The sequence below is a fragment of the Streptomyces sp. NPDC002276 genome (assembly GCF_053891435.1).
Window position 1 is genome coordinate 1 of record NZ_JBSFCQ010000029.1, and the last position, 56,116, is coordinate 56,116.

Annotated in this window: 53 protein-coding genes, 1 rRNA gene and 1 pseudogene; 37 read left to right on the plus strand and 18 right to left on the minus strand. The window is 71.4% G+C overall.

Going from position 1 to position 56,116, the window contains the following annotated elements; all coding sequences use genetic code 11:
* From rrf to ACWIHT_RS42995, 3 genes and pseudogenes are all read left to right on the plus strand, one after another.
* Positions 1-93 (plus strand): 5S ribosomal RNA (rrf, locus tag ACWIHT_RS42985); the annotation flags it as partial.
* A 493-nt stretch (positions 94-586) separates the two neighbouring features.
* Positions 587-1,201 (plus strand): annotated as a pseudogene (locus ACWIHT_RS42990) (tetratricopeptide repeat protein); the annotation flags it as partial.
* A gap of 507 nt (positions 1,202-1,708) precedes the next feature.
* Positions 1,709-2,659: a hypothetical protein gene (locus ACWIHT_RS42995; protein ID WP_456174142.1), complete on the plus strand. Its 951-nt coding sequence runs from the start codon at positions 1,709-1,711 to the stop codon at positions 2,657-2,659.
* Positions 2,660-2,739: 80 nt separating this feature from the next.
* On the opposite strand, the gene ACWIHT_RS43000 is transcribed toward ACWIHT_RS42995, so the two are convergent.
* Positions 2,740-4,032 carry a DUF1015 domain-containing protein gene (locus ACWIHT_RS43000; protein ID WP_456174074.1) on the minus strand — a complete coding sequence of 431 codons (1,293 nt, stop codon included), beginning with the start codon at positions 4,030-4,032 and terminating at the stop codon, positions 2,740-2,742.
* 72 nt (positions 4,033-4,104) lie between these two features.
* Between ACWIHT_RS43000 and ACWIHT_RS43005 the strand changes: the two genes are divergently transcribed.
* The 4 genes from ACWIHT_RS43005 to ACWIHT_RS43020 are packed head-to-tail and all read left to right on the plus strand — an operon-like array spanning position 4,105 to position 8,176.
* Complete coding sequence (locus ACWIHT_RS43005) at positions 4,105-5,133, plus strand: HAD hydrolase-like protein (RefSeq protein WP_456174075.1); 1,029 nt, start codon at positions 4,105-4,107, stop codon at positions 5,131-5,133.
* Positions 5,134-5,184: 51 nt separating this feature from the next.
* Entirely contained in the window at positions 5,185-6,228 is a 1,044-nt protein-coding gene (locus ACWIHT_RS43010) for a FecCD family ABC transporter permease (protein ID WP_456174076.1), read from the plus strand.
* 11 nt (positions 6,229-6,239) lie between these two features.
* Positions 6,240-7,280: a FecCD family ABC transporter permease gene (locus tag ACWIHT_RS43015; RefSeq protein ID WP_456174143.1), complete on the plus strand. Its 1,041-nt coding sequence runs from the start codon at positions 6,240-6,242 to the stop codon at positions 7,278-7,280.
* Positions 7,277-8,176 carry an ABC transporter ATP-binding protein gene (locus tag ACWIHT_RS43020; protein ID WP_456174077.1) on the plus strand — a complete coding sequence of 300 codons (900 nt, stop codon included), beginning with the start codon at positions 7,277-7,279 and terminating at the stop codon, positions 8,174-8,176. Before ACWIHT_RS43015 ends, ACWIHT_RS43020 begins: the two co-directional genes overlap by 4 nt.
* Here ACWIHT_RS43020 and ACWIHT_RS43025 read toward each other — a convergent pair.
* Complete coding sequence (locus ACWIHT_RS43025; RefSeq protein WP_262058278.1) at positions 8,160-8,507, minus strand: SCP2 sterol-binding domain-containing protein; 348 nt, start codon at positions 8,505-8,507, stop codon at positions 8,160-8,162. The genes ACWIHT_RS43020 and ACWIHT_RS43025 overlap by 17 nt on opposite strands.
* Positions 8,508-8,549: 42 nt before the next feature.
* On the opposite strand from ACWIHT_RS43025, the gene ACWIHT_RS43030 reads away from it, so the two are divergent.
* From ACWIHT_RS43030 to ACWIHT_RS43050, 5 genes are all read left to right on the plus strand, one after another.
* Positions 8,550-8,843, plus strand: a complete 294-nt coding sequence (locus ACWIHT_RS43030) for a hypothetical protein (protein WP_456174078.1) — start codon at positions 8,550-8,552, stop codon at positions 8,841-8,843.
* Between the two features lie 7 nt (positions 8,844-8,850).
* The gene (locus ACWIHT_RS43035) at positions 8,851-9,666 is read left to right on the plus strand and encodes a TlyA family RNA methyltransferase (RefSeq protein WP_456174079.1); all 816 of its coding nucleotides are present in this window, start codon (positions 8,851-8,853) and stop codon (positions 9,664-9,666) included.
* Complete coding sequence (locus tag ACWIHT_RS43040) at positions 9,663-10,568, plus strand: NAD kinase (protein ID WP_318015454.1); 906 nt, start codon at positions 9,663-9,665, stop codon at positions 10,566-10,568. Before ACWIHT_RS43035 ends, ACWIHT_RS43040 begins: the two co-directional genes overlap by 4 nt.
* A gap of 89 nt (positions 10,569-10,657) precedes the next feature.
* Positions 10,658-12,376 (plus strand): DNA repair protein RecN, encoded by a 1,719-nt coding sequence (recN, locus tag ACWIHT_RS43045; RefSeq protein WP_456174144.1) that lies wholly within the window; start codon positions 10,658-10,660, stop codon positions 12,374-12,376.
* Between the two features lie 228 nt (positions 12,377-12,604).
* Positions 12,605-13,741, plus strand: coding sequence for a glycosyltransferase family 4 protein (locus tag ACWIHT_RS43050; RefSeq protein WP_456174080.1), 1,137 nt, complete (start codon positions 12,605-12,607; stop codon positions 13,739-13,741).
* 23 nt (positions 13,742-13,764) lie between these two features.
* Here the strand turns inward: ACWIHT_RS43050 and ACWIHT_RS43055 are convergent, their stop codons facing one another.
* The gene (locus tag ACWIHT_RS43055) at positions 13,765-14,445 is read right to left on the minus strand and encodes a hypothetical protein (protein WP_456174081.1); all 681 of its coding nucleotides are present in this window, start codon (positions 14,443-14,445) and stop codon (positions 13,765-13,767) included.
* Positions 14,446-14,509: 64 nt separating this feature from the next.
* On the opposite strand from ACWIHT_RS43055, the gene ACWIHT_RS43060 reads away from it, so the two are divergent.
* Entirely contained in the window at positions 14,510-14,995 is a 486-nt protein-coding gene (locus tag ACWIHT_RS43060) for a CGNR zinc finger domain-containing protein (RefSeq protein WP_456174082.1), read from the plus strand.
* Between the two features lie 12 nt (positions 14,996-15,007).
* Here ACWIHT_RS43060 and ACWIHT_RS43065 read toward each other — a convergent pair whose 3' ends face one another.
* The 4 genes from ACWIHT_RS43065 to ACWIHT_RS43080 all read right to left on the minus strand — a co-directional run bounded on the left by ACWIHT_RS43065 (position 15,008) and on the right by ACWIHT_RS43080 (position 20,292).
* Positions 15,008-16,654, minus strand: a complete 1,647-nt coding sequence (locus ACWIHT_RS43065; protein WP_456174083.1) for a PucR family transcriptional regulator — start codon at positions 16,652-16,654, stop codon at positions 15,008-15,010.
* 43 nt (positions 16,655-16,697) lie between these two features.
* Positions 16,698-18,080, minus strand: coding sequence for an FAD-binding protein (locus tag ACWIHT_RS43070; protein ID WP_456174084.1), 1,383 nt, complete (start codon positions 18,078-18,080; stop codon positions 16,698-16,700).
* 113 nt (positions 18,081-18,193) lie between these two features.
* Positions 18,194-18,409, minus strand: coding sequence for a DUF6243 family protein (locus tag ACWIHT_RS43075; RefSeq protein ID WP_456174085.1), 216 nt, complete (start codon positions 18,407-18,409; stop codon positions 18,194-18,196).
* 56 nt (positions 18,410-18,465) lie between these two features.
* Complete coding sequence (locus ACWIHT_RS43080) at positions 18,466-20,292, minus strand: glycoside hydrolase family 15 protein (RefSeq protein ID WP_456174086.1); 1,827 nt, start codon at positions 20,290-20,292, stop codon at positions 18,466-18,468.
* 435 nt (positions 20,293-20,727) lie between these two features.
* On the opposite strand from ACWIHT_RS43080, the gene ACWIHT_RS43085 reads away from it, so the two are divergent.
* The 13 genes from ACWIHT_RS43085 to ACWIHT_RS43145 all read left to right on the plus strand — a co-directional run bounded on the left by ACWIHT_RS43085 (position 20,728) and on the right by ACWIHT_RS43145 (position 34,180).
* Complete coding sequence (locus tag ACWIHT_RS43085) at positions 20,728-22,377, plus strand: CTP synthase (protein WP_456174087.1); 1,650 nt, start codon at positions 20,728-20,730, stop codon at positions 22,375-22,377.
* Positions 22,378-22,474: 97 nt separating this feature from the next.
* Positions 22,475-23,101 (plus strand): NUDIX domain-containing protein, encoded by a 627-nt coding sequence (locus ACWIHT_RS43090; protein ID WP_456174088.1) that lies wholly within the window; start codon positions 22,475-22,477, stop codon positions 23,099-23,101.
* A 171-nt stretch (positions 23,102-23,272) separates the two neighbouring features.
* Positions 23,273-25,339 (plus strand): tetratricopeptide repeat protein, encoded by a 2,067-nt coding sequence (locus ACWIHT_RS43095; RefSeq protein ID WP_456174089.1) that lies wholly within the window; start codon positions 23,273-23,275, stop codon positions 25,337-25,339.
* A 142-nt stretch (positions 25,340-25,481) separates the two neighbouring features.
* The gene (gene ald / locus ACWIHT_RS43100; RefSeq protein WP_456174145.1) at positions 25,482-26,597 is read left to right on the plus strand and encodes an alanine dehydrogenase; all 1,116 of its coding nucleotides are present in this window, start codon (positions 25,482-25,484) and stop codon (positions 26,595-26,597) included.
* 402 nt (positions 26,598-26,999) lie between these two features.
* Complete coding sequence (locus tag ACWIHT_RS43105; RefSeq protein ID WP_456174090.1) at positions 27,000-28,136, plus strand: ParA family protein; 1,137 nt, start codon at positions 27,000-27,002, stop codon at positions 28,134-28,136.
* Positions 28,121-28,675 (plus strand): hypothetical protein, encoded by a 555-nt coding sequence (locus ACWIHT_RS43110; protein WP_456174091.1) that lies wholly within the window; start codon positions 28,121-28,123, stop codon positions 28,673-28,675. Before ACWIHT_RS43105 ends, ACWIHT_RS43110 begins: the two co-directional genes overlap by 16 nt.
* 18 nt (positions 28,676-28,693) lie before the next feature.
* Positions 28,694-29,653 carry a segregation and condensation protein A gene (locus ACWIHT_RS43115; protein ID WP_456174092.1) on the plus strand — a complete coding sequence of 320 codons (960 nt, stop codon included), beginning with the start codon at positions 28,694-28,696 and terminating at the stop codon, positions 29,651-29,653.
* On the plus strand, positions 29,650-30,306 hold the full coding sequence (scpB, locus tag ACWIHT_RS43120) for an SMC-Scp complex subunit ScpB (protein WP_456174093.1): 657 nt from the start codon (positions 29,650-29,652) through the stop codon (positions 30,304-30,306). Before ACWIHT_RS43115 ends, scpB begins: the two co-directional genes overlap by 4 nt.
* Positions 30,306-31,490, plus strand: a complete 1,185-nt coding sequence (locus ACWIHT_RS43125; RefSeq protein ID WP_456174094.1) for a pseudouridine synthase — start codon at positions 30,306-30,308, stop codon at positions 31,488-31,490. Before scpB ends, ACWIHT_RS43125 begins: the two co-directional genes overlap by 1 nt.
* Before the next feature lie 149 nt (positions 31,491-31,639).
* Positions 31,640-32,368: an NUDIX hydrolase gene (locus tag ACWIHT_RS43130; RefSeq protein WP_200717104.1), complete on the plus strand. Its 729-nt coding sequence runs from the start codon at positions 31,640-31,642 to the stop codon at positions 32,366-32,368.
* On the plus strand, positions 32,365-33,387 hold the full coding sequence (locus ACWIHT_RS43135) for an ADP-ribosylglycohydrolase family protein (protein WP_456174095.1): 1,023 nt from the start codon (positions 32,365-32,367) through the stop codon (positions 33,385-33,387). Before ACWIHT_RS43130 ends, ACWIHT_RS43135 begins: the two co-directional genes overlap by 4 nt.
* Positions 33,388-33,449: 62 nt before the next feature.
* Positions 33,450-33,773, plus strand: coding sequence for a type II toxin-antitoxin system Phd/YefM family antitoxin (locus ACWIHT_RS43140; protein ID WP_456174096.1), 324 nt, complete (start codon positions 33,450-33,452; stop codon positions 33,771-33,773).
* Positions 33,770-34,180: a type II toxin-antitoxin system VapC family toxin gene (locus ACWIHT_RS43145; protein WP_456174097.1), complete on the plus strand. Its 411-nt coding sequence runs from the start codon at positions 33,770-33,772 to the stop codon at positions 34,178-34,180. The genes ACWIHT_RS43140 and ACWIHT_RS43145 overlap by 4 nt, the downstream gene beginning before the upstream one ends.
* Here the strand turns inward: ACWIHT_RS43145 and ACWIHT_RS43150 are convergent.
* Genes ACWIHT_RS43150 through ACWIHT_RS43165 form a run of 4 tightly spaced genes read right to left on the minus strand, consistent with a single transcriptional unit; the run spans position 34,169 to position 36,588 of the window.
* Positions 34,169-34,849, minus strand: coding sequence for a nucleotidyltransferase domain-containing protein (locus ACWIHT_RS43150; protein ID WP_456174146.1), 681 nt, complete (start codon positions 34,847-34,849; stop codon positions 34,169-34,171). The genes ACWIHT_RS43145 and ACWIHT_RS43150 overlap by 12 nt on opposite strands.
* Before the next feature lie 42 nt (positions 34,850-34,891).
* Positions 34,892-35,305, minus strand: a complete 414-nt coding sequence (locus ACWIHT_RS43155) for a Rieske (2Fe-2S) protein (RefSeq protein WP_456174098.1) — start codon at positions 35,303-35,305, stop codon at positions 34,892-34,894.
* Positions 35,302-35,886, minus strand: a complete 585-nt coding sequence (locus ACWIHT_RS43160; RefSeq protein WP_456174099.1) for a DUF6529 family protein — start codon at positions 35,884-35,886, stop codon at positions 35,302-35,304. Before ACWIHT_RS43160 ends, ACWIHT_RS43155 begins: the two co-directional genes overlap by 4 nt.
* Before the next feature lie 27 nt (positions 35,887-35,913).
* Complete coding sequence (locus ACWIHT_RS43165) at positions 35,914-36,588, minus strand: hypothetical protein (RefSeq protein ID WP_456174100.1); 675 nt, start codon at positions 36,586-36,588, stop codon at positions 35,914-35,916.
* 274 nt (positions 36,589-36,862) lie between these two features.
* Between ACWIHT_RS43165 and aroH the strand changes: the two genes are divergently transcribed.
* The 5 genes from aroH (at position 36,863) to der (ending at position 41,360) form a co-directional block, all read left to right on the plus strand.
* Positions 36,863-37,231, plus strand: a complete 369-nt coding sequence (gene aroH, locus ACWIHT_RS43170; RefSeq protein ID WP_456174101.1) for a chorismate mutase — start codon at positions 36,863-36,865, stop codon at positions 37,229-37,231.
* Positions 37,228-38,313, plus strand: a complete 1,086-nt coding sequence (locus tag ACWIHT_RS43175; RefSeq protein WP_456174102.1) for a prephenate dehydrogenase — start codon at positions 37,228-37,230, stop codon at positions 38,311-38,313. Before aroH ends, ACWIHT_RS43175 begins: the two co-directional genes overlap by 4 nt.
* Positions 38,314-38,425: 112 nt before the next feature.
* A complete protein-coding gene (cmk, locus tag ACWIHT_RS43180; RefSeq protein ID WP_456174103.1) occupies positions 38,426-39,121 on the plus strand; it encodes a (d)CMP kinase in 696 nt (231 codons plus the stop codon).
* On the plus strand, positions 39,079-39,801 hold the full coding sequence (locus ACWIHT_RS43185) for a lysophospholipid acyltransferase family protein (RefSeq protein ID WP_456174104.1): 723 nt from the start codon (positions 39,079-39,081) through the stop codon (positions 39,799-39,801). The genes cmk and ACWIHT_RS43185 overlap by 43 nt, the downstream gene beginning before the upstream one ends.
* Positions 39,802-39,884: 83 nt before the next feature.
* On the plus strand, positions 39,885-41,360 hold the full coding sequence (gene der, locus ACWIHT_RS43190) for a ribosome biogenesis GTPase Der (RefSeq protein WP_456174105.1): 1,476 nt from the start codon (positions 39,885-39,887) through the stop codon (positions 41,358-41,360).
* Between the two features lie 80 nt (positions 41,361-41,440).
* Here der and ACWIHT_RS43195 read toward each other — a convergent pair whose 3' ends face one another.
* Both ACWIHT_RS43195 and ACWIHT_RS43200 read right to left on the minus strand, forming a co-directional pair.
* Positions 41,441-41,863: a hypothetical protein gene (locus ACWIHT_RS43195; protein ID WP_456174106.1), complete on the minus strand. Its 423-nt coding sequence runs from the start codon at positions 41,861-41,863 to the stop codon at positions 41,441-41,443.
* Positions 41,864-41,900: 37 nt separating this feature from the next.
* On the minus strand, positions 41,901-42,689 hold the full coding sequence (locus tag ACWIHT_RS43200) for a hypothetical protein (protein WP_456174107.1): 789 nt from the start codon (positions 42,687-42,689) through the stop codon (positions 41,901-41,903).
* Positions 42,690-43,193: 504 nt separating this feature from the next.
* Between ACWIHT_RS43200 and ACWIHT_RS43205 the strand changes: the two genes are divergently transcribed.
* Positions 43,194-43,925 (plus strand): transglycosylase family protein, encoded by a 732-nt coding sequence (locus tag ACWIHT_RS43205; protein WP_456174108.1) that lies wholly within the window; start codon positions 43,194-43,196, stop codon positions 43,923-43,925.
* Positions 43,926-43,983: 58 nt separating this feature from the next.
* On the opposite strand, the gene ACWIHT_RS43210 is transcribed toward ACWIHT_RS43205, so the two are convergent.
* From ACWIHT_RS43210 to ACWIHT_RS43220, 3 genes are read right to left on the minus strand one after another with little or no spacing between them, the layout of a single operon-like run.
* Positions 43,984-44,619, minus strand: a complete 636-nt coding sequence (locus ACWIHT_RS43210; RefSeq protein ID WP_456174109.1) for an ATP-binding cassette domain-containing protein — start codon at positions 44,617-44,619, stop codon at positions 43,984-43,986.
* Entirely contained in the window at positions 44,616-47,576 is a 2,961-nt protein-coding gene (locus ACWIHT_RS43215; protein ID WP_456174110.1) for an ABC transporter permease subunit, read from the minus strand. The genes ACWIHT_RS43210 and ACWIHT_RS43215 overlap by 4 nt, the downstream gene beginning before the upstream one ends.
* Positions 47,576-48,052 carry a hypothetical protein gene (locus ACWIHT_RS43220; protein ID WP_456174111.1) on the minus strand — a complete coding sequence of 159 codons (477 nt, stop codon included), beginning with the start codon at positions 48,050-48,052 and terminating at the stop codon, positions 47,576-47,578. Before ACWIHT_RS43220 ends, ACWIHT_RS43215 begins: the two co-directional genes overlap by 1 nt.
* 122 nt (positions 48,053-48,174) lie before the next feature.
* On the opposite strand from ACWIHT_RS43220, the gene ACWIHT_RS43225 reads away from it, so the two are divergent.
* From ACWIHT_RS43225 to ACWIHT_RS43240, 4 genes are all read left to right on the plus strand, one after another.
* Positions 48,175-48,735, plus strand: coding sequence for a hypothetical protein (locus ACWIHT_RS43225; protein ID WP_456174112.1), 561 nt, complete (start codon positions 48,175-48,177; stop codon positions 48,733-48,735).
* A complete protein-coding gene (locus ACWIHT_RS43230; RefSeq protein ID WP_456174113.1) occupies positions 48,704-50,008 on the plus strand; it encodes an ABC transporter substrate-binding protein in 1,305 nt (434 codons plus the stop codon). The genes ACWIHT_RS43225 and ACWIHT_RS43230 overlap by 32 nt, the downstream gene beginning before the upstream one ends.
* 35 nt (positions 50,009-50,043) lie before the next feature.
* Positions 50,044-51,045 carry a helix-turn-helix transcriptional regulator gene (locus ACWIHT_RS43235; protein WP_456174114.1) on the plus strand — a complete coding sequence of 334 codons (1,002 nt, stop codon included), beginning with the start codon at positions 50,044-50,046 and terminating at the stop codon, positions 51,043-51,045.
* A 262-nt stretch (positions 51,046-51,307) separates the two neighbouring features.
* On the plus strand, positions 51,308-51,523 hold the full coding sequence (locus ACWIHT_RS43240) for an I78 family peptidase inhibitor (RefSeq protein WP_456174115.1): 216 nt from the start codon (positions 51,308-51,310) through the stop codon (positions 51,521-51,523).
* A 95-nt stretch (positions 51,524-51,618) separates the two neighbouring features.
* Here ACWIHT_RS43240 and ACWIHT_RS43245 read toward each other — a convergent pair whose 3' ends face one another.
* Complete coding sequence (locus tag ACWIHT_RS43245; protein ID WP_456174116.1) at positions 51,619-52,656, minus strand: phosphatase PAP2 family protein; 1,038 nt, start codon at positions 52,654-52,656, stop codon at positions 51,619-51,621.
* 237 nt (positions 52,657-52,893) lie between these two features.
* On the minus strand, positions 52,894-54,060 hold the full coding sequence (locus tag ACWIHT_RS43250; RefSeq protein ID WP_456174117.1) for a hypothetical protein: 1,167 nt from the start codon (positions 54,058-54,060) through the stop codon (positions 52,894-52,896).
* A 259-nt stretch (positions 54,061-54,319) separates the two neighbouring features.
* Between ACWIHT_RS43250 and ACWIHT_RS43255 the strand changes: the two genes are divergently transcribed.
* On the plus strand, positions 54,320-55,921 hold the full coding sequence (locus ACWIHT_RS43255; RefSeq protein ID WP_456174118.1) for an MFS transporter: 1,602 nt from the start codon (positions 54,320-54,322) through the stop codon (positions 55,919-55,921).
* Positions 55,922-56,116: the final 195 nt, after the last annotated feature.

Below are 56,116 nucleotides of genomic sequence, written 5' to 3' on the forward strand. Positions count from 1 at the left end.
ACGCCCGGTTACATTCCGAACCCGGAAGCTAAGCCTTACAGCGCCGATGGTACTGCAGGGGGGACCCTGTGGGAGAGTAGGACGCCGCCGAACAATCTTTGGAGGACCCCTGGTCCCAGCGTTCACGCTGGGACCAGGGGTCCTTTTCTTTTTCTCGTTTTGAGCACAAGCACAGCTGAGCACAAGCACAGCCCGGAGCGCGCCGAGTACCTGGCTGCGCGAGAATGACTTGCGGTACCGAAGACAGGAGTCACCGATGTCCACCAACTCTCCCGAGGACCGACCGGAGCGCGACGAGCGGCGACGGGACAGTGGTGACCGCGGCGACCGTGGCGGGTACCGCGGAGGCCCGAGCCGTAGCAACGACCGTGGCAACGACAACCGGGGCGGTGCGCCCCGTCGCGACGACCGTGGTGGCAGCGGTGGCGGTGGCGATCGCGGTGGGTACCGCGGGCGCGACGATCGTTCCGCCGGCCCGCGTCGTGACGACCGTTCTGCGGCTCCGCGTCGTGACGACCGGCCCGCTGGTCCTCGTCGCGATGACCGTGGTGGTGAGCGCGGTGGGCGTCCCGGTGGTTTCCGCCGCGACGACAGCCGTGGTGAGCGTCCGCCGTTCCGCCGTGACGACCGCAGCGACAACCGAAGCGACAACCGTGGCGGCGAGCGTCGCGACGACAACCGTGGTGATCGCGGTGGCTTCCGGCGCGATGACAGCCGAGGCGAGCGTCCGCCCTTCCGTCGTGACGACAACCGCGGTGGTGGCGGTGGCGGTTTCCGGCGTGACGACAGTCGCGGTGAGCGTCCGCCGTTCCGTCGCGACGACCGCAGCGATAACCGCAGCGACAACCGGGGTGAGCGTCCGGCCTTCCGGCGGGATGACGACCGTGGTGACCGTGGCAGCTACCCCCGTCGCGACGACCGTGGCGGCAGCGGTGGCGGTGATCGCGGTGGGTTCCGTGGCCGCGACGACCGTTCCGCTGGCCCGCGTCGCGATGACAGGCCCTCCGGTCCCCGTCGTGATGACCGCGGTGGCGATCGCGGAAGCCGTCCCGGTGGTTTCCGCCGTGACGACAGCCGAGGTGAGCGTCCCGCGTTCCGCCGTGACGACCGCAGCGACAACCGAAGTGACAACCGGGGCGGCGAGCGTCCGCCCTTCCGCCGCGATGACCGTAGGGACGACCGCCGTGACGGTGACCGTCCCGCGTTCCGGCGCGATGACGACCGTGGCAGCTACCCCCGCCGCGACGACCGTCCGTCGGGCCCGCGTCGTGACGACCGTGGTGGTGAGCGTCCGGCTTTCCGTCGGGACGACAACCGGGGCGGTGAGCGTCCGCCGTTCCGCCGCGACGACCGCAGCGATAACCGCAGCGACAACCGGGGTGAGCGTCCGGCCTTCCGCCGTGACGACGACCGTGGCGAGCGCGGCAGCTACCCCCGCCGCGACGACCGTTCCGCCGGGCCGCGTCGCGACGACCGTCCGGCCGGTCCCCGTCGTGATGACCGCGGTGGCGATCGCGGAAGCCGTCCCGGTGGTTTCCGCCGTGACGACAGCCGAGGTGAGCGTCCCGCGTTCCGCCGTGACGACGACCGTGGTGACCGTGGCAGCTACCCCCGCCGCGACGACCGGCGGGATGACCGCCGAGGTGATGACAGGCGCGGCGGCGGTCGGTTCCGTGACGAGCGGGAGCGTGACCGCGACCGCGAGCCGATCAAGCGGCTGCCGATCCCCGAGGACGTCACGGGCGACGAGATCGACAAGGACGTACGTCAGGAGCTGCTGAGCCTGCCGAAAGGGCTCGCGGAGGACGTGTCGAAGAACCTGGTGATGGTCGCCCGGCTCATCGACGAGGACCCCGAGGGCGCCTACGCCTACTCCAAGATCGCGCTGCGGCTGGCGTCGCGCGTCGCCGCCGTACGTGAGGCGGCCGGGTTCGCCGCGTACGCGAACCAGAAGTACAGCGAGGCGCTGGCCGAGTTCCGGGCCTCGCGGCGGATGACCGGCAGCGTGGACCTGTGGCCTGTGATGGCCGACTGCGAGCGTGGGCTCGGGCGGCCGGAGAAGGCGCTGGAGATGGCCGGGGCCCCCGAGGTGCACAAGCTCGACAAGGCCGGTCAGGTCGAGATGCGGCTCGTCGCGGCCGGTGCCCGGCGTGACATGGACCAGCTCGACGCGGCGATCGTCACACTCCAGAGCCCCGAGCTGGCCTCGAACACCGTGCAGCCGTGGACCGCGCGACTGCGGTACGCCTACGCCGACGCCCTGCTCGCCGCCGGGCGTGAGGACGAGGCGCGGGAGTGGTTCGCCAAGGCCGTGGAGTCCGACAAGGACGGCAGCACGGACGCGTCGGACCGGCTCGCCGAGATGGACGGTGTCGCGTTCGTCGACGCGTTCGTCGAGGACGAGGACGACAGCGACGTCGTCGATGCCGACACGGATGCCGACTCCGAGATCGACGACGAGGCCTCCGTAGCCGACGAGGTGGACCTCGACGACGAAGACGACGAAGACGACGACATCGAAGACGAAGAAGACGATGAAGACGACGACGAGGACGAACTCGTGGCCGAGCCCACCGTCGCCGTCGAGACCAAGGCCGACGACAAGGCCGACGACAAGGCCGACGACAAGGCCGACGACAGCGACGACGACAAGGACTGACGGCAGCGCACGTCAGCAGCAGTGACGAGAAGGGCGGGACCCCGACACCGGGGTCCCGCCCTTCTCGCGTTCCCGGTGTCTCAGGGCTCCAGCGCGCGCAGCACCAGCCCCGATGCCGGCTTCGGGCCGAAGGACGTGGACTTACGGGGCATGGTGACGCCCTGGAGGGCCAGGTCGCGTACGACCTCCTCGCGGACGGGGTGCATCAACACGGCCGTGCCGCCGTCGCGTTCGGCCTTGCGGACGGTGGCGGCGGTGTCGTGGATGTATGCGATGCGGGCCGGGTCATCCTCAGGGATGAGCCAGACGCGGTCCAGGAGAGTGGAGTGCAGGACTGTGGCGTCCAGGGTGCGCCAGGCGGCGGGGCGGTCGGCCGGGATCGTACGGGCCAGGAGGTCCGGGTCCGGGTGGTCGACCAGGTGGAACGCGCCGTCGCCGGCGAGGAGGAACGCGTTGCCCGCGCAGGCCGCGTCGGCCAGGGCCTCCAGGGCTTCCGGGAGGGGCACTTCCAGGTGCTGGACGCGGAAGTGGCCGTCCAGGGCGGCCAGGGCGTCGGCGACCGGGACGCCGTGCAGGAGGCGGTGGATCGCGCGGACGCGGAGCGGGTAGCGGGCCGTGTCGACGAGGAGGACGAGGCCGTAGTCCCAGGGGCTGGGGGAGGGGTGCTCCGCGCGTAGACGTCGGTAGGTGGCCCAGCGGTGGTGGCCGTCGGCGATGAGGGCCTGGTGGCCGGCCAGGTCGGTCTGGATGCGGGCCAGCTCGGTGGGGTCGGTGACCGACCAGAGGCGGTGGCTGTATCCGTCCTCCGTGGTCGTCGAGAGGAGTGCGGGGTGCTCGGCGACGCGCTCGACGACCGTGGTCGTGTCGGACGGTGAGCCGTTGCCGCGGTAGGTGAGGAGCAGGGGTTCGAGGTTGGCGGAGGTGGCCCGCATGAGGGCCGCGCGGTCGGCGATCACGTGCGGCATGACGTCCTCGTGCGGCAGGACCACGCCCTCCGACGGGTCCGTCAGACGCAGGGCGCCGATGATGCCGCGTTGCAACAGGCCGTTGCCGTCGTGCTGTTCGTAGACGTACAGGCCGGGCTCGGGGTCGGTGGTGAGGACTCCTTCGGAGAGCCAGCGGTGCAGGGTGTCGGCGGCCTGTTCGTTGCGGGCGCTGGGGGTGGTGGCCTGCGGGAGGATCAGCCGGACGATGTTGTGCGGGTCGGAGTCCTGGAGATGGTGCAGACCGTCGGGGCGTACGACTACGTCGTACGGTGGGGACGTCACGGCGGCCAGGCTGCCGACCAGGTCGGGGTCGTAGCGGAGGCCTCGGAACGGGGTGAGTTCCAGGCCTCGGCGCTCCGTTGCTTCCGAGTGACCTGCGGTGTTCATCCCGGCATCGTACGTGTGTCAGTGGCGTGCGGGATGATCGGGTGAAAGCGATCGAACGAGGAGCGATGTGGAATGAGCCAGAGCGTCAGGACGAGTCCCGAGGGCAGTGGCCGGGCCCTGAGCGAGGCGTACGACACGGCGCTGCTCGACCTCGACGGGGTGGTGTACGCGGGGGGTAACGCGATCGCCCATGCCGTCGACTCGCTCGCCACGGCCCGCGCGGGCGGGATGCGGCTCGCCTATGTCACCAACAACGCGCTGCGGACGCCCGATGCCGTTGCCGAGCATCTCACCGAGCTGGGGATACCGACGGGGGCCGATGACGTCATCACCTCCGCGCAGGCCGTCGCCCGGCTGATCAGCGAGCAGGTGCCGGCCGGCTCCCGCGTGTTGGTGATCGGCGGGGAGGGGCTGCGGGTCGCGCTGCGCGAGCGCGGACTCGAACCCGTCGACTCGGCCGACGACGATCCGGTGGCGGTCGCGCAGGGCTACGGCGGCCCCGACCTGGTGTGGGGGCGGTTCGCCGAGGCCTGCTACGCCATCGCGCGCGGGGTGCCGTGGTTCGCGTCCAACACCGATCTGACGATCCCGAGCGCGCGCGGCATCGCGCCGGGCAACGGCGCGGCGGTGGAGGTCGTACGGATCGCGACCGGGGCCGAGCCGCGGGTGGCGGGGAAGCCGTTGCCGCCGATGCACAAGGAGACGATCCTGCGGACCGGCGCCGAGCGGCCGTTGGTCGTGGGAGACCGGCTGGACACGGACATCGAGGGGGCGTTCAACGGGGAGGTGGATTCGCTGCTCGTGCTGACCGGTGTGACCGACGGCGCGCAGTTGCTGGCCGCGCCACCGCGGCACCGGCCGACGTACGTCGACGCCGATCTGCGGGGCATGCTCACCGGGCAGCCCGAGGTCGGCGAGGCGGGAGACGGCTTCCGTTGCGGGGGTTGGACGGCGAGGGCGGGCCGGGAGCGGCTGGAACTCGACGGTGCGGGCGAGCCCCTGGACGGGCTCCGAGCGCTCTGCGCGGCGGCCTGGACAGCGGCGGGGGACGGCTCCTGCGCGCTGGACGCGGAGAAGGCGCTGGCGCGACTGGGGCTGTGAAGAGGGGGTTCGCCCACAGGGCCGTATGTGAGGGTAGGCTAACCTAACCTCGTGTTGGTCGACAGCCCCCCAGAACAGCGCGCGGAGACCGCCCCCGCGCCCCCAACCCGCAGGGCCGTACGAGTCCTTGGGCTCTTCGTCTCCGTGGCGCTCCTGCTGCTCGTCGCCCTGGCGAGCATCGCGATCGGCGCGAAATCGCTGCCGTTGGGGGATGTGTGGCACGGCCTGTTCCATGACTCGGGGACGTACGCCGACATCGTGGTCGACGACCGCATCTCCCGTACGGTCCTCGGGCTGCTCGCCGGAGCCGCGCTCGGCCTCTCCGGCGCGGTCCTCCAGGCACTCACCCGCAACCCGCTCGCGGACCCGGGGCTGCTCGGCATCAACGCCGGCGCCTCGGCCGCGGTCGTCACCGCCATCACGTATTTCGGCGTCACCTCGCTGAGCGGCTACGTCTGGTTCGCCTTCGCGGGCGCGGCCGTGGTCGGCGCGCTGGTCTGGTTCCTCGGCGGCAGCCGGGGCGCCACCCCCGTGCGCCTCGCCCTCGCGGGCACCGCGATCAGCGCCGCGCTCTACGGCTATCTCCAGGCCGTCATGATCATGGACGACGCGGCGCTCTCCAAGATGCGCTTCTGGACGGTCGGTTCACTGGCTTCGGCCACCGGCTCGACGATCACCCAGGTCGCGCCGTTCCTCGCGGTCGGCACGGTCGTCTCGCTGCTGCTCGCCCGGCCGCTGAACGCGGTGGCGATGGGCGACGACACCGCCCGCGCCCTCGGCGCCAACCTCAACCGCACCCGGGCGCTCGCCATGCTCTCCGCGACCGTGCTGTGCGGGGCCGCGACCGCCGCGTGCGGGCCGATCGTGTTCGTCGGCCTGATGGTCCCGCACGTGGTGCGCTCCTTCACCGGCCCCGACCTGCGCTGGATCCTGCCGTACGCCACGGTCCTCTCGCCCGTGCTGCTGCTCGGCGCGGACGTCCTGGGCCGGTTGATCGCGCGGCCCGCGGAGCTCCAGGTCGGCATCGTGACCGCGGTCCTGGGCGGTCCGGTCTTCATCCTTCTCGTGCGGCGCCGAAGGACGGCTCAGCTGTGAAGACTTCACGTATGCGGGCCTCCCGGGTCCAGGCCGTACGGACCGGCGGTCTCTCGCTCCGCCTCGATCTCCGGGCCGTCACGGTCGTCGTCCTGCTCCTCGTCTGCGCGCTCGCCGCGAGTGTCGTGCTGATCGGGACCGGCGACTTCCCCATCTCCGCCGGTGACGTCCTCAGAACGCTGTTCGGGGGTGGTGACGCGGGCCAGGAGTTCATCGTCAACGAGCTGCGGCTGCCACGCGTCCTCGTCGGGCTGCTGGTCGGGGCCTCGCTCGGGCTCGGCGGTGCGCTGTTCCAGTCCATCTCCCGCAATCCGCTGGGGAGTCCGGACGTCCTCGGCCTCTCGCAGGGGGCGACGGCCGGGGCGCTCGTCATGATCGTGCTGTTCTCCGGCAGCGCGACCGCCGTCACCCTAGGGGCGCTCGTCGGCGGTCTGGTGACCGGGCTCCTGATCTATCTGCTCGCCTGGAAGCAGGGGGTGCACGGATACCGGCTCGTCCTGGTCGGCATCGGTGTCTCCGCCGTCGTCACCGCGGTCAACGGCTATCTGCTCACCAAGGCCGACCTCGTCGACGCGGCCCGCGCGGTGGTGTGGATGACCGGCTCCCTCAACGGCCGTGACTGGACCCAGGTCTGGCCGCTGCTCGCGCTCTGCGCCGTGCTGCTGCCGCTGGTCCTCGCCAACGCGCGCGGGCTGCGGATGATGGAGATGGGCGACGACGTGTCGTACGCCCTCGGGGTGCGGGTCGAGCGCGTGCGGCTGCTGCTGATGGTGGCCGCCGTGCTGCTCACCGCCGCCGCGACGGCCGCCGCGGGACCCGTCGGCTTCGTCGCCCTCACGGCGCCGCAGCTCGCCCGGCGGCTGACCCGCTCACCGGGCCCGAACCTGGTGCCCTCGCTGTGCATGGGCGCCACCCTGCTGGTCACCGCCGACTGGGCCTCCCAACGGGCCTTCGGCGCCGACCAGTTGCCCGTCGGCGTGGTGACCGGAGTGCTCGGCGGGGTCTACCTGCTGTGGCTGCTGGTGACCGAGCGCAAGGCGGGCCGGATATGACCACGGAGAAGAACGCGGTGAAGAACGCGGGTACGAACACCTCGGCGAACGAGGCCAACCGAAGGAGCACCGTGAACCGCCTGTCCGCCGAGAACGTCACCCTCGCCTACGACCAGCGCGTCATCGCACGCGAGCTGTCGGTGGAGATACCCGACAACTCCTTCACGGTGATCGTCGGCCCGAACGCGTGCGGCAAGTCCACGCTGCTGCGGGCCCTTTCGCGGATGCTGAAGCCGAACGAGGGCCGAGTGCTGCTCGACGGGCAGGTCATCCAGTCGATGCCCGCGAAGAAGGTCGCGCGCACCCTGGGCCTGCTCCCGCAGTCGTCCATCGCGCCCGACGGGATCACGGTCGGCGACCTCGTGGGCCGCGGCCGGTACCCGCACCAGGGCATCCTGCGCCAGTGGTCCCAGGAGGACGAGCGGGTCGTACAGGAGTCGATGGCGCAGACCGGAGTCGCCGAGCTGGCCGACCGCTATGTCGACGAACTCTCCGGCGGGCAGCGGCAGCGCGTGTGGATCGCGATGGCTTTGGCCCAGCAGACACCCCTGCTGCTGCTCGACGAGCCGACCACCTACCTGGACATCCAGCACCAGATCGACGTCCTCGACCTCTGCGCCGAGCTGCACGAGGAGCAGGGCCGCACGCTGGTCGCGGTGCTGCACGACCTCAACCACGCGGCCCGGTACGCCACCCACCTCATCGCGCTGCGGGAGGGCGCGGTGATCGCGGAGGGGGCGCCGAGCGACATCGTCACGGCGGAACTGGTCGAGGAGGTCTTCGGGCTGCGCTGCCAGGTCATCGACGACCCGGAGACGGGGACGCCACTGGTGGTACCGGCGGCGCGCAAGGCACGCGCGCGTGCGGTCAGCGCAGTAGTTACAGAAGCTTCCTGAGCCGGAACAGGTCGAACACGTTGGCCTCCAGCTTCACCCGGCCCGAGCCCCAGGCCTTAGCGAAGTTCAGGCCGCCGTTGACCATGGCGACCAGGTCGTCGCCGGCCATGGTCAGCCTGATCTGGGCCTTCTCCGGGGGAAGGCCCTCCACGGTCTCGTCCACCACGATCCGGCCGCCGGTCAGCCGGCCGACGAACGTGACGTCGAGATCGGTGATCCGGCAGCTGACCGAACGGTCCATGGCCGCGGCGGCGCGGACATTCCCGTCGGCCTTCTGCATGTTGTCCGAGAGCTTTTCGAGTGCGGCGCGGCACTCCTCGATCGTTGCCATCGTGATCGACGGTACCGCAGGCCTTCGGGGTAGCGTCTGGGCATGAGCGACTCAGTTCCCGAGGCGGACGCCGGGACCGCGCCCGAGGCAGTACCCGAGGCGGAACCCGCCTACGACCCCGCCGCCCCCGCCCCGCTGAACGTGGACCGTACCCCGAGCGGTAACCCCGACGTCGACGCCCAACTGGGGCGGCTTGCGGACACCGACCACCTCGCCACGGACGGACATGTCGAGGTGTACGAGGATGTACACCGGGGGCTGCGCGACGCGCTCACCGCGCTCGACGCCCGCCCGGGACCTCCGGCGCCCCCTTCGACGTATGGCAATAGGAGCTGAACCGAACGTGGCAGGAGTGGCACGCCGCCGTCTCGACGCCGAGCTGGTGCGGCGGAAGCTCGCGCGCTCGCGGGAGCACGCGAGCCAGTTGATCGCCGCAGGGCGGGTCACCGTCGGCAAGGCCGTCGCGACCAAGCCCGCCACCCAGGTGGAGACGGCGGCGGCCATCGTCGTCGTGGCGGACGACGACGACCCCGACTACGTGTCGCGGGGCGGCCACAAGCTCGCGGGCGCCCTGGAGGTCTTCGGGCCGCGGGGGCTCGTGGTCGAGGGGCGGCGGGCGCTGGACGCCGGCGCGTCCACCGGAGGCTTCACCGATGTGCTGCTGCGGGCCGGTGCCGCGCAGGTCGTGGCGGTCGACGTCGGGTACGGACAACTCGCGTGGTCTCTGCAGAGCGATGAACGCGTCACCGTCAAGGACCGTACGAACGTACGCGAGTTGACGCTTGAAGCGATCGATGGGGAGCCTGTGGATCTTGTCGTGGGGGATCTGTCCTTCATCCCGCTCGGACTGGTGCTGCCCGCCCTGGCGCGGTGCACGAAGCCGGACGCGGACCTGGTGATGATGGTCAAGCCGCAGTTCGAGGTGGGGAAGGAAAGGCTGGGCAGTGGCGGTGTCGTACGCAGCCCGGAGCTACGGGCCGAGGCCGTGCGCGGAGTCGCCCGGCGGGCGGCCGAGTTGGGGCTCGGGGTGGAGGGCGTGACCGCCAGCCCGCTGCCCGGGCCGTCCGGGAATGTCGAGTACTTTCTGTGGCTGCGGGCCGGCGCACCCGAACTGGACCCGGCCGATGTTGACCGTGCAGTGGCGGAGGGGCCGCGTTGACACAGAACCGAGCTCGTACTGTTTTCCTGCTCGCGCACACGGGTCGGCCTGCGGCCATCCGGAGTGCCGAGCTGGTCGTGAAGGGGCTGCTGGCGTCCGGTATCGGAGTGCGCGTCCTGGAGTACGAGGCACGCGACCTGCCGTTGCCCGACGAGGTGGAGACGGTCACCGAGGCCACCCCGCAGTGCCTTGAGGGCTGCGAACTGCTCATCGTCCTCGGCGGCGACGGCACGCTGCTGCGCGGCGCGGAGTTCGCACGCGCGTCCGGGGTGCCGATGCTCGGCGTCAACCTCGGCAGCGTGGGGTTCCTCGCGGAGGCCGAGCGGGACGATCTCGACAAGGTCGTGGACCGGGTGGTCACCCGGGCCTACGAGGTCGAGGAGCGGATGACCGTCGATGTCGTCGTGCACAAGAACGGCAACATCGTGCACACGGACTGGGCGTTGAACGAGGCGGCGGTGCAGAAGGCGGGCGCCGAGAAGCTGCTTGAGGTGGTGCTGGAGATCGATGGGCGCCCGGTGACGGGGTTCGGGTGCGATGGGATCGTTTGTGCGACGCCCACCGGGTCCACGGCCTATGCGTTCTCCGCTGGTGGGCCTGTGGTGTGGCCCGAGGTGGAGGCGTTGTTGATGGTGCCGATCAGTGCGCACGCGCTGTTCGCCAAGCCGTTGGTGACCTCGCCGGATTCTGTGCTGGCCGTCGAGGTGTTGCCGCACATCCCTCCGGGGGTGTTGTGGTGCGACGGGCGGCGGACTGTCGAACTGCCTGCTGGGGCTCGGGTCGAGGTTCGTAGGGGCGCTGTGCCGGTGCGGCTGGCTCGGCTGCATCACGCGTCGTTCACGGATCGGCTCGTCGCGAAGTTCGCGTTGCCTGTTTCGGGGTGGCGGGGGGCTCCTCACTAGCACGATTGCGTGGGGACACTCCCCCGGGTGACAGGGTGCCTCGCGCTTCTCCCGCCCTACCTCGTAAGGTCTTCACCGTGCTGGAAGAGATGCGGATACGGTCGCTCGGAGTCATCGACGACGCTGTCGTCGAGCTGTCGCCGGGGTTCACCGCTGTCACGGGTGAGACAGGTGCGGGCAAGACCATGGTCGTCACCAGTCTCGGGTTGTTGCTCGGTGGACGGGCGGACCCGGCGCTGGTGCGGATCGGGGCGAAGAACGCGGTCGTGGAGGGGCGGATCTCCGTCCCTCCGGGCGGCTCAGCCGTGCTGCGCGCCGAGGAGGCCGGGGCCGAGCTGGAGGACGGGACGCTGCTCATCAGCCGTACCGTTTCCGCCGAGGGGCGGTCCCGGGCGCACCTGGGCGGGCGTTCCGTGCCGGTGGGCGTGCTCGCCGAGCTGGCCGACGAACTGGTCGCCGTGCACGGACAGACCGATCAGCAGGGGCTGTTGAAGCAGTCCCGGCAGCGGCAGGCGCTCGACCGGTACGCCGGGGACGCCGTCACCGGGCCGCTGGCCAAGTACGCGGAGGCGTACCGGCGGCTGCGCGCCGTCGCCGTCGAGCTGGACGAGATCACCACGCGCGCGCGGGAGCGGGCCCAGGAAGCCGACATGCTGCGCTACGGCCTCGACGAGATCGCGGGCGTGGAACCGCGGGCCGGTGAGGACGTGGAGCTGGCCGCCGAGGCCGAGCGGCTCGGGCACGCGGAGGCGCTGGCGTCCGCCGCGACGGTCGCGCACGCCGCGCTCGCGGGCAACCCCGAGGACCCTGAGGGCATCGACGCGGCGACCCTCGTCGCGGGTGCGCAGCGGGCCCTGGAGGCCGTACGGTCGCACGACTCGGCGCTGGCCTCGCTGACCGACCGGATCGGTGAGATCGGCATCCTGCTGGGCGATGTGGCGGGGGAGCTGGCGGGCTACGCCGACGACCTGGACGCCGATCCGCTGCGGCTGGCCGCCGTGGAGGAGCGGCGGGCCGCCCTCAACGCGCTCACGCGGAAGTACGGCCAGGACATCGCGGCCGTCCTCGCCTATGCCGAGCAGGGGGCCGTGCGGCTCACCGAACTCGACGGCGACGACGAGCGGATCGACGAGCTGACCGCCGAGCGGGACGCGCTGCGGGTCGAACTGGGCGGCCTGGCGCAGGCGTTGACCGACGCCCGGACGGAGGCGGCCGAGCGGTTCGCCGCGGCCGTCACCGCCGAGCTGGCGTCCCTCGCGATGCCGCACGCGCGCGTGTCGTTCGAGATCCGGCAGACCGAGGACCCGGAGGGCGTCGAGGTCGGCGGGCGGGCGGTCGCCTACGGCCCGTCGGGCGTCGACGAGGTCGAGCTGCTGCTCGCCCCGCATCCCGGTGCTCCGCCGCGGCCCATCGCCAAGGGCGCGTCCGGTGGTGAGCTGTCGCGCGTGATGCTGGCCGTGGAGGTCGTGTTCGCGGGGACGGATCCCGTGCCGACGTATCTCTTCGACGAGGTCGACGCCGGTGTCGGTGGCAAGGCGGCGGTCGAGATCGGCCGGCGGCTCGCGAAGCTCGCGAAGACCGCGCAGGTCGTGGTCGTCACGCACCTGCCCCAGGTCGCCGCCTTCGCCGACCGGCAGCTGCTGGTCGAGAAGACCAACGACGGGTCCGTGACCCGTTCCGGCGTGAAGGTCCTCGAAGGCGAGGACCGGGTACGGGAGTTGTCCCGGATGCTGGCCGGCCAGGAGGACTCGGAGACGGCCCGGGCCCACGCGGAGGAGTTGTTGGCGACGGCGAGGGCGGACGGTTAGGGCGGGCGCGTCGTTCAGGAGGTGTACGGGACTCACTCGTACGGGTGACATGCCCCGCCCGTGTTGCCCTTTCGTTCGGCCTCCGGGCTTTTCCGCGTTGTCGGAACACTCGTACGTACTGGCATCCTTGAGTTGGAACGCGTAGGAAGCGTGCGGTACATCCCCACCGCACGATCGTTCTGTACTTTCTTCGTGACCGCCCGTCGCCGAACCAGGAGCCCCGGCCACGTGACCCCCGTGAGCAGCCACTCACCGCACGGCCAGTCGCCGCTGCACACCGTGCAGGTGCTCGGCGGGGGCAACGCCGCCAGCAGCGCGCATGTGCGCTCCCTGGCCTCCGGGCTCGTCGCGCGGGGCGTGCGGGTCACGGTGTGCGCCCCCGTCGAGGCCGATCACACCTACGACTTCACGGGCGCGGGCGCCGGACACGTGCACGTCCCGCGCAGCAGCGACCCGTCCTCCGTGGCCGCGCTGCGGGCCGCCTGCGCGGACGCCGACCTGGTGCACGCGCACGGACTGCACGCCTCCTTCCGCGCCGTCCTCGCGCTCAGCGGCCGTCGTACGCCCCTCGTGGTCACCTGGCACGACCGCGCCCACGCCGAAGGGGCGCGCGCCCATCTGCTGCGGCTGCTGGAGCGGCGGGTCGTGAAGGCCGCAGTCGTCGTGCTGGGCGCCACGTCCGACCTCGTCGACCGGGCGCGCCGGACCGGCGCCCGTGACGCGCGGCTCGCCGCCGTCGCGCTGCCGGGGCCGCGCAAGGCCGTCGAGTACGAGGATCCCGACCCGCTGCGCCCCAAGCTCCGCGCCGAACTCGGCACCGCCGACCGCCCGTTGCTCGTCGCCGTCGGCTCGCTCGACCGGCAGCGCGGCTACGACACCCTCCTGGACGCCTCGCGCGGCTGGTGCCGCCTCGATCCGACCCCGCTGCTCGTGATCGCGGGGGAGGGGCCGCTGCGGGCCGAGTTGCAGCGCCGCATCGAGGACGAGGAACTGCCGGTCCGGCTCGTCGGGCGCCGCGACGACGTGGGCGAACTGCTCGCCGCCGCCGACCTCGCGCTCCTGCCCAGCAGTTGGGAGTCCCGCTCGGTGATCGCGCAGGAGGCCCTCCACGCGCGCGTGCCGCTGGTCGCGACCGCCGTCGGCGGCATCCCCGAACTCGTCGGCGACGCCGCCGAACTCGTGCCCTACGGCGACGCCAAGGCCCTCTCCGACGCGGTCACCCGGCTGCTGCGCGACCCCGAACGCCGGGAACTGCTCCGGGAGAAGGGCGTCCGACAGGCGTCCACCTGGCCCACCGAGGACGAGACCGTCGCCCAAGTGCTCAGCGTCTACGACGAGTTGACCCAGCCCCTGCCGCTGACCTGAGACGGGCCCGCGGGCCCGGCGGATCAGTGCTCCGACAGCAGCCAGCCGATGCGGAGTTCTTCCGCGGCCGGACGGAAGGTGCGCGTCAACTCGGCGCGCTCCGGGTCGTGTTCGGGGAGGTTGTCGGCGAGGAGGGCCTGCGAGGCGACCGTCTGGGGCCGGGCGCCGAGCGCGGCGCGCAGGTGGAGTGAGCGGCGCAGCATGGCGATCCGCTCGGCGGGCTCCTTGTGCGGTGCGAGATGGCGGATGACGTAGGACTCGAAGAGGCCGTCACCGGTCTTCGTCGCGGTCGTGAGAGCCGACTCGTAGAGCGGGACGGCCCCGGCCGGGTCCTCGTCGATGTTGTCCAGCAGGACGGCCCAGTGGTACTCGGCCCAGGCGCGCTGCTTCTCGTCGCCGCTCTCGGCCGCCGCGCGGTAGCCGGCCTCGGCCGTGGCGCGGTCGTCCGCGCGGGGGTCGCGCCGGAACAGCAGGCGGCTGTAGGCCAGTCGGCCCGTGAGCAGCTGCCGGGTCGGCGACGCGGGATCGAGTGCCTCGACCGCCTTCTCGGCCTCCTCGTGACCCTCGATCCGGAAAAACCAGCGGTCGACGGCGATCTCCGCGCGCAGTTCGGATTCGGCGTCCGGGCCCAGGACGGCGAGCGCGGCGTCCCATTCCCCGAGCAGAAACAGGCGACGGGCCGTGTAGGTGTCATCGGGTAACATGACGCCTACATTAGGAAGCGGCGATGTAGGCGGTCAAGTGCTTTACGGTGACTACATTGGGAATGTGACGCGGCTGGCCGTCGAGCTGGCCAATACCGGGACCCTCGACGAACACGGCGAACTGGTCGCCGCGTTCTTCACGGAACACGAGGTCACTTCGCCGCCGGGCGGCGACTACGGCGAGCTGCCGGACCTCGTGCGCACGGCTCTGGCGCAGTCGGTCGACGGCGCCGCTCCCACGGCCGTGCACCGTCTGCTGCGGGACTATCCGCCCGAGATGCACCTGTCCGACCACGACGGCGGCTGGCACATCCACTTCAGCCGCAACGGCACTCCGGCCGAGCGCTGGACCGGTCAGCTGATCGCCGCCCAGCTCGCCCTGGTCGCGGCCGGGGATCCGGCGGTGACGCTGGGGCGCTGCGCCGCCGCCGGATGCGGCAACTACTTCGTGGACCAGTCACGGAACCGCACCCGCCGGTTCTGCTCCAACGCGTGCGCGAGCCGGACGACGGTCGCGGCCCATCGGGCCCGGGCGGCGAAGAACGCCTAGCGGCCCGCTGACTCAGGGCACGAGCCTGCGGGCCCGCAGCGCGAGGCTCAACGCCAGTACCGTCTGCGGGTCTTCGAGGTCCGTGCCCAGCAACTCCCCGATGCGGGCGAGCCTGTTGTAGAGGGTCTGCCGGTTGAGGTGCAGTTCGCGGGCCGTCTCCGCCTTGCGGCCCGCGTGCGCCAAGTACGTTTCCAGCGTGGGCAGTAGGGGTGGTTTCGAGCGGCTGTCGTGGTCGCGGAGCGGGCCGATCGCGCGGTCCACGAAGGCCGCCAGGTCCGGGTGGTCGCGCAGTCGCCACAGCAGCAGCTCGATGTCCAGGCGCCGGGCGTCGTACCAGGGGCGGTCGGACAGGCCCTGGGCCGCCGTCGCCGTCTCGGCCGCGTGCCGCAGGCCCGCCGACGCCGCCGCCCAGCCGCCGGCCACGCCGACCACCACGATCGGCGGCTGCGCGCCCGGCCGTTGCATCCCGGCCCGCTCCACCCCCGCCCGCAGTGCCGCCGCGACCCGGTCCGCGACCGCCGACCGCTCCGACTCCGAGCGCAGGCCCAGCAACAGAGGCACCCGACCCTCCACCGGTCGTACGCCCAGCAGGACCGGGACCCCCACCGAGGCCAGTTCCTCGGCGACCGCGCGGGCCAGGACCGCCCAGCCGCCGCCTGGTGCGGTCAGCGCGTCGCCCAGCCGCATCACCACGGGCAGCAGCGGGCTGGTGCCGGGCTTGAAGCCGAGCACGCGGGCCTGGGCCGGGGCGTCCTCGGCGGCGATACGGCCCTCGGCGAGGTCGGTGAGGAAGTCGCCGCGTCCGCGGGCCGCCAGTTCCTCCTCCTGGCGGGCCTGCATCAGGACCACGGCCAGGATGCCGGCGGCCCGTTCGGCGGCGATGCGGTGCACGGGGGCCAGCGGCGCCCGTACCGGAAGCAGCACGATCCGCGCCCGCACCGAACCCGTACCCGGACCGCCTCCAGGCACGTCCACGAGCACCGAACCGGCGGACGGCGAGGCGTCCTTGTGCGGGCCGCGCAGCCCCTCCCACACCTGGAGCGGGTCGGCGCCCTCGGGCCCGGACCCCGCCGCGTAGAGGAGTTGGCCGTCCGGGGTCTCCAGGAAGACCGGGTTGCCGCTGAAGTCGGCCAGGATGCCCAGGACTTGGGGGATTCCGCCGCCGCCCAGCAGGGCCTGCGTGCAGCGGCGGTGGACCTCCTCGGCCTGCTGGAGCAGCGCGTAGTGGCCGTTGACGATCTCGGTGTGGATCTCCTCGGTGACCGCGACGAACGGCACCTCGCGGTGCAGCTGGACGAGGGGGAGGCCGGTCGCCCTGGCCGTCTCGACCAGGGTGGCGGGGAGGCGGGTGAAGCGCGGGCCGAGTTCGACGACCAGGGCCGCGATGCCCCGCTCGGCCAGCGTACGGACGAAGGCGCGCTGTTCCGCCGGGCGCGTACCGAGGCCGTAGCCCGTGGTCAGGAGGAGTTCGCCGCCCTTGAGGAGGGAGGCGATGTTCGGGACCTCGCCCGCGTGCACCCAGCGCACGGTCCGCTGGAGCCGGTCGGCGCCCGCCAGGATCTCCGGCAGCCCGCTGCGCAGCCCGGGCAGCTCCAGCGCCCGCTGAACCGTGATCCCGGCGCCCTGGCTGTCGAATGTGCTGTCCGTACGGCTGTCCATGCAGCGGACGCTACCTGCGCGGATGCCCTCCGCACATCTCGGGCTACGCGGGCACGATGTTGTGGTTGAAGCGGAAAACGTTGTCGGGGTCGTACTCCCGCTTCACCGCCGCGAGCCGCCGGGTGTTCTCGGCGCCCAGGCCCGCCGTCACGCGGTCCGCGCCCTCGTCGCCGACGAAGTTGAGGTAGACCGCTCCGGTGCTCCAGGGCCGGACCCGGGCGCGGACGTCCTTGACCCAGGCGATACAGCGTTCGTCGTCGGCCGGGTCCTCCCAGATGCCGAAGGGGTGCACGGCCCAGGGCGCGTCCCGGTACGGCACCGGGAACCCGGCGGGGCCGGAGGCGATGGCGCCACCCAGCGGGAACAACACGTGCTGGGTGCCGGTGGGGACCGGCATGCTCTCCCCGAGCGCGCAGAAGACATCCGCGAACTCGTCGGGCGCGCCGGTCAGATACTCGGCCGACCAGTAGTTCCGCAGGTTCGGCGGATCGTCGAGCATCGTCTGGAACTGGGTGTACGGCAGCGCGGTGACGATCTCGACCTCGTGCGGCAGCGCCAGCAGCGGCTGGGCCAGCTTGCGCAGGTCCTCCTCGGCCCCGGCGTAGGTGAGGAGCGCGCCACAGAGTCGGGTGCCGACCAGATGCTCGGGCACGAACTCCTCGGGCGGGCCGGTGAGATAGATGACTCCGCCGCTCGCCTCCTGCGGACCGGTCTCGATGATCTCGCGGTAGGTGCGGACCACGTCCGGGCCGTGCTCGGGGTCGTACATCATCAACGCGACGGAGAACTCGGGCAGTTCGTGCAGTCTCAGGGTGAGGGCGGTGGCGACGCCGAAGTTTCCGCCGCCGCCGTGCAGGGCCCAGAACAGTTCCGGGTTCTCCTCGGCGCTCGCGTGCACCACCCGCGCGTCGGCGGTCACCAGGTCGACGCCGAGCAGGTTGTCGACGGAGAGGCCGAAGGCGCGGTCCAGCCAGCCCGAGCCGCCGCCCAGGACGAAGCCGCCGACCCCGGTCGTGGAGACCCGGCCGCCGGTGGTGGCGAGACCGTGTTCCTGGGTCGCGCCGTCCAGTTCGCTCATGGTGGCCCCGCCGGCGATCCGTACCGCCCGGGCCGCCGGGTGCACGGTCACCTCGCGCATGTGGCGCAGGTCCACGACGAGCGCCCCGTCGCCCAACGCCATGCCGGCGACGCTGTGCCCGCCGCCGCGCACCGCGATCGGCAGATCCAGTTCACGTCCGAAGCGCACGGCCCGTACGATGTCGGCCTCGTCCACGCACTGGGCGATCACCGCGGGCCGCCGGTCGATCATCGCGTTGAAGACGACACGGGCGTCGTCGTAACCCTGATCCCCCGGGGCGAACACGTCGCCGACCAGATCCTCGCGCAACGCGACAAGGGCCGCGCCCGCCGTCGAGAGGGAAGCCATGGCCGCCCCCCTTTCAGAAAAGGGGCATTTGTCCGCTTCCAGCCTAGGCGGGTGACGTGCGGCGGTCGCGCCGGGCCGCCGCACGTCACCAAGCCGTAAGGGTCGGCCGGGCGTCAGCTCTTCGCGGTGTCGTCGCCGGCCTGCCCGGCGGCCTCGGCCTCGGCCGCCTTCTCGCGCATCTTGCGCACCAGCTCCGCCTTCAGGTCGGCCGCGCCCTGGCGGTCGAGGTTGCGGTGCGGACCGTGGTTCTGCCGTTCGGCACGGGACAGCTTCTTGCGCTTGCCGCCGCCCTGGCCCACGGGGTTGTTGATGTTCTTGCTGACGGTCATGGTTCTCCCGGTAGTGATGTCAAGTGGTCCGCGGATTCATCACCCCGGCGCCGGTGTCAGCCGCCGTAGGCCCCCGAAGCCGTCAGGCGCAGGGCCGTGTCGATCAGCGGGACGTGGCTGAAGGCCTGCGGGAAGTTGCCGACCTGGCGTTGCAGGCGCGGGTCCCACTCCTCGGCCAGCAGACCCAGGTCGTTGCGGAGCGAGAGCAGCTTCTCGAACAGCTTACGGGCCTCGTCCACGCGGCCGATCATCGCGAGGTCGTCCGCCATCCAGAACGAGCAGGCGAGGAACGCGCCCTCGTCACCCGGGAGGCCGTCGACGCCCTCGTCCTCGCCCGAGGTCGGGTAGCGCAGGATGAAGCCGTCCGGGGTGGACAGTTCGCGCTGGATCGCCTCGATCGTGCCGATCACGCGCTTGTCGTCGGGAGGCAGGAAGCCCATCTGCGGGATGAGCAGCAGCGAGGCGTCCAGCTCCTTCGAGCCGTACGACTGCGTGAAGGTGTTGCGCTCCTTGTCGTAGCCGCGCTCGCACACGTCCCGGTGGATGTCGTCGCGCAGTTCGCGCCACTGTTCCAGCGGGCCGTCCGCGTCGCCCGACTCGATCAGCTTGATCGTGCGGTCGACCGCGACCCAGGCCATCACCTTCGAGTGCACGAAGTGGCGGCGCGGGCCGCGCACCTCCCAGATGCCCTCGTCGGGCTCGTCCCAGTGCTTCTCCAGGTAGCGGATCAGCTTGAGTTGGAGGAGGGAGGCGTAGTCGTTGCGGGCCAGGCCCGTCATGTGGGCCAGGTGCAGGGCCTCGGTGACCTCGCCGTAGACGTCCAGCTGGAGCTGGTGCGCCGCGCCGTTGCCGACCCGGACCGGGCCCGAGTTCTCGTAGCCCGGCAGCCAGTCCAGCTCCGCCTCGCCCAGCTCGCGCTCGCCGGCGATGCCGTACATGATCTGGAGGTTCTCCGGGTCGCCTGCCACCGCGCGCAGGAGCCACTCGCGCCAGGCGCGGGCCTCCTCGCGGTAGCCGGTGCGCAGGAGGGAGGAGAGGGTGATGGCCGCGTCGCGGAGCCAGGTGTAGCGGTAGTCCCAGTTGCGGACGCCGCCGATCTCCTCCGGGAGGGAGGTGGTCGGCGCGGCGACGATGCCGCCGGTCGGGGCGTAGGTGAGGGCCTTGAGCGTGATCAACGAGCGGACGACGGCCTCGCGGTAGGGGCCGTGGTACGTGCACTGGTCGACCCAGTCGCGCCAGAAGTCCTCGGTCGCCTCCAACGACTGCTCCGGCTCGGGGAGCGCGGGCGGCTGCTTGTGCGAGGGCTCCCACGAGATCGTGAACGCGATGCGGTCACCCGGGGCGACGGTGAAGTCGGCGTAGGTCGTGAGCTGCTTGCCGTAGGTCTCGGCGGATGTGTCGAACCACACGGAGTCGGGGCCCGCGACGGCGACCGTGCGGCCCTCGTGCTTGTGCACCCAGGGGACGACCCGGCCGTAGGAGAAACGCATCCGGAGGGCCGAGCGCATCGGGACGCGGCCCGAGATGCCCTCGACGATGCGGATCAGCTGGGGGGCGCCGTCGCGAGGGGGCATGAAATCGGTCACGCGGACCGTGCCTCGCGGGGTGTCCCACTCGGACTCCAGGATCAGCGAGTCGCCGCGGTAGCCGCGCCGGGCCGCGGTGGGCGGCGGCGCGTCGGCGGCGTGGGCCGGGCCCAGCCGCCAGAAGCCGTGTTCCTCGGTGCCGAGCAGACTGGCGAAGATGGCATGGGAATCGAACCGGGGCAGGCACAGCCAGTCCACCGATCCGTCCCGGCAGACCAGGGCAGCGGTCTGCATGTCTCCGATGAGTGCGTAATCTTCGATGCGCCCGGCCACGTGCAACTCCAGTCGAACGGCCACGTCGCCCCACCGAAAAGGGGGCGGTCGCTGTGTGCGGTCAAGGGATCGTTTGTAGTGCGTCGTTGAGCCATGAAGCAAATGGGGGTCGTTGCCCAACGGGCCGACGAGCTCTCGTTGTTCCGGGATGTACGGGCGGGGGTGGTGCCGTGTTCCGGACCGGCTCGGCGGCGAGTGTCCGAGCAGGATACGACGCACGTAGATGATCTGTGTGCCGCTCTCGCCAACGGACCTGGGCTGAACGGGTGAGCAGCACGTGAGAAGCAGGTAACCAGGGCGCGTCTGGGTCGACGCGAGTGACCAGTGTGTCGAGGCGAGTGCGGAGCGTGGCCGGAAGCCATCTCGTCCGGGCGCTGATACCCTGGTAGCCCGTGGACCGGTGGGCACAAAACCCCCGACCGCAACTCGAACCGCGACCACGGGAGCCCCCTCTTGGCCATGCCACCCAAATCCACGACGACCAAGCACATCTTCGTCACCGGGGGTGTCGCCTCCTCGCTCGGCAAGGGCCTGACCGCCTCCAGCCTGGGCATGCTGCTCAAGGCCCGGGGCCTGCGCGTCGTGATGCAGAAGCTCGACCCGTATCTGAACGTCGACCCCGGCACGATGAACCCCTTCCAGCACGGTGAGGTCTTCGTCACCAACGACGGTGCCGAGACCGACCTGGACATCGGCCACTACGAGCGTTTCCTCGACCGCGACCTGGACGGCAGCGCCAACGTCACCACCGGCCAGGTCTACTCGACGGTCATCGCCAAGGAGCGGCGCGGCGAGTACCTCGGCGACACCGTGCAGGTCATCCCGCACATCACCAACGAGATCAAGCACCGCATCCGGCGCATGGCGACCGACGAGGTCGACGTCGTCATCACCGAGGTCGGCGGCACGGTCGGCGACATCGAGTCGCTGCCCTTCCTGGAGACGGTCCGCCAGGTCCGCCACGAGGTCGGCCGGGACAACGTGTTCGTGGTCCACATCTCCCTCCTGCCGTACATCGGCCCCTCGGGCGAGCTGAAGACGAAGCCCACCCAGCACTCGGTCGCGGCCTTGCGGAACATCGGTATCCAGCCGGACGCCATCGTGCTGCGCTCCGACCGCGAGGTGCCGACCGCGATCAAGCGCAAGATCTCGCTGATGTGCGACGTCGACGAGGCCGCCGTGGTCGCCTGCCCCGACGCCCGCTCGATCTACGACATCCCCAAGACCGTGCACAGCGAGGGCCTGGACGCCTATGTCGTCCGCAAGCTGGACCTGCCGTTCCGCGATGTGGACTGGCGGACCTGGGACGACCTCCTCGACCGCGTCCACAACCCGCTGCACGAGATCAACCTCGCGCTGGTCGGCAAGTACATCGACCTGCCCGACGCCTACCTCTCGGTCACCGAGGCCCTGCGCGCCGGCGGCTTCGCCAACAAGGCCCGCGTGAAGATCAAGTGGGTCACCTCGGACGACTGCAAGACCCCGGCAGGCGCCGCCAAGCAGCTCGGTGACGTCGACGCGATCTGCATCCCCGGCGGCTTCGGCGACCGCGGTGTGTCCGGCAAGGTCGGCGCCATCCAGTACGCCCGCGAGCACAAGATCCCGCTGCTCGGCCTGTGCCTCGGCCTCCAGTGCATCGTGATCGAGGCCGCGCGCAACCTGGCCGGCATCGAGGACGCCAACTCCACCGAGTTCGACGCGGCCACCGGCCACCCCGTCATCTCCACCATGGCCGAGCAGCTCGACATCGTCGCCGGCGAGGGCGACATGGGCGGCACCATGCGCCTGGGCATGTACCCGGCCAAGCTCGCCGAGGGCTCCATCGTGCGCGAGGTCTACGACGGCAAGGAGTACGTCGAGGAGCGCCACCGCCACCGCTACGAGGTCAACAACGCCTACCGCGCCGAGCTGGAGAAGAAGGCCGGACTCCAGTTCTCCGGCACCTCCCCGGACGGCAAGCTCGTCGAGTACGTCGAGTACCCGCGCGAGGCGCACCCCTACCTCGTCGCCACCCAGGCCCACCCCGAGCTGCGCTCCCGCCCGACCCGGCCGCACCCGCTCTTCGCGGGCCTGGTCAAGGCGGCCGTGGCACGCAAGACGGGCAAGTAGTACGAGGGTTGTACGGTGACCGGGGTGCGCGCCTTCAAGAGGTGCGCACCCCGGCCGTTCTGTACGTCAGGTTCGTGTACGTGTGGAGGGACAGCGCATGACCATCAAGGACACCCCGGAGGAGTGGGAGGTCCGGGCGACCGCGACCCCCTTCGTGGGCAACAAGACCTCCGTGCGCACCGACGACGTGGTGATGCCCGGCGGCGCGGTCGTGCACCGCGACTACCAGGTCCACCCCGGCTCCGTGGGCGTCCTCGCCCTCGACGAGCAGGACCGGGTGCTGCTCATCAGGCAGTACCGCCACCCCGTGCGGCAGAAGCTGTGGGAGATCCCGGCCGGGCTCCTCGACATCCCCGGCGAGAACCCGCTGCACGCGGCCCAGCGCGAGCTGTACGAGGAGGCGCACGTCAAGGCCGAGGACTGGCGGGTGCTGACCGACGTCTACACCACGCCCGGCGGCTGCGACGAGGCCATCCGCATCTTCCTCGCCCGCGATCTCTCCGAGGCCGACGGAGCGCGCTTCGAGGTCGAGGACGAGGAGGCCGACATGGAGCACGCGCGCGTGCCCCTCGACGACCTGGTCCGCGGGGTCCTCGCCGGCGAACTCCACAACAACTGCCTCGTCGTAGGCGTCCTCTCGCTGGTCGCCGCCCGGCACGGCGATGGCATCGACGCGCTGCGCCCTGCCGAGGCGCCGTGGCCCGCGCGTCCCTTCGAGTCCTGAACCCGGCCTCTCCTTGTCATCGATCGCCGGTGTGACGATCGGCTGATCCGATCGGGGGATGTGCCCGCCGCGCTCCGCACGGTTCGTCGCAGAGCGTGAACTAGGCTCTGGAAATGCCCGATCCGGAGTCCCGGCGGGCTTTGCGCGTGCGGTGGGACGGGAGTGTGGCCCGTGACGGATCAGGCAGTGGACACAGATGGCGTGAAGCTGTCCGAGGACACTTCTGCCGAGGGTCAATTCCTGGGCCGCGCAAGAGAGTTGAAGGAGCTGCGGGCCGACATCGAGCGCGCGGGCCTGGACACCATCGCCGGCCGGAAGGCCCCCCGCGCGCGTGTCCTCCTCATCGCGGGCAAGCCCGGCTCCGGCCGTACCGCCCTCGCCGGGGAACTCGTCCGACAGGTCGCTGACCGTTACGACCACGGTGTGCTCCGGGCCCGGCTCAGCGAACCCGACGGCACCCCCGTCCCCACCGAACGCACCGCCCGCGAACTGCTCACCGCCCTCGAACTGCCCACCCCGGCCGGAGCCTCCGAGGACGACCTCTCGGACATCCTGCGCGCCGCCCTCGCCGACCGGCGGGCACTGCTCCTCCTCGACGACGCGGCCGACGCCGAACAGGTCGACGCGCTCCTTCCGGACACTCCCGACTGCCTGGTCGTCGCCGTCTCCGGCGGCCCGCTCACCGGCATCGCCGACGTCCGCCCCTGCACCCTGGGTGGCCTCGACACCAAGTCCGCGCTGGAACTCCTCACCCGCTACACCGGCGCGGTCCGCATCACCGTCGACCCGCTCGCGGCCGAGGGCCTGGTCGAGGTCTGCCGGGCCCAGCCCGCCGCGCTGACCCTGGCCGGCGGCTGGCTCGCCGCCCGCCCCCAGGCCGCCGTGGCCGACCTCGCCAAGCACCTGCACGCCGAGACCGACGAGGGCACCCCCCTCAGCCGCGTCTTCCGGCTCGTCTACGGCTCGCTGCCCAGCCCCGCCGCCCGGATACTGCGACTGCTCTCCCTCGCCCCGGCCGGCCTCGTCGACCCGCAGACCGCCTCCGCGCTCGCCGGCTGCTCCGTCAACGGCGCCCGCGCCACCCTGGACGACTTCGTCACCGCGGGCCTGCTGCGCGCCCTGGACTCCCCGCTGCCGCAGTACGAGGTCCCCGGCTGCCTCCAGCCCCTGCTGCACGCCCTCGCCGAGACCCAGGACCGCCCGGCCGAACTCCAGCTCGCCCGCGCCCGCATGCTGGAGCGGACCGTACGGCTGCTCCAGTCCTGCCGCGCCATCACCGAGACCGACAGCCCCCAGGCCCGCGAAAAACTCCTCGGCATGCCCAGCGCGCTGCGCTTCCCGAACCCCCGGGCCGCCGCCGACTGGCTGCGCGTCCGCCAGCCCGCCCTGCTGGCCTCCGCCCGCCTCGCGGTCGCCGACGGCGAACTCGACACGCTGGCGCGCCGGTTGATGTCCCAGCTCGTGCGCGCGATGGTCGCCCACTTCGGCACCCAGGCCGCCGCCCCCGAGCTGTACGGCATCCACCGCCTCGTCCTCGACGTGGCCGAGCGGCGCAACCTGCCCCGCGAGCAGGCAGCCGCGCTGCTGAACCTCGCCGACCTGGACGCGCAGACCGGCCGTACGACCGAGGCGCTGGCCCGCTACCGGGCCGCGCTGGACGCCGGACGGGAAGCGAACGACCCGTATGCGACCGGCCGCGCGATGGAATCCGTAGGCGGCGCGCACCAGGAGCTCGGCGACTACGACCGGGCCGCCGACTGGTTCGGCCGCGCGCTGGCCCAGCGGCTGGCCCGGGACGAGCGCGCGGAGGCCGCCAGGCTCTACGGCCGGATCGCCGCCGCGCACACCTACGCGGGCCGCTACGGCGAGGCGCTGCGGAACTGGCGGGCGGCCGTCGCCGGGTACCGCAAGAACGGCGATGTGCCCGCCCAGGCACGGGCGTTGAGCGAGCTGGCGCGGGTCCAGGAGTACGCGGGCCGCCCCGAGGAGTCGCTGCTCACCTGCCACGAGGCCGTCGAGTGGGCGCGCCGCGCGGAGGACGTACGGCTCCAGGCGGCGTTGCAGCTGCGGCTGGCCGACACCCTCGACCGGCTGGGCGACCCGGCGTCCGCCGCGCTGCACCGCGGCACGGCCGAACGCATGCTCGGCGAGGAGCTCCAGGAGGGCGATCCCGCCCCCGAATCCCTGGAACATGATGCTAACGCCTGCGAAATCCGCAGTACATCCGCTGAAGATTGATGCATTGAAAGGCTAGACACCGAGAACACCTTCATTAAACTGGCTCTGCCGCACCTTCTCCTGCGGTCTCCCGGTGCGCTCACGCATGTCCGGGTATGAGATGTATTGCCCCACACCCTCTGAGCCAAGGACCGTGATCCACGTGAAGGTCGGCATCCCCCGCGAGGTCAAGAACAACGAGTTCCGGGTGGCCATCACACCCGCCGGCGTGCACGAACTGGTGCGCCACGGCCACCAGGTCGTCATCGAGCGGAACGCCGGCGTCGGCTCCTCGATCCCGGACGACGAGTACGTGGCTGCGGGCGCCGAGATCCTCGCCACCGCCGACGAGGTCTGGGCCACCACCGACCTGCTGCTCAAGGTCAAGGAGCCCATCGCCGAGGAGTACCACCGCCTCCGCAAGGATCAGACGCTCTTCACGTACCTGCACCTGGCCGCCTCCAAGGAGTGCACCGACGCGCTCATCGAGTCCGGCACCACCGCGATCGCCTACGAGACCGTCGAACTGCCCGGCCGCGCCCTGCCGCTGCTCGCCCCGATGTCCGAGGTCGCGGGCCGCCTCGCCCCGCAGGTCGGCGCCTACCACCTGATGCGCTCGGTCGGCGGCCGCGGTGTGCTCCCCGGCGGTGTCCCCGGCACCCAGCCCGCGCGGGCCGTCGTCATCGGCGGCGGGGTCTCCGGCTGGAACGCCACGCAGATCGCCGTCGGCATGGGCTTCCACGTCACGCTGCTCGACCGCGACATCAACAAGCTCCGCGAGGCCGACAAGGTCTTCGGCACCAAGGTCCGGGCGATCATGTCCAACTCCTTCGAGCTGGAGAAGGCCGTCCTGGACGCCGACCTCGTCATCGGCGCGGTGCTCATCCCGGGCGCCAAGGCACCCAAACTCGTCACCAACGAACTCGTGTCCCGCATGAAGCCCGGAAGTGTTCTTGTCGACATCGCGATCGACCAGGGCGGCTGCTTCGAGGACTCCCGCCCGACCACCCACGCCGAGCCGACCTTCCCGGTCCACGACTCGGTCTTCTACTGCGTCGCCAACATGCCCGGCGCGGTGCCCAATACGTCGACCTACGCGCTCACCAACGCGACGCTCCCGTACATCGTGGAGCTCGCCAACCGCGGCTGGGTCGAGGCGCTGCGACGTGATCCTGCTCTCGCCAAGGGCCTCAACACCCATGACGGCAAGGTGATTTACCGCGAGGTCGCCGAAGCGCACGGACTGGAGCATGTCGAGCTGGAGAGCCTGCTCGGCTGACTCTGTCGACTAAGTCACCGTTCAGCAAAAGGCGATACGTCAACACAGGTCGTCAACACAGCGCGCCCGGCCGGACCTTGCTCGACAGGTCCGGCCGGAAGTGTGTGTATGGTCACTTTGCGGCACTCGGCCAACTCGCGCCGAACGTAACCCTTGAACCGATTCGTGCACCGGTGAAACCTGCTGTGCGACTGCCGTACGCCCTTGACAGAGGGATGTTTCATTGCCGACACATCGGGCCGGGTCCGGCGGATTGTGTTGCTGCGAACACCCGACACGCCATAGAGTCGCCATCCGTCGGCATGGTGCCACGCTGACCTATCGAGAAGTTCCCTGGTCACCAAGGAGGTAAGACGACTTGTGAATGAGTCGACATTTTCTCCCGGGGGTGGTCAACCAGGAATGCCTGCAAGGGGCCAGGAGCCCGCGGGGTTCGAGGCTGTCGGCTCCGTTGCGGTGCGAACCTTCGCAGCCCACCAGGGTCACCAGAAGCCAGGGGTGACCCAGCCAGCACACCAGAGCATGGATGGCCATCACGTGAACGCCATGGCCGGCGACGGAAGGGGCGCGCCCCACAACCATTTCGCCGACTACGACGAACTGCCCGACGGGCACTTCTACGACCCCGACGCCGAGTACGAGCCCGATCCCGAGTACGCGGCCACACTCGCGCCCGACGCGGCCCGCCAGCGCCGTGAGCGCGTGGGCCCGACCGGACGCCCGCTCCCGTACTTCCCGATTCCGGGCCCGCTGACCAGTCACGGCCCCGCCACGATCGTCGCGATGTGCAACCAGAAGGGCGGCGTCGGCAAGACCACGTCGACCATCAACCTGGGTGCCGCGCTCGCGGAGTACGGACGACGCGTACTGCTCGTCGACTTCGACCCGCAGGGCGCGCTGTCGGTCGGACTGGGCGTCAATCCCATGGAGTTGGACCTCACCGTCTACAACCTGCTCATGGAGCGGGGCATGTCGGCCGACGAGGTGCTCCTCAAGACAGCTGTCCCGAACATGGACTTGCTGCCGAGCAACATCGACCTGTCCGCCGCCGAAGTGCAGTTGGTGAGCGAGGTCGCGCGCGAGTCCACCCTGCAACGGGCGTTGAAGCCGCTGATGGCCGACTACGACTACATCGTGATCGACTGTCAGCCCTCCCTCGGCCTGCTCACCGTGAACGCCCTGACGGCGGCTCACAAGGTGATCGTGCCGCTGGAGTGCGAGTTCTTCGCGCTGCGTGGTGTCGCCCTGCTGACGGAGACCATCGAGAAGGTCCAGGAGCGCCTCAACCCCGAGTTGGAGCTCGACGGGATCCTCGCCACGATGTACGACTCCCGCACCGTGCACAGCCGTGAGGTGCTCGCGCGCGTGGTCGAGGCGTTCGACGAGCACGTCTACCACACGGTCATCGGGCGCACGGTGCGCTTCCCGGAGACCACGGTCGCCGGTGAGCCGATCACCACGTACGCCTCCAACTCCGTCGGTGCCGCCGCCTATCGCCAGCTCGCCAGGGAGGTGCTCGCCCGGTGTCACGCCGAGTGAGTCTGCCGGGGGCCGACGAACTGTTCCGTACGACAGGGGGGATGGCGCTCCAGGCGTCCACCCCCAGGCGCCAGTCCAACGGCGAGGCGCGGGTACCGGCTCCGGCGGGGGAGAGCGACGGCGCCGCCGCCGGGGAGGACGCCCCGCACTCCGTACCCGCACAGGGCGGTGACGGCGAGGGCGCGGAGCACGTAGCGGCCGACGCGGACGCGGGCGAGTCCCGCAGCCGGGCCGCGGAGGGCTCCGTACGACGTCAGGAGGCGCAGGAAGGTTCTGCCGCCCAGCAGTCCCGCAAGCGCGGCCGACAGCCCGCCCAGCGGCGTCCCAGCGGGCGGGAGCGGCACGACGAGAAAATCACCGTGTACGTCTCCGCCGAGGAACTGATGGACCTGGAGCACGCCCGGCTGGTGCTCCGGGGCGAGCACGGCCTCGCGATCGACCGCGGGCGGATCGTCCGCGAGGCGGTCGCCGTGGTGCTGGCCGACCTGGAGTCCCGGGGAGACGCGAGCATTCTCGTCCGCCGGCTTCGCGGGCGGTAGCGGTAGCCTGCGGAGGCCATGACCTCGAACGACGCTCCCGCCGCCGGCGCACCCGCCGGACGTCGGCGTGCGCTCGGGAAAGGGCCGGGTGCGGCGCCCGAGGCCGTCGTAGAAGAGGTAGTTGAAGAAGCGGTCGTAGAGGAAGCCCTCGAAGAACCCGATGACGGGGTCTTCAAGGTGCGGCTCGCGAACTTCGAGGGGCCTTTCGATCTTCTCCTCCAGCTGATCTCGAAGCACAAGCTCGATGTCACCGAGGTGTCGCTGTCCAAGGTCACCGACGAGTTCATGGCGCACATCAGGGCGATGGGGCCCGACTGGGACCTGGACCAGACGACCGAGTTCCTCGTCGTCGCGGCGACCCTGCTGGATCTGAAGGCGGCCCGGCTGCTGCCCGCCGCCGAGGTCGAGGACGAGGCCGACCTGGCGTTGCTGGAGGCCCGTGACCTGCTGTTCGCGCGGCTGTTGCAGTACCGGGCGTACAAACAGATCGCCGAGATCTTCAACCGGCGCCTCGACGACGAGGCCCGGCGCTACCCCCGTACCGTCGGACTCGAACCGCACCACGCCGAGCTGCTGCCCGAGGTGGTCATCAGGATCGGCCCGGAGGGCTTCGCCCGGCTCGCCGTGAAGGCGATGCAGCCCAAGCCCCGGCCGCAGGTCTACATCGACCACATCCACGCGCCGCTGGTCAGCGTGCAGGAGCAGGCCGGGATCGTGGTGGCGCGGCTGCGGGAGCTCGGCGAGGCCAGCTTCCGCACGCTGATCGAGGACGTCGACGACACCCTGACCGTAGTGGCGCGGTTCCTGGCCCTGCTGGAGCTGTACCGGGAGAAGGCCGTCGCGCTGGACCAGGAGACCGCGCTCGGCGATCTGATCGTGCGCTGGACCGGTGGGGACGGGGAGGCCGAGCCCGTGGTCACCGACGAGTTCGACCGGCCGCCCGAGGTGCCCAAGGAGACCAAGGAGGAGTCGGCGTGAGCGAGGAGTCCACGGGAGTACCGGCGAGCCCGTCCGCCGTGGCGGAACTCGACCTCAAGCCCGCCCTGGAGGCCGTCCTCATGGTCGTGGACGAGCCCGCGACCGTCGAACACCTCGCGAAAATACTCCAGCGGCCCAAACGGCGGATCGCGGACGCGTTGCGCGAGCTGGCCGACGAGTACACCGTCCAGGGGCGCGGTTTCGAGCTGCGGCTGATCGCCGGGGGCTGGCGTTTCTACTCCCGCCCGGAGTTCGCGCCGGCCGTCGAGGGCTTCGTCCTGGACGGTCAGCAGGCCCGGCTCACCCAGGCGGCGCTGGAGACCCTGGCGGTCGTCGCGTACCGCCAGCCGGTCAGCCGCAGCAGGGTCTCGATGGTCCGCGGAGTCAACTGCGACGGCGTGATGCGCACCCTCCTCCAGCGGGGTCTCGTCGAGGAGGCGGGCACGGAACCCGAAACAGGTGCGATCCTGTACGTGACGACGAACTACTTTCTGGAGCGGATGGGCCTGCGCGGCCTGGACGAGCTCCCGGAGCTCGCGCCCTTCCTCCCTGAGGCCGAGGCGATCGAGGCGGAGACGCTGGAAGGGGTCCCGTCGTTCGATCCGGATGCACCGGATGCAGATGCAGACGAAACGACGACGACGGAACTTTGATGCGAAGCAGTGGCAGTGGCAGCAGTGGTGGCGGCGGTAGGAGCGGCGGGCGCGGCAACCCCCGCGGGACCGGCGGGGGCGGCAATCCCCGGGGTTCCGGCGGAGGCGGCGGCGGTCGCGGTTCCGGCGCGGGCAACTCCCGGGGCGCCGGCGGGGGCGGCTCCCAGCCGAGGGGCGCGGGAGGCCGCGACGACAAGCCGAAGCGCGCCGGAAAGCCGCGTCCCGAGGAGCGGCGCTACGACGTAGGCCCCACGGGGTCCCACGAAGGCCCCAAGACCGGGCGCGGTGCCTCCGCGCGCGGTGGTGCCAAGGGCGGCCCCAAGCAGGGCCAGAGCACCGGACGCGGGCGCTGGGCGCCGGCGACCTCGCGTGAGTACGACGCGCGGGCCGAGGAGCGCAACCGGGAGCGGTACGCGGGCAAGAAGGACGTGAAGCTGCCCAAGACCTTCCCGGGCGCCGAGCAGGAGGGCGAGCGGCTCCAGAAGGTCCTGGCGCGCGCGGGCTACGGCTCGCGGCGCTCCTGCGAGGAGCTGATCGAGCAGTCCCGGGTCGAGGTCAACGGCGAGATCGTGGTCGAGCAGGGGCTGCGCGTCGACCCCGAGCACGACGAGATCAAGGTCGACGGGCTGACGGTGGCGACGCAGTCGTACCAGTTCTTCTCGCTGAACAAGCCCGCCGGTGTCGTCGCGACGATGGAGGACCCCGAGGGCCGGCAGTGCCTCGGCGACTACGTCACCAACCGGGAGACGCGTCTTTTCCACGTCGGGCGGCTCGACACCGAGACCGAGGGTGTGATTCTGCTCACGAACCACGGCGAGCTGGCGCACCGGCTGACCCACCCCAAGTACGGCGTGAAGAAGACCTACCTCGCGCACATCGTGGGCCCGATCCCGCGCGATCTGGGCAAGCAGCTCAAGGACGGCATCCAGCTGGAGGACGGGTACGCGCGTGCGGACCACTTCCGGGTCGTCGAGCAGACCGGCAAGAACTACCTGGTCGAGGTGACCCTCCACGAGGGCCGCAAGCACATCGTCCGCCGCATGCTCGCCGAGGCCGGGTTCCCGGTCGACAAGCTGGTGCGGGTCTCCTTCGGCCCGATCACCCTGGGCGACCAGAAGTCGGGCTGGCTGCGACGGCTGTCGAACACCGAGGTCGGCATGCTGATGCAGGAAGTCGATCTGTAAGTCGATCTCTGGAAGCGCGAGTTGAGTGCGGCCGGTCCCGGAGTCTCCGGGGCCGGCCGCTTCGTTTTCGGCTGCGTTCTCTTCTGAGGGTTGCGTTCGGTGGCCGTCGCTCTTTATAGTCGAACTGACTATTAACGGGGTTGATCACCATGACCGCAACACCGGCCTACGACAAGTACGCCTTCGAACCCTTCGCCGTCACCGCCGACCTCGCCGTCCTCACGATCCGCGCGGGCGCCCTGCACGTCCTGCTCGTCGAGCGCGGCCAGGAGCCCTACGCCGGACACTGGGCGCTCCCCGGTGGCTTCGTGGCACCCGACGAGTCCGCCGAGACGGCAGCCCGGCGTGAACTCGCCGAGGAGACCGGCCTGTCGGACGTCTCCGGGCTCCACCTGGAGCAACTGCGCACCTACAGCGAACCCGACCGCGACCCCCGCATGCGGGTCGTCACCGTCGCCTTCGCCGCACTGCTCCCCGACCCGCCCGAACCACGTGCGGGCAGCGACGCGGCACAGGCCCGCTGGCTGCCCTACGACGCACTCGGGCCGCTCGCCTTCGACCACGACCGGATCCTGGCCGACGCGCACGAACGGGTCGGCGCCAAGCTGGAGTACAGCTCCCTCGCCACCGCCTTCTGCCCGGCCGAGTTCACGCTCGGGGAGCTGCAACAGGTCTACGAGACCGTGTGGGGCGCCGAGTTGGACCGCCCCAACTTCCGCCGCAAGGTGCTCGCGACGCCGGGATTCGTCGAACCGGTGCCGGGCGGCGCCAAGTTGACCGGCGGTCGCGGCAAACCGGCCGCCCTGTACCGCGCCGGAACCGCCACCACCCTCTACCCGCCGCTGCTCCGCCCGACCCGGGAAGGAAGCCCCGCATGACCACCACCAGTGTCCGCAAGCGCGCCGCCACCGGAGCCCTGATCGGCCTCGCCCTCGGGGACGCGCTGGGCTTCCCGACCGAGTTCAACGACGTGCCCGCGATCCTCGCCAAGTGCGGTCCCTGGCGCGAGATGGAGCTGACGAAGCCGGCGATCGTCAGCGACGACACGCAGATGACCCTGGCGCTGGGGCGGGGGCTGCGAACCGCCATGGATCGAGGGCTGCTTGGTCCGAAGCGGATGGAACGGCCGGTGCGCGAGGAGTTCGTGGACTGGTACCAGTCGCCGGACAACAACCGTGCCCCCGGCCGGACTTGCCTCGTCGCCTGCAACCTCCTGAAGGCTGAGGACCGGCTCTGGCAGGACGCCAGCCAGATCGGCTCGAAGGGCTGCGGGGCCAACATGCGGGTCGCGCCGATCGGGCTCGTCCCCGGTCTGAGCGACGAACAGCGGTCCGGCGCCGCCCAGTTGCAGTCCGCGCTCACCCACGGCCACCCGACCGCGCTCGCCGCGTCCGACCTCACCGCACACGCCGTACGGCTCCTCGCGCAGGGCGCCGAACCGACCGGACTGGTCGGGCTGCTGCGGTCGTACGCCGTCGAGAACCGCACCCGCTACCACCACCGCTGGCTGGGCGACCTGTGGACCCGCAGCCAGGACCCCACCCCCGAGCACTTCATCGCGCGCGGCTGGGACGACTGCCTGGCGATCCTGGACCGTCTCCAGGATGCCGTACGCGCCAACTCCCCGGAGACCGACCCCTGTCTGGCCACCGGCGAGGGCTGGATCGCCGAAGAGGCCCTGGCGACCGGTCTGTTGTGCTTCCTGCTGTTCGTGGAGGAACCGGTGACCGCGTTGCGGCGCGCCGCCTGCACCTCCGGCGACTCGGACTCGATCGCCTGCCTCACGGGGGCCTTCGCGGGCGCCCACCTCGGCGCGGACGCCTGGCCCGAGGAGTGGGCGGGGCGGATCGAGTACCGGGGGGAGCTGCTGGCGTTGGGGGCCCTCTGGGACGCCTGACGATTCGCGGTGGCGCATGACGTCAGTGGATGCTGTCATGCGCCAGGCGTGCTGTGTCAGGCATGGGCGAAACGAAGCGCAGGCGAGTGCCGGTCCGGGAGCTGTCCCGGCACACGGCGGCTCTGCTGGACGCGGTGGCGGCGGGTGAGTCGATCGAGGTCACTCGGGACGGAGTGCCGGTCGCCGTACTGTCTCCGCTGGAGCCGGCCGAACGGGACATCCGTGCCGCGATCGCCATCGGCCTGCTCGACGCCTCGGTCATGGACGAGAGCCACGGTGCCGAGGCCGCGGACGCGCTGGAGCGGCTGCGCGCGGTCAGGCGGGAGGTGGCGGGACGCGGCCCCACCGCGGAACTGCTCGCCCAGCGCGAGGAGGAGACGCGGTGACACTGCTCTACCTCGATGCCTCGGCGATCGCCAAGCTGTTGCGGGCGGAGGCCGAGACGACGGCGCTGGAGCAGTGGATCGGGCGGCACGGCGGGATGCGGCGCGTGGTCACCTGCGACCTGGCGCAGACCGAAGTGCGGCGACTGCTGCACCGGCTCGGCGCGGACGAGGTCGAGCGATCGGCCGCGGACGCGCTGCTGAACGCCATCGCCCGAGTTCGTCTCACGCCTGAACTGATGCTGGAAGCAGGGGAGTTGGCGCCCGGCTCCGCGCTGCGCGGCCTCGAAGCGATCCACACCGTGGCGGCCCTCAAGCTCGGCCACGGCGTCAGCTGGTTCGTGACGTACGACAAGCGTCAGGGCGAGGCCGCCGCCGACGCCGGGCTGCCGGTGGTGTCACCCCGCTGAGGCGCGCCGCACCCCGATCAGGAAGTCCTCCACGCGGGCGCGGTCCGGCTCCGCCGGGAGCGGGGTGCGGGACGCCGCCTCGTCCGTCTCCGTCGCCAGGCGGGTCATCCACAACTCGACCTCCGGCCACGGGACTTCGCCGCGTTTGACGGACAGCAGGGGGTCGCGCCGGTCGCCCACGTCGATCGTCAGGGTGCCCGTGCGGAGTACGTCGCGGGCGCTCATCAGCAGGCGGAGCAGATGCATCGCGTGCTTCCAGCGGGGCGCCCCGTACAGGCGGATGTCCGCCTCCAGCTTCTTGCGCTGGCCCAACGCGTAGCGGGTGAACGTCTCGTGGACCTGGCTGGAGAGGAACGCGCCGCGCAGGGCGAGGAGTTCGCGGCCCGTGTCGTCGACGTGCTCGACGTGCGGGGAGTGCAGGCACTCCAGGATGTTGGGGTTGGCGCGCAGGGCCAGTTCGCAGAAGCGCTCCAGCTCCCAGCTGAACTGCTCCTGGGCCGGGCCCTCCACATGCGTCGGCGGCTTCTCGAAGCGCCAGAACAGGGGAGTGGGGGCGAGGAACACGCCCCGGCGGTCCGTGTCGCTGCCCTCCGTCGCCAGGCCGAAGGCGCGCGAACCCATCACGCAGGCGTAGATCGTGTGGTCGCGGACCAGGGACTCGGGGTGCATTCCGGGAGTGGCGGGGCGCATTCCGGGAGCGTACGCGGCACTTCACGCCAGGCGGATCGAATTTCCCTCCACCGTGATCTGCTCCGCCGGGAGCGGCTTCGGGGCCGGGCCGCCCGCGACCGAACCGTCCGCGATGTTGAACTTGCTGCCGTGGCAGGGGCAGTCGATGGTGCCGTTCGCGATGGCGTTCACCGTGCAGCCCTGGTGGGTGCAGATCGCCGAGAAGGCCTTGAACTCGTCCTTCTTCGGCTGGGTCACCACGATCTTCTGAGCCTTGAGGATCTTTCCGCCGCCGACCGGGATGTCGGCGGTCTTCGCCAACTCCTGGCCGCCGGAGGCCTTTACGGACGACGAGCCCGAGGAGTCGTTGCTGTCGCCGTACTTGCTGCACCCGGCGGCGAGCGCGGCGGCCGCACCCGTCACGAGAACCGTGCGGCGCGTCGAGCTGTCGGTCATGTACTCACTCCGAAGGTGCGGAAGAACCAGAGGGCGGAAGTCAGCCAGAGCAGGGTGAGGCCGGTGAAGACGAGCCCGCCGACGAGCGGCAGCAGCCAGCCGGGGAGGCGCTCCGAGCGGAGCAGCAGCATCTTGGCACTGAAGGCACCGAAGAACAGGCACCCCAGGAGCGAATGCCACATCACGCGTGTCGAGTACGTCTGGTACCCGAACGCGTAGAGGCAGTGCACCGCGACCGGCACCGCCACCAGGAACGCGATCCGCCCCGACCAGCGGTGCAGCGTCGCCGACCAACTCGGGCCCGGCAGCTTGCCGTAGACCATGAAGGCCGAGACGACCTGGACCAGGGCGAAGAAGAACGCGGTCGTCGCGAGCCACGACTTCACCGCGCCCGTGCTGCTGAAGCCGGCGAGGTTGAAGGCGGTGCCGGCCGGGTCGTGGACCTTGCCGTAGACGCCGAGTCCGACGGCTACGGCCGCGGCCACCAGGGCCGGGACCAGATAGCGGGCGGGGCTGTCGCGGCGGTGTCCGGGCGGGGGCGGCGGGAAGGCCTGGGGGGCGGCGTTCGGGTCGGCGGTCATGATCGGCTCCCTGAGGCGGATGGTGGGTCAGGGGGTGACGGGCTGTGCCGTGAGCTGCTGTCCGTCGACCGTGACCGCGCCGGTCGCCGGGTCGATACGGGGTGCGGCGGCGACCTTGCCGTCGCGGGTGACGATGCCGGTCTGGCGGCCGTTCGGCAGCACGATCCAGCCGCCGTCGATCTTGGCGCCGCGCACCTTGGCCGTGGCACGCCACAGTCCGGACGGCTTCACGGCCTTGTCGGCGGTGAACGCGTACTTCCGGCCCTCGTCCTTGACGGTGCCGCGGATCTTCGTGCCCTGCTGGAGCTTTCCGTCGAGTACGGCGCCGTTCGGGGCCGTGAGCTTCATCGTGCCGTCGTCCGCGACCGGGCCGCGCAGCCAGGCCTCCTTGTAGCGGCCGTCGCAGAAGTAGGCGACCGCCTTGCCGTCGCGGATCGTCACGGCGACCGACGCGGTGTCGTCGTCGGTGCGGCCGGCGTAACTGGCGTTCGGGACGGCCGACTTGGACGGTGTCGGGCTGGGCGTGACGGTCGGTGTCGGTGTCGGCGTCTGTGACGCGGGCGCCGATTTCTTCGGGGAGGGCGATGCCTCGCTGTACGAGGACGACGCGGTCTTCGTCCCCGACGTCACATTGAGCGTCAGCATGAACAGGCCCAGCACCAGGCCCGCCAGAAGAGTGAGCAGTGGTCCAGGACGCTTCATTACTGTCCTCCCCCGAGGCGAGCTACCAGCCCATGAGAGCGGACTCGGGGCCGTGCGTAAAGAGGCATACCGGGATGATCTCACCACCTGTAGCGGACCAGTAGCGGAACAGAGTGATTCAGGTGACATTGGCAGGGTTCGCGAGGCCCGCTCCGGCCCACCCCCGCCCCGCGCCCCGGCCCGTCTCAGGACGCGGGCGCCGGGCACCCGTACCGGACGGGCTGACTAGGCTGGACGCGCAGAGCCGGGTTGTCCATCAGCGAGGAGCAGAGCAGTGGCGGTACGAGCGGTCCGGGGCGCCGTCCAACTGGACAGGGACGAGGCCGGTCACATGGACGAGCGGGTGGGCGGGCTGCTCACCGCCGTCCTGGAGCGCAACGGCCTCACCGCCGACGACCTGATCAGCGTCTGGTTCACGGCCACGCCCGACCTGCACAGCGACTTCCCGGCCGCCGCCGCCCGCAAGCTCGGCGGCGGCTTCGCCGACGTACCGCTGATCTGCGCGCAGGAACTCGACATCGCGGGTGCCATGCCCCGCGTGGTCCGCGTCCTGGCGCACATCGAGTCCGACAAGCCCCGCGCCGACATCACGCACGTCTACCTCGGTGCCGCCGCCGCCCTCCGCAAGGACATCGCCCAGTGAGAACCGCGCTCGTCATCGGCACCGGCCTCATCGGCACCTCCGCCGCGCTCGCCCTCGCCTCCCGGGGCGTCGTCGTCCACCTCGCCGACCACGACCCCGAGCAGGCCCGTACGGCCGCGGCGCTCGGCGCCGGTACGGAGGAGGCACCGGACGGACCTGTCGACCTCGCGATCGTCGCCGCCCCGCCCGCCCTGGTGGCCGAGGTGCTCGCCGACGCGATGCGCCGGGGCGTGGCCCGCGGCTACCTCGACGTGGCCAGCGTCAAGGGCGGCCCGCGCCGCGAGCTGGAGGCGCTCGGCCTCGACCTGTCGTCGTACATCGGCTCGCACCCCATGTCCGGCCGCGAGAAGTCGGGCCCGCTGGCCGCGACCCCCGACCTCTTCGAGGGCCGCCCCTGGGTGCTGACGCCCACCCGCGACACGGACACCGAGGTGCTGAACCTCGCGCTGGAGCTGGTCTCGCACTGCCGCGCGGTGCCGGTCGTCATGGACGCGGACGCCCACGACCGTGCCGTGGCGCTGGTCTCCCACATGCCGCATCTCGTGTCCAGCTTGGTCGCCGCCCGGCTGGAGAACGCCGAGGAGGCCGCCGTACGGCTGTGCGGGCAGGGCATTCGCGATGTGACCCGGATCGCCGCGTCCGACCCCCGGATGTGGATCGACATCCTCTCCGCGAACCCGGGGCCGGTCGCCGATCTGCTCACCGATGTCGCCGGGGACCTGGAGGAGACGGTGCGGGCGCTGCGCTCGTTGCAGTCCGCCGACGAGGACAAACGTCGCGAGGGCGTGGGCGGCATCGAGGACGTGCTGCGGCGCGGCAACGCGGGGCAGGTCCGCGTCCCCGGCAAGCACGGGTCCGCTCCGCGGGTGTACGAGGTCGTGGCCGTACTGATCGACGACCAGCCGGGCCAGCTGGCCCGGATCTTCGCGGACGCGGGGATGGTGGGGGTCAACATCGAGGACGTCCGCATCGAGCACGCGACCGGGCAACAGGCGGGTTACGTCCAGCTGATGGTGGAGCCGAAGTCGGTACCGGTGCTGAGCGCCGCGCTGCGGGAGCGGGGCTGGGCGATCCGGCAGTAGTGCCGGTCGGCCATCCGGCAGTAATACGCCGTGCGGGGAGCCAGTAACCTTGTGCGGGGCGCACTCGCGTCCCCACCCCGCTCACCACCCTTCACCAGGAAGGTGTCCTCCCGTGGAAAACGGCGCCGCCCGGACCGCCCCGGCAGTGATTGTCGCCATCGACGGCCCCTCCGGCACGGGCAAGTCGAGCACGTCGAAGGCCGTGGCCGCGCAGCTCGGGCTGAGCTATCTGGACACCGGCGCCCAGTACCGGGCGATCACCTGGTGGATGGTGAACAACGGGATCGACCTCACCGACCCCACCGCGATCGCCGACGTGGCGGGCAAGGCGGAGATCGTCTCGGGCACCGACCCGACGCACCCGACGATCAGCGTCGACGGCGTGGACGTGGCCGGTCCGATCCGCACCCAGGAGGTCACCTCCAAGGTCAGCGCGGTCAGCGCGGTGCCCGAGGTGCGGGCCCGGATCACCGAGTTGCAGCGCTCGCTGGCCGCCGAGGCGGAGCACGGGATCGTGGTGGAGGGGCGGGACATCGGGACGACCGTGCTGCCCGACGCCGATCTGAAGATCTTCCTCACCGCCTCCCCGGAGGCGCGGGCCGCCCGGCGCAGCGGTGAGCTGAAGGGCGCCGACGTCCAGGCCACCCGCGAGGCGCTGCTGAAGCGGGACGCGGCCGACTCCTCGCGCAAGACCTCGCCGCTCGCGAAGGCGGACGACGCGGTCGAGGTGGACACCTCCGACCTCACGCTCCAACAGGTCATCGAGTGCGTGGTCACCCTGGTCGGGGAGAAGCGGGCCGCCAAGTGACAGCTCCAAAAGCTTCTCCAAAAGCTTCAACAGCTCCAACCGCCGCATCCGAGCGGGGCGCCGAGGTCGGGCGGCGCATCGGCGTCGGCCTGATGTACGGGCTGTGGAAGCCGCGCGTGCTGGGCTCCTGGAAGGTGCCCGCCGCCGGTCCGGTGATCCTCGCCGTCAACCACTCCCACGGCGTGGACGGGCCCATGGTCATGGGCGTGGCACCCCGGCCGACGCACTTCCTGATCAAGAAGGAGGCGTTCGTCGGCCCGCTGGACCCCTTCCTGCTGCGTATCGGGCAGGTGAAGGTGGACCGGTCGATCGCCGACCGTACGGCGATCACCCGGGCGCTGGACGTCCTGTCGGCCGGCGGCGTCCTCGGGATCTTCCCCGAGGGCACCCGCGGCGAGGGCGACTTCGCCTCGCTGCGCGCGGGGCTCGCCTACTTCGCGGTCCGCAGCGGCGCCCCGATCGTGCCGGTGGCCGTGCTGGGCACCGCCGAGAAGAGCGGACGACTGATAAAGGCGCTGCCTCCGCTGCGCTCCCGCGTCGACGTCGTCTTCGGCGACCCGTTCGACGCGGGCGACGGCTCCGGCCGTCGTACGCGCAGGGCACTGGACGAGGCGACCGAGCGGATCCAGAAGCAGCTGGCCGCCCACCTGGACGATGCCAGGCGCCTCACCGGGCGCTAAGAGACACTTTGAGTACTTGAGTAGTGGATCACCCGAGATCCGGGGGTTCCACCGATCACCACGATGAACGAGGTACCGACTTCATGAACGACCAGATCCAGCCCGACGGCTCCGGCGAGGAGCACGACCACGGGGCGCTCGGCGACGCCGAGTACGCGGAGTTCATGGAGCTCGCCGCCGTAGAGGGCTTCGACATCGAGGACGTCGAGGGCGCCATCGAGGAGGCCGGTCACGGGCCGCTGCCCGTGCTCGCCGTCGTCGGCCGGCCGAACGTCGGCAAGTCGACTCTCGTCAACCGCATCATCGGGCGGCGGGAAGCCGTCGTGGAGGACAAGCCCGGCGTCACCCGTGACCGGGTGACGTACGAGGCCGAGTGGGCCGGGCGTCGCTTCAAGGTCGTCGACACCGGCGGCTGGGAGCAGGACGTCCTCGGCATCGACGCCTCCGTGGCCGCCCAGGCCGAGTACGCGATCGAGGCCGCCGACGCGGTCGTCTTCGTCGTCGACGCCAAGGTCGGCGCCACCGACACCGACGAGGCGGTCGTACGACTGCTGCGCAAGGCCGGCAAGCCCGTCGTGCTGGCCGCCAACAAGGTCGACGGCCTCAGCGGCGAGTCCGACGCGGCCTACCTGTGGTCCCTGGGCCTCGGCGAGCCGCACCCCGTCTCCGCGCTGCACGGCCGTGGCACCGGCGACATGCTGGACGCCGTCCTGGAGGCGCTGCCGGAGGCGCCCGAGCAGACCTTCGGTGTCGCGACCGGCGGCCCGCGCCGGATCGCCCTGATCGGCCGCCCGAACGTCGGCAAGTCCTCGCTGCTGAACAAGGTCGCGGGCGAGGAGCGCGTGGTCGTCAACGAGATCGCGGGCACCACCCGCGACCCGGTCGACGAACTCATCGAACTCGGCGGCGTCACCTGGAAGTTCGTGGACACCGCCGGTATCCGCAAGCGCGTCCACCTCCAGCAGGGCGCCGACTACTACGCCTCGCTGCGCACCGCCGCCGCCGTCGAGAAGGCGGAGGTCGCGGTCATCCTGATCGACGCCTCCGAGAACATCTCGGTGCAGGACCAGCGCATCGTCACCATGGCCGTCGAGGCGGGCCGCGCGATCGTCCTCGCCTTCAACAAGTGGGACACCCTCGACGAGGAGCGCCGCTACTACCTGGAGCGCGAGATCGAGACCGAGCTGGCCCAGGTCGCGTGGGCGCCCCGGGTGAACATCTCGGCGCGCACCGGCCGCCACATGGAGAAGCTGGTCCCGGGCATCGAGACCGCCCTCGCCGGCTGGGAGACCCGCGTCCCGACGGGCCGCCTGAACGCCTTCCTCGGCGAGCTGGTCGCCGCCCACCCGCACCCGGTCCGCGGCGGCAAGCAGCCCCGCATCCTCTTCGGCACCCAGGCCGGCACCAAGCCCCCGCGCTTCGTGCTCTTCGCCTCCGGCTTCATCGAGGCGGGCTACCGCCGCTTCATCGAACGCCGCCTGCGCGAGGAGTTCAGCTTCGACGGCACCCCGATCCACATCTCGGTCCGGGTCCGCGAGAAGCGCGGCAAGAAGAAGTAGCCGTAGCCATACGGCTGTTCTACGACGAGGAGGGCGGCCCCTGTTTCCACAGGGGCCGCCCTCCTCGTGTGCGTTCCGCGTCAGATGCCCCGGCGTGGGCCGGGCGGCAGGGCCGCCGGGATGTGGTGCATCCCGGTGTGGCCCTGCTGCTGGCCGACATGGCCGAGCTGTCCCACGCGCTGCCACTGCGACTGCTGCCGGGCGCTGTAGGCACCCGCGCTGTACGCGCTGTACGAACCTCCGCCCAACGAGCCGCCATTGAAGGAGCCGCTGAACGAGCCGCCGAACGAGCCCGTGCTGTGCGGGCTGTGCCCGAAGGCGGTGAAGCCCAGCTCCTCCTCGCCGCTGCGGTCACCCGGCAGCGAGCGGAAGGTCTTGACCCACTCCGAGTAGAGCCGGTCGTAGATCGGCGTGGCCGACGGGCCGCCGGAGCCGTCCCGGTCCGATCGCGAGGACGGGATCGACTGGTACGGCCGGCTGCGGGGAACATCGTATGCGTGCACGTATGTCCAAACGACGCGTGACCTGAAGGGATGCGGCTCAGGTGCCCGCGAGCGGGAGCGCGGAGCCGACCAACTGGCCGTTGGCCGCCGCCTTGTCGAGCGCGCCGCGCAGCAGGTCCTCGCGGGGCTGGCGGCCGATCGAGCCCACCGGCGCCGCGAACATCAGCACCTGCTGGTGCTTGTTGGCGGCGGCCCGCCAGCTGTCGGTGACCTGGAGCGGATGGTGCGCCTGCCACCAGGCCACCGGGGAACCGCCGTTGCTGCTGGGCTGGAGCACCGCGTGCAGCTGGCCCGCGGCGAGCAGCACCGACCAGCCGTGCAGCACCGGCGGCACGGTGGTGATCTCGCTGAGCGGCATGAAGCCCTGCTTGATCAGCAGCGGCAGGAAGTCGTCCCCCGCGCCGGTCGAACCGGGCCGCACGATGGGCGCGGTCGGCTCGACCACCAGGGCGGGGTGCAACTCCCCTGAGATCAGGACGAGTCCGCTGGTCACACCGAGCACCGCCTGCTCGGGTACGGCCTTCTCCGGTGCGCCGGCCGGGGCGTGCGTGTTGCCGCTGATCGAGCGGACGGCGCCCTGGAGCTGCTCCTCGGTGACCTGGACGATCTGGGAGGGCAGGCAGGTGGCGTGGGCGAAGGCGAGGACGGCGGTCTCGTCGCCGATGAACAGGACGGTGCTGGTGCGCTCCTGATCGGAGTCGCCCTGGGTGCGGCACGACGTGCAGTCGTAGCTGCCCGGGGCGTTGTCTCCGGCGAGCAGCCGGTCGGCTTCTTCGTCGCCGATCTCGGCGCGTACGTCGTCGCTGACGTCGAGCATGCGCGGCACGGGTGGCTCCCTCGGAATGCGGTGCCCGGTGGGTCCCGGGCTCATGAAGAAGACAACGGAGGATCTGTGGCGGGAGTCACGCTCCAGAGCGAACCGAATCCAACCAACCGCAGCACAGCGTCACACCGGGTGCGGAATCGGGCACTCCGTGTCAACTGCATGGAAATGCAAGGGAGTTGGTTGCGTGAACCGAGTCACAGCGCGAAGGGGCGGTTGGTCGAAAAATCAGTAAATGAGGGAATGTAGTGGGTGGCCGGAAAATGCCGCTACCCGAGGTAACAGTCAACTGGCCTGGCACAACAGGCCGTTGGTCGACACCGGCTCGTTCACCTCCGTACATTCCTCCGCCGTGTGCAACGAGCACCGCTCGGGAACGTCCGCCGGCCGAACAAGCCAGTTCAACAGCACAGCCGCCGACGGACGGGAAGGAGCGCGAGGACCACGTCGATGCGTGGGAGCCGCGAACCGCCTTGGGGGACCCCGAGTTGTTGGAGAGGGAACTACATGTCCGAATGTGCCGATACCACTCGCGACAACACGCCTGAGACCCACCGCAAGGGTCAGGCACGGACGACGGCGGTCCTCGCCGGAGCCGCCCTGCTCGCCCCGCTGGGCGTGCTCGCGGCCACCGGCAACGCCGCGGCGGCCGACAGCGGAGTGTGGGACCGCATCGCCCAGTGCGAGAGCGGCGGCAACTGGCACATCAACACCGGCAACGGCTACTACGGAGGACTCCAGTTCTCCGCCGGCACCTGGCGCGCCTACGGCGGCTCGGCCTACGCGGCCACCGCCGACCAGGCCTCCCGGTCCGCGCAGATCACCGTGGCCACCAAGGTCCAGCACGCCCAGGGCTGGGGCGCCTGGCCGGTCTGTTCGGTACGGGCCGGGGCGAGCGGCAGCGCACCCGGGACCTCCTCCGGCACGGTCACCGAGAAGTCCACGAAGACGAAGTCCGACAAGTCCGTGAAGACGACGAAGAAGTCGTCCACCGAGTCGACGGCCGAGTCGACCAAGAAAGCGGCCCCTTCGAAGCCCGCGGCGAAGACGCCGGACCGCGGCACGAACAACGCCTCGCGCGGCACGTCCCGCGGCGACTACACCGTCCGCGAGGGCGACACCCTCAGCGGCATCGCGGCCGAACACGGCACCACCTGGCGGAAGATCTACGCCGCCAACAAGGCCGTCATCGGCGGCGACCCCGATCTGATCATGCCGGGCCAGCAGCTCGACCTCTGAGCCGAACCGCTCCCGCGCCGCCCCCGCCAGGTCCTCCGACCGGGCGGGGGCGTGCCCATTACGTCAGTTCGGCCGCCTCGCCGCCGAACACGACCGCCCCGCGCCGCAGTTCGTACACGAGAACGGCCCGGCCGCGCAGCACCGGCGGCAGCCGCTGCTCGGCGACGACCACGCACGCGTCCAGCCCGCCCAGCAGTTCGTACGTGCGGTCCGCGACCGCCGGTGACATGCCCTGCGCCGGCTCGTCGACGAGCACCACGCGCGCGCGTGCCAGCAGTGCGCGGGACAGGGCCAGCATGCGCTGCTCGCCCCCGGAGAGGGTGCCGGCCCGGCGGGGGAGCAGCGGGCCCAGCTGCGGGTACGCGTCGAGGGCCACGGAGTGGTCCCGCGCCGCGAGTTCGAGGTTCTCGCGGACTGTGAGGGACCCGAACACGGCCCGCCGCTCCGGCACCAGACACAGTCCCCGGCGAGCCCGTTCGTAGGCGGGCGTACGGGTCACATCGGCGCCGTCCCACACCACCGCGCCGCCCGACAGCGCGACCGTACCGGCGAGGGCACGCAGCACGGTCGTACGGCCGGAGCCGTTGCGGCCGAGCAGGACGGTGAGCCCGTGGGCCGGGGCGGCGAGGGTGACGCCGTGCAGGGCTTCGAGGGGGCCGTAGCGCACGCGCGCGTGGCGCAGGGAGATGGTCATGCGGGGCTCTCCCAGGCGCTGGGCGTGTCGAGGACGTGGTCCGGCGGCCCGGAGGCGACGATGCGGCCCGCCGCCATCACATGGACCACGTCGGCGAGGTCGGCGACCAGATCGAGGTCGTGCTCCACGACGAGCAGCGCGGTGCCCTCGGCGGCCAGCGCCCTCAACACCAGGGTCAGCGCGGCCACTTCGGCGGTGTCGAGCCCGGCGGCGGGCTCGTCGAGCAGCAGCACGTGCGGGCTGCCCGCGAACGCCCTCGCGAGTTCGACCCGGCGCAGTGCCCCGGTGGACAGCCCGGCGGCGGGCAGCGACCGAAGCTCCCCGCCGAGCCCGAAGAGCCGCAACGCCCGCTCCACGGCACCCGGTTCTTCGACGCGCCCCTGCTCGGCCCCCACCCGCACGTTCTCGGCGACGGTCAACGAGGGGAAGACGGCGAGCTGTTGAAAGGTCCGGGCGACCCCGAGCCGCGTCCGGGCGTGCGCGGGCAGCCGAGTGATGTCCCGTCCACTGAGCCGAACCCGCCCGCGCACGGGCCGCAGGGTCCCGGCCAGACAGTGGAACAGGGTACTTTTTCCAGCCCCGTTGGGCCCTACGACGGCGGTCACCTGCCCCGCCCGCACGACGAGATCGACGCCGTTGAGGACGGCGAAGCCGCCGTAACCGGCGTGCAGGGTGTGGGCGGTGAGGACGGGTGAGGCGGGCGTCCACCCGGAGTGGGCCTCCGCTGGGTGCGCAACACCCCTGCGGGTGGGCGCCGTTGGCCCGGCTCCGCTCCTGCGCGCGACCGCCTTCGAGCCAGCCTCGCTCCTGCGCGCGGCCGCCGTTGAGTCGGTCTCGCTTCCGCGGGTGCGTGCTGTTGGGTTGGCTCCGTCCTTGCGGGCGGTTTCCGTTGCGCCGGTCTCGCCCCTGCCGGCGGCCGCCGTTGGAGCGGTCCCGCCCCCGCGAGCAGCCGCCGTTGAGCCCGCCTCACCCCGCTGCCCGAACCCAGCGGCGCGCCCTCGTGGGTCCCGGGCGCCGTCGGACACCCGCCCGCCACCGAGCTCCACGCGGCGCGCGACACCCGCGTGCACAGCAGCAGTTGACCCCGTCCGCACCGACCCGCCCACCACCCGCAACCTCCGCCGCACCCGCACCCCCAACGGCGTGAGCCGCGCCCGCCGTTGGGGCCGCAGTCGCTCGACTCCCGCCCGCAGCGCCTCGTACGGGCCCCCGGAAAACCGCCCCACGCACACCGCCAGCACCCCGATCAGTGCCGCCGCCACTCCGCCGCGCGCGCCCGCGTCCAGGCCCACCAGCAGGGCCGCGGCCGTCAGTGCGCCCAGGGCGCTGTCGGCGCCCAGGACGACCACCGCGGCGAACCACAACAACCCCCGGACGGGGTCGTAGGCCGAAGGGTCGAAGGCGCGCAGGCCCATGCCGAGCATGCCGCCGCCGAGGGCGGCCAGCGCGGCGCCCGCGACGAAGGCCAGGAGTTTCAGGGACGGGACCTGGACGCCCGCCGCCGACGCGCCCGCCTCGTGGTCGCGCATCGCGGCGAGGGCGCGGCCCGTGCGGCCCCGGCGCAGGGCGTGGGTCGCCAGCAACGCGCATGTCAGGAGGGCGAGTTCGAGGGTGTAGTAGGCGCGGTCGCCGTCGAAGCCGGACGGGCGGTCCAGTGACAGGCCCGACGTGGCGTACGGCTGGGCGAAGACGAAGCGGCTGACCCCGACGCCGACCGCGAAGGTCGCGAGGGCCAGGGACAGGCCGTGGCGGCCGATCGCCGGCCAGCCGGTGAGGAGGCCGAGGGGAGCGACCAGGAGGACGGCGACCGCGAGCGCGGCCAGTTCAGGGAGGCGGGGCAGGCCCGGGAAGCGGCCCGCCGCCAGCAGCGCGGTGAACAGGGCGCCGAGGCCCGCGTACGCCGCCTGCCCCAGCGAGAGCTGGCCGCCGCGCCCGGTGACCACCACCAGGGACAGCAACACCACGCCCAGCGCCGGGACTTGGACCGAGGTGTGCAGGTCCGAGCCCGCGAAGCCGAGGGGGAGCAGGAACAGCACCGCCGCCACGATCCAGGCGCCGGGAGGCGTCACGACGCGCGCGGAAGCCGTACGGGGGAGGGCGTCCCTCGCACCGACACCCGGCAGCACCAGCGCCGCGACCAACAGCGCGACCACGAACAGGTTCGCGCCCACCGCCTGCACCAACTGCCCACCCCAGCCGGACAGATGGACCCTCGTCAACTGGCTCTGCCCGACCCCGATCCCCAACGCCACCAGCACGGCGACCGGCAGACTCCGCATCCGCGCGGCCACCGCGACCGCCACCACCTCCATGACGAGCAGGGGCAGGCCGTACGGGTCCAGGCGCACGTAGGGGGCGAGGAGCACGCCCGTCAGGCCCGCCGTGAAGGACCCGAACGCCCAGCCCGCCGCCGCGACCCGGTCCGCGTCCACCCCGGCCAGCAGCGCGAGCTGCCGGTCGTCCACTACGGCCCGCAGCTCCCGCCCGAACCGCGTCCAGCGAATGACCGCCCCGACGCCCGCCGCGAGCACGAGCACCACCGCCAACTGCCCCCAGGGATCGGCCGACACCAGCTCCGGCGCGTCGTCCCGCGCCCCCTGCCCCCACACCAGCGCCGCTCCGCCGACCAGCAGCACGAACACCCCGATCGACGCGACCAGGCTCTGCGCCGGATCGCCGCCGAGGACCGACAGCGGCCGGAAGACGAACCGTTCCAGCGCGACCCCGATACCCGGCGCGAGGAACAGCAGCGTCACCGCCGCGCCCAGCCACAGCGGCCAGCCCCACCCCACCACGCACTGCCGCAGCGCGTACGCGCAGACCATCGCGACCGCGCCGTGCGCGAAGTTGAGGACGCCGGTCGCCCGGTACGTCACGATCAGGCCGATCCCGGTGAGCGCGGCGGCGCTGCCGACGGAGAGACCGGCGAGGGTGAGGTCGTAGGTCAGGGAGGACATCAGTCGTCGGCTTCGGCGGGCTCGCAGATCGGGCAGGGGCTCAACTCGCCGTTCGCCACCAGCTTCGAGTCCACCGGCACCGCCTCCGCCTTCCCGGCGACCAACGGGCAGTCCGCGCGGTGCCACAACGTGCCCCCGGGCACCATCAACAGGTCTCCGCTGACCGCCAGGGGCGCTGCGGAGGCCTCCGCCGACTCCTCGGCGTCGTCGGGTTCGGAGGCCACGAGAAGGGCGTACAGCTCCTCCACGCGCGCGGTGGCGAGGGCGCCGCGGCCGTGGGTGAGCAGGATCGCGGCGGCGACGATCAGCGCGGCGCCGGGGATCGTGCAGGAGGCCAGGTAGGGGAGCTGGCGCTCCGCGTAGCGCTCGCCGGAGACGCCGTACCAGCCGAGCACGCACAGCACCGCACCCGCGGCGAGCACGGCCCAGCCGGCCCACAGGACGGGACGCGCGGTCCGCGGTCGGGCTGTGCGCATTTACGGCTCCCACATGTCAGGTGTCTGTCCATGCCGGGCAATGGCTTGCACTATGCCTTCTGACACCCGACCTGAAAACACCGGGCGCGCACGGCCCGGACCGACACCCGGCGGTGAGCCAGATGGTTCTCGGGAGCGACCTCAGGCGAACGAACACAACGCGCGTGCGGGGCACGGTAGTTACGGCCGCCGCCCTCGTCCTCGTGCTCGGCCCGGCCCTGGCGGCGTGCAGCGACGACAGCGGGGGAGGCAGCAGCAGTACACCGCTGCCGACCCCGTCCGTGGAACGGACCACGAGCGCACCGGCGACCGCGCCCGCCGACCCGGCCGCCGCCACGGCCCAGATCAAGGCCAACTGGAAGAAGTTCTTCGACCCGGCCGGCTCCACCCAGGACAAACAGGCCGTCCTGGAGAACGGCGACAAGATGGGCCCGGTCCTGAAGGCCTTCAACGGCGACAAACGCGGCGGGCAGGTCCAGGCCGAGGTCACCAAGGTCGTGTTCACCAAGGCGGACAAGGCGACCGTGACCTACACGCTGACCCTCAACGGCGCCACCGCCCTGCCGGACGCCTCCGGGACCTCCGTCGAACAGGGCGGCACCTGGAAGGTGTCCGTCAACACCCTGTGCGCGCTGGTGGCGTTGAGCGGCGATGCCTCGTCGTCGCCCGGGTCGGGCTGCTGAGGCCGCTGCCGCGGTGCTGCTGCTCCTCCTCGGGGGCACGGCCTGCGGCAGCCGTCTCCCGGAGAGCGACTTCGAGCACGGCGACAGCCGTACGCCCGCGCCGAGCACCGGCACACCGATCCGGGTCGGCATCATCACCAGCGCCACCAGCCCGGTCGGCGGCGACACCTTCACCGGCCCCCGCGACGGCGCCCAGGCGTACTTCGACCGCGTCAACGCGCGCGGGGGCATCGCCGGGCGCCGGGTCGAGGTGCGACTGTGCGACGACGGCGGCAGCGGGGTCGGCGACAACGAGTGCGTGCGCCAACTGATCGACGAGGACAAGGTGGTCGCCCTGGTCGCCACCACCGCCCTCGACTACGCGGGCGCCTCCCGCGTCTCCCACGCGCGCGTGCCCGACATCGGCGGCCAGCCCATCGGCGCCGCCTACGACACCTGGCCGCACCTGTACGGCATCTACGGCAGCCTCGCGCCCCGCACGGGCACCCCGGGCTGGGACGGCAAGCTGTACGGCGGCACGGAGGTCTACCGCTACTTCAAGCGCGAGCGGGGCGCCCGTACCGCCGCCGTCGTGTCGTACAACCAGGCGGCGTCCGCCGCCTACGCCCGGCTCGTCGAGCAGGGGCTGAAGGCCGAGGGCTACAAGGTCGTGCCCGAGCAGGTCGACTTCGCGCTGCCCAACTTCCGCGCGGCCGCGGCCGATCTGAAGCAGCAGGGCGCCGACCTCGTCTTCGACGCCCTCGACACGCACGGGAATTCCCAGTTGTGTGCGGCGATGGACCAGGTCGGCGCGAATGTCGTCGCCAAGGTGACGAACGTACAGAATTGGACATCCACTGTCCCGGAGGACTACAAAAACTCCCCGCGCTGTCGTAACGCCCTGTGGGCGACCGGGTCCAGCCGGGACTTCGACGACGTGTCGCAGCCGGCCGTACGGGAGTTCCGGGACGCCACCAAGAGGCTGAAGACGCATTCCCAGTGGCAGTTGGAGGGCTGGGCGGCGGCGATGTGGTTCACGGACGCGGCGAAGGCGTGCGCGAAGACGAAAACGGGCGTCACGCGCGCGTGCGTCGACGGATTCATGAACCGGAGCGAGAACTACACCGCAGACGGCCTGCTGGTTCCCGTCGCATTCGAGCGGCTCGCGGAACCGCCGAGGACGCGCACGACCTGTCTGTCGGTCGCGCGGTGGCAGGACGGGAGGGGGTGGGTCCCGCAGGGGGACATGAACAGCACCTGTTTCGAGGTGCCCCAACTGCCGTACCGCCCTTGATCACTGCCCTACGGCCCTTGCCACAGACTGTGACCATGTTGGAGACCTCGGCACGACTCCTGCGGCTGCTCTCGCTGCTCCAGGCCCACCGCGAGTGGTCCGGCGCCGACCTGGCCGACCGGCTCGGGGTCACCCCGCGCACCGTGCGCAGGGACGTCGACCGGCTGCGCGAGCTGGGCTACCCCGTCAACGCGAGCCCCGGCACGGGCGGCGGCTATCAGCTGGGCGCGGGCGCCGAGTTGCCGCCGCTGCTGCTGGACGACGACGAGGCGGTGGCCGTGGCGGTCGGTCTGCGCACCGCCGCAGGGCAGGGCATCGAGGGCATCGGCGAGACCTCCGTACGCGCCCTCACCAAGCTGGAGCAGGTCCTGCCGAACCGGCTGCGCCGCCGGGTGGGCGCCCTGAACGCGTTCACCGTGCCGATGCTGCGCAACACCCTGCCGTCCGCCGTCGACCCCGCCGTGCTGACCGAGCTGGCCGCCCTGTGCCGGGACGCCGAGCGGCTGCGCTTCGACTACGAGAGCCATGACGGCGCCCCCACCCGCCGTACCGTCGAACCGCACCGCCTGGTGTGCACCGAGCGCCGCTGGTACCTGGTCGCCTGGGACCTGGACCGGGAGGACTGGCGCACCTTCCGCGTGGACCGCGTCATGCCCAGACCGCCGCACGGGCCGCGCTTCACCCCGCGCGAACCACCGGCCGAGGACCTCGCCGCGTACGTCTCGAAAGGGGTCTCCACGCGCGCGTACGCCTCGCAGGCCGTCGTCCGGCTGCTCGTGCCCCTGGAGCGGGCCGCCGAGCGGATCTCACCGTCCGCCGGGACGCTGGAGGCGGACGGGCCGGACGCCTGCCTGCTGCGGACCGGGGCGCCGAACCTCGATGTGATGGTGATCCATGTGGTGATGATGGGCTTCGAGTTCGAGGTCCTGGAACCGGCCGAGCTGACCGGGGCGATCAGGACGGCGCGGGACCGGCTGTCCCGTGCGCTGGACCGGGACGGCCGGGTGCCGCACGAAGATTCTGTGCCGGAACGGTGAAACTCTTATGCGGCGTCAGCTCCCGCCGTACGGCACGGAATCCGAATGGAATGGGGCACCCGGACGGTTCTCCCGGAACTTTCCGCCGGGCTATTCGACGGGCCGGACCGACAGGCGGGAATTACGTTCGAATGCCCGCGTAAGGCGTACGGAACCGCTCATACGTGTGAGGTAGGCAGAACAAAACACACGTCCTGATCCTGTGACAGAAGTGTGACCGGAGCGGGTCATGAAGAGCGGGAGAGCGGCTAGCGTGGCGGGCATGGCACCCATTCCGACTCCACCGGCTGAGCCCCAGGACAACCCCAACACCTACGTCGGCCTCGACGCGCCCGAGGCCGAGCGGCTCGCGCGGGAACAGGGGTGGTCGACCGTCCGGTCGCTGCCGCCAGGGGCGATCATCACGATGGAGTACCGCGCGGGTCGGCTCAACTTCGAGGTGAAGGACGGCACGGTGGCGCGCGCCTGGAAAGGCTGAACGCGCACGTCACGAAGGCCCCGGTTCCGCAGGAGGAACCGGGGCCTTCGTCATGCGGGGATGGGTTGTGCGTACCGGCCCCGCGGCTCGGTGGGTCAGGCGCCCGCCGCCGGACGGGCCGTCGCCGAGGTGGTGCCACGTGCCACCCGCTCCGGATGCGGCGGGCGGCGGCTGCCGATCGGGGTGACCGGGGTGCGCTCCGACCGGGTCGTGTGCGGGCTCGGCGCCAGATGGGCGGGAGGCCGCGCCGCACGGCTCGCGGTGACCGTCTCGCGGGCCGCCGGGACCTCGTCGCCCGAGGCGGAGGTGCGCGGCTTGAGCAGCACGGGCGCGGTGACCGGCGACGTCGGCACCGGGGCCGGCGCCGTACCGCCGCGGCGGGCGCGCCAGCGGTCGCGGTAGTCGAAGATGCGGGTCTCGGCCAGCGCGATCAGCGGCTCGCACCACGGGAGGGCGAGCAGCACCAGCAGACCGGCGGCCCAGCCGAGCAGGACGTCGCTCAGCCAGTGCGTACCGAGGTAGACCGTGGCGAGACCGACGCCGAGCGAGGTCACGGCGGACGCGGCGGACAACCAGCGGCGGGCCCTCGGTGTCGAGGCCAGATACGCCAGAATCCCCCAGGTCACGACCGCGTTGGCGGTGTGGCCGCTGGGAAATATATCGCCGCCGAGGCCCATCTCGTTCGAGCCGATGACGGTCGCGTAGTGCGGGCCGAGGCGGCCCATCCCGAGCTTGGCGGCGCCGACCGTGATGTTCAGCAGCAGCAGCAGGGTGCCCAGGGTCAGCAGCGGGCGCAGCGTGTGCTGCCGCCAGGAGCGCCAGCCCAGCCAGGCCGCGACCATCACCGCGGTGGGGCCGCGCTGGCCCAGCACCACGTAGTAGTCGACGAACCAGTGGATGCCGGCCCATTGCTGGTACGGCCGGAAGAACATGACCTGCCAGTCGAACCGGACCAGCCAGGAGGTGGTCACGACAAGCCACACGATCGCCAGATAGAAGGCCAGGGTCGCCGCGAACAGCACGACCCTGTGCCGGCTCATCTTCGGCACATCGATGTTGGCCGGCCGTTCCGGTTCCCGGTCCAGCCTCGCGAACACCCGGTCCAGACGGGTGAGGTTTCGTTCGGTACGCACTCAATCGACGTTACAGCGAGTGAGTGTGGATGCCCGTCGAATCAGCGGCTTTGTGATGACGATGTGATGTGGGAAAGCTCTCAGGGACAGGTTTATTTCCGAGGATTCCGCAATCCCTGATGCCTCCGTCCTTCAATTCCTTTGATCATGCCGGGTCCGAGTTTTATGGCACTTATGAATTAGTTCACCAAACGCTGGGGTGGAATTAGCCGGGTGCTCACCGGCCCCCGGAGTGGATCATGGTGGACCGGTGCCGTTCAGCCAGAACGCCCCGTACACGGCCGACGCCACCGCGACACCGCCCACCACCCATGCTGACCTGGACGTACGCAGCCGCGCCAGGGCGAGCGCGAGAGGGAACAACAGGGGGAATGCGGGCATCAACAGGCGCGGTTTCGAGCCGAAGTAGCTCGACGCGCACAGCGCGAGCGCGGTGACGACTCCGGTGAACACCAGGAGCGGCAGCGGCTGCCCCTGTCGGACCCCCACGACGTACAGCCAGACGACCAGCCCGACACCGACGATCAGCCCGACCCCGGCCAGGGCGGACGGGAACGAGGTGAACTTCTCGCCGACGAAACGGGCGAAGGCGGCGCCGCCGTCGAAACCGTTGCGCCAGCCCGCCTGCACGTCGAGATAGCCCAGCGGACCCTTGCCGGTGCGATGGCCCACCCACAGGACGTACCCGGCGGCGCCCAGGGGCGCGAGCACCAGACCGAGGGCGCACCGCCAGTTCCACGCGCCGGGCGCGAGCGCCGTGCTGCGGTCCCGCACGAAAGAAGTGACCGAAGGGATCACGGATGAGGTCACGCCTGCCGCCCACACCGCGGCGACCACGGCGAGCCCCACGGGCCGGGTCAGCCCCGCCAGCAGCGCCAGCGTGCCCGCCGTCAGCCAGCGGCCGGTCAACGCGCCGTACAGCGACCAGGCGGCGAGCGCCGTGAACAGCGACTCGCTGTACGCCATCGACTGCACGATCCCCACGGGGAGCACGGCCCACAGCAGCACGGCGCACACGCCCACCCTGCGGCCGTAGACATGCTCCGCGACCGCGAAGATCCCCCAGGCCGCCGCGAGCGACGCGAGCAGGCTCACCACCAGACCGCCGTCCGCGTACGACAGCGGGGAGACCGCGTGCATGAACCTTTCCAGCCAGGGCAGGAGCGGGAAGAAGGCGAGGTTCGAGTGGACGTCGCCGTTCGGGAGCCGCACCTCGTAGCCGTAACCGAGGTCGGCGACCCGCGTGTACCAGAGGGCGTCCCACCGCGCGGTCAGCAAGGTGTGGGCGCTCTTGCCGCGCGCCGCGCTCCACACCGCGAGCACCACCAGGCCCAGGGTGCGGACGGCGGCGTACCCGAGGAGGGCCGGGGCCGCCCGGCGCAGGGGTGCTTCAAGATCGGTCACGGGCTCGATTATCGACGGGGTGCGGAACCGGCAGGCCCGCCGGGGCGTGGTCCACAGGAGGGGGAGTGGTGTACGCCACACGTGTTGTCCGGAGAGTGTGAGAGGTCCGCCACGTGGCATTGGCGTGAACTCGCGTACTCTGACGGCTCACTCGCCTTCGTTGCGCGGGCCGGAGACACCGCTCCTCTCCGGCCGCAGTCACGGGGAGTCCCCACCCCGTGAGCCCGCCGAACGCGAGGGAACATCTGGGAGGTAGTACATGTCCGGGACGACCACGGCCGCCGCAGCGCTGCGCCGTCGGGCGGCCGGGGCCGGTGCCAACCGCTGGGTCGTCCTCGTCGTCCTCTGCGTGAGCCTGCTCCTCGTCGCGCTCGACGCCACCGTGCTCCATGTCGCGGTGCCCGCCGTCACCGAGGACCTCAAACCCGGCGCGATAGAGCTGCTCTGGATCGTCGACGTCTATCCGCTGGTCTGCGCCTCGCTCCTCATCCTCTTCGGCACGCTCGGCGACCGCGTCGGCCGCAGACGCATCCTGCTCCTCGGCTACGGCCTCTTCGGCATCGCCTCCGGCCTGGCCGCCTGCGCCCACTCCGCCCAGGTCCTGATCCTCGCGCGGGCGCTGCTCGGCGTCGGCGGCGCGATGATCATGCCCGCCACGCTGTCGATCCTCCGCCAGGTCTTCCCCGACCGGCGCGAGCGCGCGGTGGCGATCGGCGTGTGGAGCGCGGTGGCCGCGGTGGGCGCGGCGGTGGGACCCCTGCTCGGCGGATTCCTCCTCGAACACTTCTGGTGGGGCTCGGTCTTCCTGGTCAACATCCCCTTGATGCTGATCAGCCTGCCGATCGGTCGCCTCCTGCTCCCCGAGTCCCACGGCGACCGCAACGGCCCGTGGGACGTCGTCGGCGCGCTGATGGCCGCGGGCGGCCTCTTCGGAGTCGTGCTCGGCGTCAAGCGACTCGGCGGCGGAGAGCCCGTGGACAGCGCGTGGACGGTGGCCCCGCTGCTCGTGGGCGCGGTGCTGATGGTTCTCTTCGTACGACGGCAACGGCGCCGAACGCATCCGCTGGTGGACCTGGGCATGTTCCGCAGGCCGGCGTTCAGCACGTCCGTCGGCTGCATCGTGCTGGCGATGCTGGCCCTGGTGGGCCTCGAACTGATCGCGGCCCAGTACCTGCAACTGGTGCTGGGGTTGTCCCCCCTCCAGACGGGTCTACGACTCCTGCCGCTGACGTTCGCGGCGATGGCGGCCGGGCTGTTCGGGGCGCGGATGCTCCGGCGTTTCGGCCCGCGCCGGATGGTGTGCTTCGGCTTCTGCCTGACCGCGTTCTCGGTACTGACGCTCACCGCGATGGGCGGCCGGGACAACACCGGACTGCTGCTCTTCGGGTTCCTGCTGCTCGGGTTCGGCCTGGAGATGACGCTCTTCGGGGCGTACGAGTCGATGCTGAGCGAGGCTCCACCGGCCCAGGCGGGCGGCGCGGCGGCGATCGGCGAGACCTCCTACCAACTCGGCGCGGGGATCGGCATCGCGCTCCTCGGCAGCGTCATGAACGCGGCGTACGCGCCCGGGCTGCGGTCCGTGCCCGGGGTGCCGACCTCGGCGTCGGCATCGGCGAGCCATTCACTGGGCGAGGCGTACGACGTCGCGTCGCGTCTCGGTGGGGTTCGTGGTGCCGCCCTGCGTGACGCGGCACGGCACGCCTTCGTGCACGGGCTGCACGTCACGCTCCTCGTCAGCGCGGGCTTGCTGCTGCTGGGCGCGGTGATGGCGTTGCGCCTGCCCCGAGTCATGCAATGCGAGGCACCTTTGGCCAAGGTGCCCGCCCCACGCGAAGTCACACAGCCCCGCGTCTCCGCCTGAAAAACCTTCTCCCACCCACGCACCGCCCGTTTACGGACCTTGAAGAGGTGACCGTCTCCTGTGGGGGTGCCACGCCGTTGGCGGCTGCGGGCCGGGGGTGGGGAGGGGGAGCGAGCCGATGGCGGAGGTGGTGGTCATAGCCGCAGTCGCCGACGGCGCTCCGCCCCCGCGGCAGACGTTAACCCCTCGGACGCC

Bases quoted from the DNA above. Each gene is read 5' to 3' on its own strand.
- ACWIHT_RS43055 (WP_456174081.1), bottom strand. From the start codon at position 14,445: ATGTTACCCGATGACACCTACACGGCCCGTCGCCTGTTTCTGCTCGGG.
- ACWIHT_RS43030 (WP_456174078.1), top strand. From the start codon at position 8,550: ATGAGCGACTCAGTTCCCGAGGCGGACGCCGGGACCGCGCCCGAGGCA.
- ACWIHT_RS43025 (WP_262058278.1), bottom strand. From the start codon at position 8,507: ATGGCAACGATCGAGGAGTGCCGCGCCGCACTCGAAAAGCTCTCGGAC.
- ACWIHT_RS43090 (WP_456174088.1), top strand. From the start codon at position 22,475: ATGACCATCAAGGACACCCCGGAGGAGTGGGAGGTCCGGGCGACCGCG.
- ACWIHT_RS43005 (WP_456174075.1), top strand. From the start codon at position 4,105: ATGAGCCAGAGCGTCAGGACGAGTCCCGAGGGCAGTGGCCGGGCCCTG.
- ACWIHT_RS43085 (WP_456174087.1), top strand. From the start codon at position 20,728: ATGCCACCCAAATCCACGACGACCAAGCACATCTTCGTCACCGGGGGT.
- ACWIHT_RS43065 (WP_456174083.1), bottom strand. From the start codon at position 16,654: ATGGACAGCCGTACGGACAGCACATTCGACAGCCAGGGCGCCGGGATC.
- ACWIHT_RS43215 (WP_456174110.1), bottom strand. From the start codon at position 47,576: ATGTCCTCCCTGACCTACGACCTCACCCTCGCCGGTCTCTCCGTCGGC.
- ACWIHT_RS43220 (WP_456174111.1), bottom strand. From the start codon at position 48,052: ATGCGCACAGCCCGACCGCGGACCGCGCGTCCCGTCCTGTGGGCCGGC.
- ACWIHT_RS43150 (WP_456174146.1), bottom strand. From the start codon at position 34,849: ATGCACCCCGAGTCCCTGGTCCGCGACCACACGATCTACGCCTGCGTG.
- ACWIHT_RS43160 (WP_456174099.1), bottom strand. From the start codon at position 35,886: ATGACCGCCGACCCGAACGCCGCCCCCCAGGCCTTCCCGCCGCCCCCG.
- ACWIHT_RS43075 (WP_456174085.1), bottom strand. From the start codon at position 18,409: ATGACCGTCAGCAAGAACATCAACAACCCCGTGGGCCAGGGCGGCGGC.
- ACWIHT_RS43000 (WP_456174074.1), bottom strand. From the start codon at position 4,032: ATGAACACCGCAGGTCACTCGGAAGCAACGGAGCGCCGAGGCCTGGAA.
- recN (WP_456174144.1), top strand. From the start codon at position 10,658: ATGCGGATACGGTCGCTCGGAGTCATCGACGACGCTGTCGTCGAGCTG.
- ACWIHT_RS43155 (WP_456174098.1), bottom strand. From the start codon at position 35,305: ATGACCGACAGCTCGACGCGCCGCACGGTTCTCGTGACGGGTGCGGCC.
- ACWIHT_RS43210 (WP_456174109.1), bottom strand. From the start codon at position 44,619: ATGACCATCTCCCTGCGCCACGCGCGCGTGCGCTACGGCCCCCTCGAA.
- ACWIHT_RS43135 (WP_456174095.1), top strand. From the start codon at position 32,365: ATGACCACCACCAGTGTCCGCAAGCGCGCCGCCACCGGAGCCCTGATC.
- ACWIHT_RS43105 (WP_456174090.1), top strand. From the start codon at position 27,000: ATGCCTGCAAGGGGCCAGGAGCCCGCGGGGTTCGAGGCTGTCGGCTCC.
- ACWIHT_RS43165 (WP_456174100.1), bottom strand. From the start codon at position 36,588: ATGAAGCGTCCTGGACCACTGCTCACTCTTCTGGCGGGCCTGGTGCTG.
- ACWIHT_RS43115 (WP_456174092.1), top strand. From the start codon at position 28,694: ATGACCTCGAACGACGCTCCCGCCGCCGGCGCACCCGCCGGACGTCGG.
- ACWIHT_RS43225 (WP_456174112.1), top strand. From the start codon at position 48,175: ATGGTTCTCGGGAGCGACCTCAGGCGAACGAACACAACGCGCGTGCGG.
- ACWIHT_RS43070 (WP_456174084.1), bottom strand. From the start codon at position 18,080: ATGGCTTCCCTCTCGACGGCGGGCGCGGCCCTTGTCGCGTTGCGCGAG.
- ACWIHT_RS43140 (WP_456174096.1), top strand. From the start codon at position 33,450: ATGGGCGAAACGAAGCGCAGGCGAGTGCCGGTCCGGGAGCTGTCCCGG.
- ACWIHT_RS43240 (WP_456174115.1), top strand. From the start codon at position 51,308: ATGGCACCCATTCCGACTCCACCGGCTGAGCCCCAGGACAACCCCAAC.
- ACWIHT_RS43125 (WP_456174094.1), top strand. From the start codon at position 30,306: ATGCGAAGCAGTGGCAGTGGCAGCAGTGGTGGCGGCGGTAGGAGCGGC.
- ACWIHT_RS43015 (WP_456174143.1), top strand. From the start codon at position 6,240: ATGCGGGCCTCCCGGGTCCAGGCCGTACGGACCGGCGGTCTCTCGCTC.
- ACWIHT_RS43205 (WP_456174108.1), top strand. From the start codon at position 43,194: ATGTCCGAATGTGCCGATACCACTCGCGACAACACGCCTGAGACCCAC.
- der (WP_456174105.1), top strand. From the start codon at position 39,885: ATGAACGACCAGATCCAGCCCGACGGCTCCGGCGAGGAGCACGACCAC.
- ACWIHT_RS43020 (WP_456174077.1), top strand. From the start codon at position 7,277: ATGACCACGGAGAAGAACGCGGTGAAGAACGCGGGTACGAACACCTCG.
- ACWIHT_RS43130 (WP_200717104.1), top strand. From the start codon at position 31,640: ATGACCGCAACACCGGCCTACGACAAGTACGCCTTCGAACCCTTCGCC.
- ACWIHT_RS43230 (WP_456174113.1), top strand. From the start codon at position 48,704: ATGCCTCGTCGTCGCCCGGGTCGGGCTGCTGAGGCCGCTGCCGCGGTG.
- ACWIHT_RS43255 (WP_456174118.1), top strand. From the start codon at position 54,320: ATGTCCGGGACGACCACGGCCGCCGCAGCGCTGCGCCGTCGGGCGGCC.
- ACWIHT_RS43235 (WP_456174114.1), top strand. From the start codon at position 50,044: ATGTTGGAGACCTCGGCACGACTCCTGCGGCTGCTCTCGCTGCTCCAG.